Below are 56,157 nucleotides of genomic sequence, written 5' to 3'. Positions count from 1 at the left end.
CGACCTCGACAAGATGGCGGCGTTGGACCTTCCGTTCTGGCTCGCCGGTGGCCACGGCCGTCCCGGTGGTCTCCCCGCCGCGCTCGCCGCCGGCGCCTCCGGCATCCAGGTCGGCACGGCGTTCGCACTCTGCGCCGAGTCCGGCATGTCGCCGGCGTTGCGCGACGCCGCCGTGCGACGAGCCCTCGATGGCGAGCTCACGATCACGACCGACCCGTACGCCTCACCCAGCGGCTACCCGTTCAAGATCGCCGACATCGAGGGGACCCTCTCGGACCCCGAGCGGCACGAGGCCCGCCGGCGCGTGTGCGATCTCGGGTTCCTCCGCACCGCCTACGAGCGCCCCGACGGGTCGACCGGGTTCCGCTGCCCGAGCGAACCGGTCGAGCACTTCATCGCCAAGGGGGGCCGGCCGGGCGAACCCGAGGGTCGCATGTGCCTCTGCAACGGACTCATGGCCACCATCGGGCTTCCCCAGGTCCGCGCCGAGGGGACCGAACCCGCCCTGGTCACCCTGGGAGACGACGCGCCGGCGGTGGTGCAGGCACTCACCGCCGGGATCGGACCTCGACCGTGGCCCGCCGCCGAGGTGGTCCAGCTCCTCCTCGGCGAGGGATAGGTCCCGCCGGTTTCACCGCCGGCCGAGCGCCGCCAGCGCCACGTCGGGGACGTTGGTGACGATGCCGTCCACCCCGAGCTCGGCGACTCGCCGCATCTGGTGGGGATCGTCGACGGTCCAGGTGTTGACGAAGAGCCCAGCCTCGTGGGCGCGCTCGACCAGCGAGGCATCCACCATGGCCCAGTGGGGATGGATGCCGGCGTGGCCGTGGGCGGCCGTACGGTCGACCAGCTCGTCGGTGCGGTCCGCGCCGACCACGAGCCATGCCGTGCGCAGCCCCGGCTCCAGGGTCCGGACCCGTTCGATGGCGGCGAAGCCGAAGGAGGACACCACGACCTGCTCCACGAGCCCCATGGCGACCACGGTGTCGACGACGTGATCGGCCATCGCCTGGTCAGGATCGAAGTCGGGGTCGCCGGCAACATTCTTGATCTCGATGTTCACCTCCATGCCCGCACACGCCTCGAGCGCCTCGGGCAGTCGGGGCACTCCGGCAGGGACCTCGGCGGCATCGAGCCCGCAGATCAACCGCCCGTCGGGCAGGTGTGCATCGTGGCGGACCACCCCGATGCCGTCGCGAGTGCGGCGCACATCGAGCTCGACCGCGTCGGCGCCGAGCGACCGGGCAGCCTCGAACGCGGCGGTGGTGTTCTCGGGTCGACGGGCCGATGCCCCCCGATGAGCGATGACATCGGTCACAAACGCCGTTCTAGCATGAACTTTTGGTTGCGAGACCCTTGTGGGGACCCCACACGACCGCTACGGTTGCCACGTCCCCAATGAGTGTTCGCGCGTTCCCGGGCACTCTCATGTGAACCAAGTCACGAACGCGTGGAGGTGTCGTGGCCCTGACCAGCCCGCTCACGGTGTTGTCGCTCAACGCCGAACCCAACGAATCCGACTGGCGCAAGCTCGCCGCCTGTCGAGATACCGATCCCGATCTGTTCTTCCCGGTCGGCACCACCGGCCCGGCGATCGAACAGATCGAGAACGCCAAAGCCGTGTGCCAAACCTGCGACGCCCAGGTACCCTGCCTGGAGTTCGCACTCACCACCAACCAGGACTCAGGCGTCTGGGGTGGCACCTCCGAGGAGGAGCGCCGCAAGCTACGCCGCCAGTGGATGGCCCGTCGGCGCGCTCAGGCCGCCTCATAGGGCACCACACCCGATACCATCGTTCCCAGACCGACGGCCCGGAGCGCTCCCCCCGCACTCCGCCGTCGTGCCGGCCCCCCGCTTGCGGGGGGCCGGCTCGCGTCCGGGCCTCAGTTCGCCGACGGCTCCGCCGGTGACGGCGACGGGACCACGACGGCGGGCATCTCCCCGGTGGGACGCCGCAGCGTCTCGTCGTCGCCCGACAGCCACGCGCCGTCGAGCTGCACGGCCAGCTCGACGATCGCTCCCGGGCGGGGTGTGCCCGGCTTGGCCGTGCGGACCGTGAACGTACCCCCGAGCTCGGTCTCGACCAGCGTGCGCACGATGGTGAGGCCGAGGCCGGCGTTGGTTGCCAGGTCGAAGTCGGGCGCCAGCCCCACGCCGTCGTCGATCACCGAGACGCTCAGACGGTGGTCCTCGTTCGACAGCGTGACCTTGACGTGGCCGCCCGGAAGGCCGGCCTCGGGCGGATAGGCGTGGTCGACCGCGTTCTGCAGGAGCTCGTTGAGCACCACCGCCAACGGGGTGACGACCTGGGCGGGCAGATGGCCGGCATCACCGTCGACCCGGAAGTAGATCGGCTGCTCGGGCGAGACCATGCTCTCCTCGGCCATCCGCAGGATCGGTCGGAGGATCTCGAGGAAGGGAACGTCGTCCTCGGAATTGCGGGACAAGGTCTCGTGCACCAACGCGATCGATCGGATCCGGCGGACCGACTCCTCGATCGCGGCACGCGCCTCGACGCTCGCCAGCCGGCGGCCGTGCAAGCGCAGCAGCGACCCGATGGTCTGCAGGTTGTTCTTCACCCGGTGGTGGATCTCGCGGATGGTCGCGTCCTTCGAGACCAGCAACCGGTCCCGGCGCCGCAGATCGGAGATGTCCCGACAGACGAGCACCGCCCCTGTCACCTCGCCGCCCTCGATCAGCGGGAGGCATCGGAAGACCACCGTGGTCTCGAGGCCGCGTTCGACCTCACGGGTGACCGGCAACTTGTTGGCATAGGCCGCACGCACGATCCGCTCGTCGAACCCGTAGTCGACCAGTCGCATGCCCTCTGTGTTGCCGTGGATGCCGATCCGGTGCAGCGCGGAGATGGCGTTGGGCGAGGTGAACTCGACCCGACCACTGCGATCGAGCAGCACGACACCGTCGCCCACCCGGGGCGGCTCCTCGCTGTCGGACTCCTCGGTCCCATAGGGGTAGTCACCGACGGCGATCATCGCCGCCAACCGGTGGAAGATCGCCACGTAGGTGCGCTCGAGCTCGCCGGGCTGGCGCCCCACCAGCGGCGCTGAGTCGCGGGTCATGATGCCGATGACCTCGCCGTCACACTGCACCGGGATGCACTGGACCCGGACCCGCTCGCGGATCGAGCTCACCGTGATCTCATCCTCGATGATCTGGCCGTGGCGGGCGGTGCGGGCCACCAGCGGGCGCTCCTCGGCGGTCATCAGCTCGCCGACGAGGTCGTTGCGGTAGAGGGTCTGGCTCGTGGTGGGGCGGATGTGGCCGAGCACCACGAACCGCTGCGCCTCGCCCTCGAGCGCGACCGCGTGCTCGCCCCGATCGACCGGGGTGAACAGCAACAGATCGGCGAAGCAGAAGTCGGCCAGCAGTCCCCAACCCGCGACCAACCGCTGGAGGTGCTCGACAGCCGCGCGATCGAGGGTGGTGTGCTGGCGCGCGAGTTCGGCGAGGCTGGCCATGCCGGCAATGCTACGGCGGAGTCAGGCCCGGCCGGTCGCCGGCGCTCGAACGGGGGTGTTCAGGCGTCGATGGTCTCGGAACGGGAGGTCTCCCACTTGGCCCAGCAAGTGGGGCAGTGCTGGTACATCACCTCGTGCACCACGTCGATGCGATCGAGGTAGCCGTAGTCGCCGCAGTCGGGACAGCGGGTCGGAAAGCCCCACTCGACCTTGGGTGCCTTCTCGGCAGTGAGGTCGATGACCGCCTCGTCGTGCACGTCGGCGCTGTCGACCTTCTCCTTGGCCCTCTTGAACAGTCCCATCGTGGCTCCTCCAGCTTCCGCCGTCAGTTGTGGCTTCTGGGTGGATCGTAGCTCGATCAGCCATTCGAGGATAGGTCATTGGGCCCAGTTCTCACAGGGACCGTTCGCCCCACAGGTCGACGCCCAGCGCCAGCAACCCGGTCAGATCCGACACATCGGTCTCGAGGTAGGGCACCGCGACCACCTGCCCGGCCCGGCGGGACAGCTCCGTCCGCAACTCGGATTCGCGCCTGGCGACCGCGGCGAAGTTGGCGAAGCTCTCTCCCACCTCACCCAGCATGCGAGACAGCTGGCGTGGATCTCCCAGAGCGGGGACCTGCACGGCCAGGTGCTCCGCGACCTCTCCCCGACGCTCGGCCAGACACCGCGCCATCGCCTGGTTCTCACTCCGCAGCAGCGACTCCGGCAGGACCTTGTTGGCCACCACGCCCCCGAGCGACAGGTCGCGGGCGATGAGCTCGTCGATGAAGTACCGGGCCTCGCGTGTCGGGGCCGGTTCGAGGGTGGTGACCACCACGAACGCCGTGCGGGGGTCGCCCAACAGCCGCTCCACCGAGTTGGCCCGCTCGACGAACCCCTCGTACATCGTCTGGAAGAGGATGAAGAACTCGGCGATGTCCTCGAGGAACTGCGACCCCAGGATCCGGTCGGCGATCGTGTAGAACGGACGCGACGCAGCGGTGAGCATCCTCGACCGGGCCGGTGCGATCAACCACCGGAGCAGCCGGCTGGAGAAGAAGTCGGCCATGCGCTCGGGCGCGTCGAGGAAGTCGATGGCGTTGCGGGTCGGTGGGGTGTCGACCACCACCAGGTCGTAGCGGCCCGACCGGTGGATCTCATAGAGCCGCTCCATGGCGATGTAGTCGTGGCTCTGCACGAACCGACCGGTGATGTTCTGGTAGAGCGGGTTCTCGAGGATGGCGTCGCGGGTCTCGTCGTCGGGAGCGTGGGTGGCGACCAACTCGTCCCACGACGCCTTGGTGTCGAGCATGGCGGCCCACAGCTCGCCCCGGGGGTGCACCCCGCTGGCAGCCCACGCTTCGGCCGGCACCTGCACCTCGACGTTGCCGAGTTCTTCGAGACCGAGTGCGGTGGCCAACCGGCGGGCGGGATCGATGGTGAGCACCAGCACCCGACCACCCATCTCGGCGGCGGCCATCGCCGCCGCCGCCGCCGCGACCGTGGTCTTGCCCACCCCGCCCGAACCGCAGGTGATGACGATCTCACGTGCTGCCAGCACACCGGCGAGACCGTCGACGCCGGGATCGGTGGTGGGCGCGCCCGCGGATCGTGTCGCCATCTCAGTACCCCAGCTCGTCCTCGAGGGCGTCGGCAACCCGCGAGGTGGCCCTGGCTCCGTGGGTCCGGGTGAACAACTCGGGCACCATCAGCAGCGGGATGTCGCGGTCGAGACCCTCACGCAACGCCGTGAGATGGGTGGCCCGGGCCCGCCGCAGCTGAACAGCCAACTCGGCCGCGTCGAGCACCGCACCGACGACCGCGGCGTCGGCAGGAGGTGCCGGCGATCCACCGGTGGCTTCCACCGCCTCGGCGATGGCCTCGCGGTGTTCGGGGGTCCGCATCTGCTCGAAGCGTTCCTGCTCGCGGTGGCCGAACAGCTCGGGCAGCACCCGGTTGGCCACCACCGCCGCCAGCGCCACCTTGGTCTGGGTGCGCAGTCGCTCGGCGAGCTCGATCGTCTCGACCACCGGCATCTCCTCGGGGGTGCTGACGATCACCACGCCCGTGCGATCCGGGTCGTGCAGGATGTCCTGCATCCATCCGGTCTGCTCCCTCACCACACCGACCTTGACCAGCTCCTCGATGGCCTCGGGCGCGCCCAGCTGGGCGACGACGTGTCCGCTGGCCGACGCGTCGACCACCACCAGGTCGTAGTGGTCCTCGCGCACCTCCCAGGCGACCTTGCCCACGGTGAGGATCTCGCGGACGCCCGGAGCGGCGTTGGCGACGAAGTCGAAGCTGCGGGCCAGCGGCCCGATGCGGGCGATCAGCGGAAGGCGGACGTGCAACTTGAGGTACTCGCGCAGCGACTCCTCGGTGGTGAGGGTCATCAGGTGCAGTCGGGGCTGCACCTCGCGGGGTTCGAAGCTGGTGGGACCGGTCTCGAAGAAGCGGGCCAGATCGCCCTTGGCGTCGACCTCGCACACCAACGTTCGCTGGCCCCGGGCCGCGGCCAGCGAGGCGATGGCGGCGCTGATCGCCGTCTTGCCGACGCCACCCTTTCCGGTGACGAACAGCAGGCGACGGTCGAGCAGGTCGACGGCCACGTCAGGGACCTGCGCCACGCAGGGGGAGCGTGGGCACCGGGAACCTAGCCCCCGAACCCGATGCGGCGTGAGTCGCTGGGGCTGCCGATCTCGACGTAGGCGATCTTGGCGGTGGGCACCGCCACCTGGCGACCACGACGATCGGTGAGCCAGAGCACCGAGCCCTCCTCGGCGAGGGTCCGTTCGATGTGGGCCCGAAGCTCACCGGCATCGGTGTCCTCGGCCAGCTCGACTTCGACTTCACGGGCCTGACTGACCCCGATGCGGACGTCCACGCTTCCTCCTGTCGACGAGTCGCCGCCATCGTAGGCGGCGACGGACCACGAACCGTTCTCAGACGATCTTGAGCTCGGGATGGTGGCGGCGGGTGGGCGCCAGCGAGACCTCGATGGTCTCGGCCATGGTGGCAAACACCTGGGCCGCTTCGCTGTCGGGGGCCTCGACGACGATCGGGTGGCCGGTGTCGCTTCCTTCGCGGAGCTCGGGAACCAACGGCACCTGACCGATGAGGGGTGCGCCGAGGATCCGGGAGAGCTCGGCGCCTCCACCGGCTCCGAACAGCTCGTAGCGCTTGCCGTCGTCGCCGGTGAACCACGACATGTTCTCGATGATGCCCTTCACCTCGAGCTGCACCTTCTGGGCCATGAACGCGGCTCGCTGGGCCACCCGCTGGGCGGCGGGCTGGGGCGTGGTCACCACATAGACCTCGCCGCGGGGCAGGAACTGGGCCAGCGACAGCGAGATGTCGCCGGTGCCCGGCGGGAGATCGACGACGAGGAAGTCGGGCTCGTCCCAGAACACGTCGGTGAGGAACTGCTCGAGCGCCTTGTGGAGCATGGGGCCCCGCCAGATGACGGGCTGGTTCTCCTCGGCGAAGAAGCCCATCGAGATGCACCGCACACCATGCACCTCGGGGGGCACGAGCATGGAGTCGATGACCGTGGGCGGCCGGTCGACGCCGAGCATCTTGGGGATCGAGAACCCCCACACGTCAGCGTCCACCACCGCCACCGAGTTGCCACGATTGGCCAGCGCGATGGCGAGGTTGGTGGTGATCGAGGACTTCCCCACGCCCCCCTTGCCCGACGCGACCAGCAGGCAGCGGGTGCGCGAGCTGGGGTCGGCGAAGGGGATGGCCCGACCTTCGGCGTGTCCGTGGCCCTCGTGGGAGCCGGCGCTGGACGACGGGTCACCGTGGAGCTTCTGGCGGAGCGCGGCGCGCTCCTCGTCGGTCATGACGGTGAAGTCGATGGCGCACCGCCCGACCCCGTCGAGCGCCTCGACCGCCTCGGTGACCCGGCGGGTGATCTCATTGCGCAGCGGACACCCTTCGACCGTCAACGCGACCTGGACCATCACGTCGGGGCCTTCGATCCCCACCGATCGGACCATGTCGAGATCGACGATGCTGCGGTGCAGCTCGGGGTCCTCGACCGGGCGCAGGGCCTCGACGACGTCGGCTTCGGTGACGGCCATGCAGAACAGCTCCTCGGATTTCTCCTATACGGGTAGGTAGAATATCGACGTGGACCGCGAACCCCTCAATCCGACCGACTTCGCGTCCGCCGTCACCGCCATCACCTCGGCCTTCGGCGACCCCACCCGGCGCGCCATCTACCTGTTCGCCCACGAGGCCCCCGACGGCGTCACGGCCTCTGCCGTCGCCGAGCACTTCGACCTGCACGCCAACGTGGCACGCCACCACCTCGACAAGCTCGCAGCCGGCGGGTACCTCGAGGTCACCTCGGTGCGGGCACCCGGCACGGGTGCGGGGCGTCCGTCCAAGCGCTACCGGGCCATCGCTCCCACCATCGACCTCGACATCGCGGTCCGCCACGACGACATCATGGTCGGGTTGCTGGGCAAGGCCCTCTCGCGCCTCGGCCCCGAGGCGGCGGCCGAGATCGCCGAAGAGGTCGGCGTCGAGTACGGCCGTCACATGGCCGCCGCCATGGGCGACACCGGCGAGGGCCAGCGCTCGTTCCGAACCTCCCTGCACGCGGTGGCCGACGCGCTGTCGGCACACGGGTTCGCCGCTCACGCCGAACAGCACGGCGACCAGCTCCGCATCGTGTCCGACCACTGCCCCTTCGGCGACGCCGCCATCGAGCACCCGGTCATCTGCGCGGTCGACCGCGGGATGGTCGCCGGCATGCTCGACACCCTCTACGGCACCACCAACACCGAGATCGAGTCGTCGGTGGCGCTCGGCGGCGAGCAGTGCGTCACCGCGGTCGAGGCGTGACCCGCCACTACCTCGACCACGCCTCCACCAGTCCGCTGCGACCCGAGGCTCGGGCCGCGCTCGTCGACGCCCTCGAGATGGGGCTCGGCGACCCCGGGCGCATCCACGAAGAGGGCATGACCGCCCGGGCCATGGTCGAGCAGGCACGCGAGCAGGTGGCGGTCCTCGTCGGTGCCCGCAGCCGCGAGGTGGTGTTCACCAGCGGGGCCACCGAGTCGATCGCCGCCGCGGTGTGGGGAGGAGCGTCACGGGGAGCCCACCAAGTGGTTCCCGCCGTCGAGCACTCGGCGGTGCGCGAGCAGGCAGCCCGTACGGGCGCGACGACCGTGGTCGGCGTCGACCAGCGGGGCCGGGTCGACCCCGACGAGATGCTCGACGCCGTCGGGTCCGACACCGGCCTGGTCCACCTGCAGTGGGGCAACCACGAGGTGGCGACCCTCCAACCGGTCGCCGAGGTCGTGGCCAGATGCCGCGAGCGGGGGGTGCTCACCCACGTCGACGCCGCCCAGGCGCAGGGACACGTGCCCATCGACTTCGACGGCCTCGGAGCCGACCTCATGTCGATCAGCGCCCACAAGATGGGGGGTCCGCCGGGGGTGGGGGCCCTGCTGGTGCGTCGCGGCCTGCGCCTGCCGGCGCTGCTGGTCGGCGGAGATCAGGAACGGGCCCGTCGGGCGGGCCACGAGAACACCGCGGCGATCGTCGCCTTCGGGGCGGCGGCGGCGACCCTGTCCGACGACGACCGCCTCGGGGTCGAATCGACGTCGAATCGGCGCCAGACCCAGCGCGTGGTGGACGAGGCGGCCTGGATCGACGGGATCGAGGCCTACGGCGATCCCGACAACCGCCTGCCCCACATCGTGTGCCTCGCCATCGCGGGGGTCGAGCCCCAACCGGTGCTCATCGGTCTCGACCGGGTCGGCATCGCCGTGCACTCGGGCAGCTCGTGCGCCTCGGAGTCGCTCGAACCATCGCCGGTGCTCGAGGCGATGGGCGTCGACGCCCATCGGTCGCTCCGGGTGTCGGTCGGCTGGTCCACCACCGACTCCGACATCGACGCGCTGCTCGCCGCGCTCCCCCGCGTCATCGACGACCTGCGAAACCTGGCCGGCTGAGGTCGCTCCGGCCGAGGTCGGTTCTCAGAAGGGCACCGCGCTCACACGGGCACCGCGTAGGCGACGATGTTGTCGTCGTAGGAGTCGAGAGCCCGGTTGAACGAACCGCCACAGGTGATGAGCGCCACCTGGGGATCCCCCGAGGTGGCGAACAGGTCGTCGGGAAGCTGGTCCTTGGGGTACTGGCGTACCGCCACCACCTCGTAGGCGGCGATGCTGCCATCGTCGTAGCCGATGGTGAACTGCTGGCCGGGCTCGGCGCGGGTCAGATGCCGGAACACGCCGTCACGGCCGTTCCAGGAGATGTGGGCCGCCAGCACCGCGGACCCCGATGAACCCGGGGCCGGTCCGTGCTGGTACCACCCGACCTCGCTGGTTCCGGGGATCTCCATGTCGCCGTTGGCCTCGACACCGACCGGCATCACAGGAGCGACCGACGCACCGATCGCCTCGAAGCTCAAGGCGACCGGCATGGGACCGCCGTCGGCCTCGGGCAGGGTCGCCGCCGACCCCGCCGGCTGGATGAGCCCAGCCAGCTCGGACGTCGGCCGGGGTCCGGCCGAGTCGGCCGGCTCACCCGGCTCGGCGCCGGTGCGGGACCCCGCCTGGTCGATGGACCCCGCTTCGGTGGCGTCGGTGCCCGACCCTCCGCCACAGGCGACGAGGACGAGCGAGACCGCGACCAGGAGGGCGGCGAGACGTGGGAGCGGTGCAGGCATCGGCGTCAGGGTAGGGGTCGGGAGTTCGATGGGATGGTCGGGCACCACGATGCCCGTGGGGAGAATCGGACCCAAAGGCGAGGGCGATTCTCCCCACGGACACGTGGGGGGTCTTCTCCGGCTGCCCGGTTCGGTCAGGCCCGGTTGCGGGCGACCTCGCGGCCGCCGAGTGCGACCGCACCGACGGCGAGTGTGCCAGCGGCGATCAGCGCCCAGGGAAGGGTGCTGTCGGTGACCGGCGAGTTGCCGGTGGGCACCGCGGCAGGGGCGGCACCGAGGCCGTCGATGGTCTGGACGTACAGGTTGAACGAATCGCCCTCGAGGCTGCCGACGGCGTAGAGGATGGTGTTCACGCCGGCGGTGACCGACGGCTCGGCACCGAGGAGGTCGGCGACGCTCACGAGCACGTCGCCGCCGGCGGCGGCGATCTCAGCGGGGAGCGGGCCGGCGGGAAGGTCGGCGACGACCTCGTTGGGGTTCGACAGATCGGTGAAGGGACGATCCTCACCGACGACGATGTCGACCGCGGGCGCCTGGGCCGTGTGGCGGATGGTCACGCGACCCTCACCGGCGGCGATGGTCGAGGTGTCGTTCTCGAACGGGGTGAGCGTGGGCGTCCCCTCGGCATCGAGGTGGGCGACGACGGTCCAGTTGCCGGACGCGGGCACATCCAGCGACGGGAGCTCGATCACGGCCTCGGTCTCGGGATCGCCACCGGCGGGCACGACGGCGACGTTCTCGAGGGTCGCCCCGGCGAGGGCCGAGAGGTCCTCCATGGCGGCGGGCTCGAATCCCTCGACGACGACGTCACCGTCGACGTAGACGTCTACGGGCACTCCGGGGATGCCGTGCAGCAACATGACGGTGGCACCGGACTGGGCGCCGGCGGGAGCAGCGAAGAGCGAGATCACGAGCGCACTCGCGATCAGGGCGATGAGCTTGCGCATTTGGGGACTTCCTCCAAGGGATGAGCGGCCGGTGGGCCGCGACGGTTGTCGCCCCTGTTTCGCTCCCCTCCCCAGCGACGGATGCACCCGGTTGCCAGAACCCTCGACATCGACCTCTAGCCTTGCGGTGATGCGGATCTTCGTCGTGCGCCACGCCGAGGCCGGGTCGCGCCACGACTGGACCGGGTGCGACCGCGATCGCCCCCTGTCGTCGAAGGGCTGGGATCGGGCCAACGCGCTGGCGACCGTGCTCGGCGACCGGGGCATCGGCCGGTTGCTGTCGAGCCCCTACCTGCGCTGCACCCAGACGTTCGGACCGCTGGCTTCCACCCTCGGGCTCACGATCGAGGACCGCGACGCGCTGGCCGAAGGGGCGCCACTCGCCTCCGGGATCGACCTCATCGAACAGCTCGTCGCCGACGGCGTCCCCGCGGCAGTGTGCTCGCACGGCGACGTGATCCCCGAGCTGCTGGGCGGGCTGGCTCGTCGGGGCACGCTGGTCGACTCCAGCGGCCGGTGCCCGAAGGGGTCGGTGTGGGTCCTCACCGCGGTGGACGGCGAGGTCACCCAGGCGATCTACACGGGCAAGAGCGAGCGACCAGCGGACTGACCGAACCTCACTCGGGGGGTTCGGCCCGCTCGATCACCCCGGCGTCGGCCAGGACCGGGCACTGGTCCCAGTCGTCGGGTTCGGATTCGACCACCGGGACGGGAGCGTCGGCGACCTCGTCCACACTGCGACGCACCTCGAGCAGCTCCTCGGCCTGCCGGCGCAACCCGCGACCCTCGATGAGCGTCTCCATCTCGGCCAGCGGATCCGAGTCGTCGAAGGCGTCGAGCTCGGCGATGGTCTCCTCGGGGCGGCACCACCAGTTCAACACGATGGCCCGGAAGGCGCGCAGGTCGGAGTACCCGGGATCGATCAGCAACGCGTCCTCGAAGTAGGGCCAGCCCAGGTCGGGGAGCCCCGAGATCGCCAGGGTCCACCCCTTGCTGGTGATGGCCTCGGCGTTGGCGGGGTGCTGCTCGAGCACCTCGTCGTAGCACACGAGCGCGTCGCGTATCTCGGTCTGGGCCCGCAACTCGTCGCATCGGAACAGCATCTGCCCGACCGTGGCCCGGACATCGCCGGTGAGCCCGTCGGAGGAGGTGCGATCCCCCGCCGCCCGGGCGACGCCGAACCCGGCCAGGAGCGCGAAGACGACCACCCCGGCGATGCCGGCGACGGTCCGGCCCGGGCGCCGCGGGGCGACGGCGTCGGTTCTGGCGGCGCGGCGCTGCTCGATGGCCCGCAGCGTCGACGCCGCCCGGTGGGTGTAGTCGTCGCGGAGGGTGCGGTAGTCACCCTCGTCGATGTCGCCGGCGTCGTACTCTCGGTCGAGGTCGCGCAACGACGCCAGGAGGAAGTCGCGCTCCTCCTCCAGGGCGGCGAGAGCGTCGGGATCGAGCGCGTGATCGCGTGGCATCAGGAGTCGGGGTCCCCGGCTCGCATCGCCCGCTCGACCGCGGCGCGCTCGTCGTCGGTGACCTCGCCACGGGTGGGGCGCCATCGCCAGAACGCCGCCGCAAGACCCGCGACGGCCAGCACCGCCAAGAACACCGGTAGCGCCCACGCCAGGCTGGCTGCACCCGATGCCGACGGGGTGAGGAGGTACTCGGGACCGTAGGCCTGCACCAGCTCGCTCAGGATCTGGTCGTCGGTCTTGCCCTCCTCGACCCCCTGGGCGATCACGACGCGGATCTGGGTGGAGATCCCGGCGTCGCTGTAGCGGACCGACTGACCGGCACAGGTGGGACAGGCGAACTGCTCCGACAGGTGCAGGACACGCTCGGCCGGTGTCGGCTCGGGGCTGGACATCGTTCCGATGGCCAGCGCCACGACGACCACGGCCCCCAGCAGCCCCCACGACAAGGCCAGGGCGCGACGGCGGGTCATGAGCCGTCCCCCTGGGGAATGCCCCGGGCCTGGGAGAGGATCGATTGCAGGCCCTCGTAGGTCACGCCGCCGGTGAACTTGTGGACCACGACCCCGTCGGGTGCGACCAGGAACGACTCGGGCAGCGCGGTGACACCCCACGACACCGCGACCGAGCTCACACCCTCGGCCAGCACCGGCCACTCACCTCCCTGTTCCTCGAAGAACGCCTCGATCTCATCGACCGAGTCCTGGAAGGCGACGCTCACCACCTCGACGTCGCCCGAGTCGGCGTGGGCCTCGTGGAACGAGACCAGCTCAGGGTGCTCGACGATGCACGGTGGGCACCAGGTGGCGAAGAAGTTGACCAGCACCCATCGACCGCGAAGCTCGTCGAGGTCGAAGGTCGCGCCGTCGAGAGTGGTGCCGGCGACCGCGGGCGCGGGCCCTCCGATGAGGGGACTGCGTCCTTCGCGCTCGCCGCTGTCGCGGGTGGCCAGGAGGGCGACGAAGGCGACGAGGACGACCCCGACGATCGACGCCGAGACGAGCGCCGTGTGGCCGCGCCGGTGGGGGGCGAGGTCGTCGCTCATGGGCCGGCCTGGCGAGACACGGTATCCGGCAGCGGGGCCGACACCGGGTCGGTGGGCCGACGCCGACGTCCGGGGAACGCGGCGAGGCCGGTGCCGACGACCATCAATGCGCCCCCGGTCCAGATCCAGGCGATGAGCGGTTGGTAGACGGCGCGGATGCCGACGGGGTCGTCGAGCGACTCGACCGGGAAGATCGACAAGGCGATGTCGTTGGTCCAGGTGGTCCGCACCGAGGGAGTCGGCACCGCGCGCCCGGATGCCCGGAACAGGTTCATGGCGGGCTCGTGGATCTCACCGCCGTCGACCTGGATGCGGGCAACGGTGCGAAGCCTGCGGGGCAGGTCCTCCTCGTACACCCCGACCAGGGTGAGGGTGTGGCCCTCGACCACCGCCGTCTCGCCGACCTCGAGCCGCAGCTCTCGGCTGACGACGTTGGCGTTGGAGGCGATGATGCCGACGGCGAGGAGGATGACGCCGAGATGCACGATCATGCCGCCGTTGGCCCGGCCGACCAGACCCCGCCAACCCTGGCGGCGGGTGGCGAGCACGATCTGGCGGACCGCTGCTCCGGCGGCGAAACCGGCGAGCCCGTAGCCGGCGAGGGTGCCGAGGCCGCGTTCGCCCAGCACCAGCGCGAGCAGCAGGCAGCCGGTCCCGAACCAGGCCGGCCACTGCAACCGTGAGGCAAGGGTCTCGACGTTGGTCTTGCGCCACGGAAGCGCGGGAGCGATGGCCATCATGGTGAGCAGCGCCAAGGCGATGGGCACGCTCATACGTTCGAAGAACGGTTCTCCGACCCGCAGCTGGTCGCCGTTCCACGCCTCGACCACCAGCGGGAACACGGTGCCGAGCAGGACCACGAACGCGAACCCGCCGAAGAGCACGTTGTTGGCGAGGAACGCCCCTTCGCGCGACAACGGCGAGTCGATCGAACCGGGCGACCGCAGGCGGTCGCCTCGCCAGCCGATCAGCCCGACCGAGGCGACGACGATGACCCCGAAGAAGCCGAGCAGCAGGGGCCCGATCGCCGAGGTCGTGAAGGCGTGGACCGACTCGATGACCCCGGAACGGGTGAGGAACGTGCCGAGGATGGTGAGCGAGAAGGTGGCGCACAGCAGCGACAGGTTCCAGACCCGCAGCATCCCGCGCCGCTCCTGGACCATGACCGAGTGCAGGTAGGCGGTGCCGGTGAGCCACGGCAGCAGCGAGGCGTTCTCGACCGGATCCCACCCCCAGTAGCCGCCCCAGCCCAGCACCTCGTAGGCCCACCAGGCACCGAGGATGATGCCGGCGGTGAGAAACCCCCAGGCGAAGAGGGTCCAGCGCCGGGTCTCGAGCAACCATCCCTCGCCCACCCGGCCCGTGACCAGCGCGGCGATCGCGAACGCGAACGGCACGGTGAAGCCCACATAGCCCAGATAGAGCATGGGCGGGTGGACCACCATCAGCGGGTGGTTCTGCAGCAACGGGTCGGGGCCGGGTCCGTCGAAGCCGACCGGCGGGGTCCAGGTGGTGAAGGGGTTCGCAGGGCCCATCATCAGCCCGAAGAAGAAGAGCGCCACGAGGAACATCGTGAACAGCGCCCACCCGACGAGGGGATCGGTGAGCCGGGCACGGAACTTCCACGCCACCGCCATCGTGTATCCACCGAGCACCAACGCCCAGAGGAGGATCGAGCCCTCGAGCGCTCCCCACAGGCTGGCGAAGTTGTAGAGCGGCGGGGTGAGGCTGCTGCCCACCTGGGCGACGTACTCCAGGGTGAAGTCGCGGGTGATCAGCGCCCGCTCCATGGCGACGAAGGCCACCAACGCTCCCGCGAGGATCAGGGCGGCATAGGTGATCCCCTGACGAAGCAGCGTCGGCCGGCGGTTGGCGAGCCCGACCGCCAGGGTCAACGCACCCATCCCCGAGGCCACGAACCCCAGGATGACCCCTGCCGAACCGATCGCGGCGTTCATCGGCCGGGACCGGCCTCGCTCCCCCCGCGTTCACCCTCGTAGCCGTCGGTGCGCTCCGGATGCTCCTCGGCGTAGACCTCGGTGTGTTTCACGAAGAAGCGGTCGCTGGCGAAGTACCAGCCGTCGTCGGTGGGCAGGGCGTCGACCGGCGCGACCAGGTCAGGGGCGTCGACGCGGGCCCAACGCCCTTCGAGCACCACGGGGATGCCGGGCTGGAACAGATCGGGCGGATCGCCCTCGTGGGCGACGGTGACCTCGACACCGTTGTGGGTGATGACGAAGTCGACACCGCGGGTGGTGTCGGTGACGGTGTCGCCGTCGACCAGGCCCTGGATCCGGAAGCGGCGGTCGCCGAGCTCGGCGCGCTGGGCCACCGCCTCGTCGGCGTTGCGGAAGAACACGGCGGCATCGCCCAACCCCATCATCACCACGGCGACGAGGGCGACGACGATGAGCACCAGCGACGCCAGGGCGAAGGGGTTGCGGCGCCGGCTGCGGGCCGCGGGCGGGACGCGGGGCGCCAGCCGCGACGCGGCGTCGTCGCCGGCGGGCTCGCCGACCGGATCGGGGGCGTCGGGGCTCAGCTCGTCCACCGGCGGCGCTCCGCGGGAACGTGGCGGCTGAGGCGGCGGCCCCGCACCACGAGGCTGAACGAGTAGATCCCGAGCGTGGCCAGGGTGATCCCCCACCCCGCGAGGATGTAGCCCATGTCTGCGCTCATGGTGTGCCTCCCTCGGGCGTCGAGGCGACCGGTTCCGGCTCGGTGTCGGCCTCGGTCTCAGCCTCGGATCGGCGCGCCTCGATGGCGGCATCGAGCCAGAGCTCGTCGGCCTGCAGCGCGAGCCACCCGACCCGGAACCGGTGGATCAGCAACCAGGTGAACACCAGGGTCATCACCACCACGCTGTAGACGAGGGTGAACATGAACAGGTCGCTGGTGGCGAAGTCGAAGTCGCGGCGGGCCAGGGTCGGGTCCTGGTGCAGGGTCCGCCACCACTCGACCGACTGGTGCACCAGCACCACGTTGGGCACCAGCAGGACACCGACGACCGCGGCCCGACGGGACCGGACCTCGGGAGCGGCATCGATGCGGTGCAGGGCGAGGTACCCCAACAGCAACAGCAACAACATGGCGGTGCTGGTGAGACGGGCGTCCCACACCCAGTAGACGCCCCAGGTGGGACGGCCCCAGATCGAGCCGGTGGCGAGGGTGAGCGCGGTGAGCACAGCACCAACCTCGACCGCAGAGTGGGCGAGCACGTCGGAGGCCTCGGTGCGCTTCGCCAGGTGCCAGATGCTCGCACCGAAGGCCACGAAGCAGGCCAGGTACGCGGTCCACGCCAGCGCGGGATGGATGTAGAGGAGCCGGACCAGATCGCCCTGCACCGCGTCGCGAGGGCTGGCCACGAAGGCGAGGAACACCAGCAGGGCCATGGCCGCGAGGCACACGATGCCGAGGGTGCGGGTGGCAGCCGAACCGGTCGAGGAGGGACCGGTCGAGGAGAGGGAGGAGTGGGGGGTGGTCACGAGTCCTCCAGCAGGGGACCGAAGGCGAGGATCCCGAAGCCGGTGTAGGTGAGAGCGAACACTGCGAGCAAGTTGAACCAGGGCCAACCGTCGGATGGCACACCGTCGAGCGCGGTCTCGAACGCCCGGGTAGCGGCGATCAACACCGGTGCCAGCACCGGTAGCAACAACAGCGGGAGGAGCGTCTCCCGCACCCGCAGACCGGCGGCGAGCACGCCGTAGAGGGTACCGGCCGCGGCGATCCCCGCAGTCGCGGCCACCGCGGTGGCGACCAGCAGCAGATGGCCGGCCAGCTCGCGCCCGAACAACACCATCACCCCGGCCAGCAGCACCACCTGCACGGCGGCCAGCTGCACCGCCAGGGCGGCGAGCTTGCCGAGGAAGATGCCACCAGGGTGCAGCCCGCTCAGGCGGAGCGCGTCGCGCACCCCGTCGGCGGCTTCGAGGGAGAACGACCGCTCGACCGCCATCACCGTCACGAACAGCACCGTCACCCAGAACAACCCCGGCGTGGCCCGGGTGAGCACCGGCGAGTCCGGATCGAGGGCGAACCCGAACAGCAACAGGATGAGCACCGCCACCGGCAGGATCTGGTTGAGCGCGACCCGCGATCGCAGCTCGATGCGAAGGTCCTTTCCGGCCATCAGCGCGGCGTCACGGAACACGGTGGGCCTCCCCGGGCAGGGGGTCCATGACCTCGTCGGCGGTCACGACGCCCCCCGCGAGGGTCACGATGCGCTGGGCCACCGAGTGGGCACGGTCGAGCTCGTGGGAGGCGAACAGGACGGTCGCGCCCGCTCGGGCCGCCTCCACCACCAGACCGTCGAGCAGGTCCCGTCCGTCGGCATCGAGTCCGGCATGGGGCTCGTCGAGGAGCCACAGCTCGGGGCGGCGGGCCAGCAACACCGCGATCGCGACCCGTCGACGTTGACCGGCCGACAGGCGCGACACGCTCACGTCCCGGAGCCGGCCGGCCAGACCCATGCGTGCCATGGCGTGATGCGCATCGTCGAGGTCGGCCCGCGCCGCTCGGGCCCAGAACGCGACGTTGTCGGCCACCGTGAGCTCGTCGTAGAGGAACGTGGCGTGGCCGAGCAGCCCCACGCGACCACGGATCGAGTGACGGTCCTCGACCAGATCGAACCCGAGGACGCGCGCATCGCCGGACGAGACCGGGGCCAGGCCCGCACACACCTTCAACAAGGTGGACTTGCCGGCACCGTTGGGTCCGCGGAGGAGCACGATCTCGCCGGGTTCGACCGCCAGATCGACGCCGGCCAGCGCCGGGAACCGACCGAGGAGCGACACCGCCGAGCGGAAGTGGATGACCGGCTCCATGGAGGTCAACAGGCTACCGGTGAGTCTCCTCGGCGACCAAGACGCGGTGCCCGCCTGACGGTTGCTCCCCGTCGGCGGCTTGTAGCCTCGGTGTCCGTGACCGTCCGCCTGAGCCACCGCACCGCCCGCGTCCTCGGTGCGACCGGTCGCACCCTGATCGGCTTCGGGATCATCACCTTGCTCTTCGTCGCCTACCAGCTGTGGGGCACCGGGCTCCAGCACTCACGTGCCCAGGACCAGCTCGAGTCGGACTTCGCCGCCCAGCTCGAGAGCTCCGGCACCGCCCGCCCCACGACCACCACCACCGAGCCGCGTCCCGAGCGGGGTCTCGGTTCCAGCGGCCCGGTCCAGTTCCCGGGCGTCACCACCACCACGACCGAGCCCGAACCGGTCGATCCCGAGGTCCTCGCGTCCTTGGCTCCCACCCGAGGCGAGCCGGTGGCCCAGCTGCGGATCCCCTCCATCGGCGTCGATGAGACGATGGTCTACGGGGTACGCGTGCCCGATCTCCGCAAGGGGCCGGGCGTGTTCCCGAGCAACCCGATGCCGGGGACTCCCGGCAACGCGGCGGTCGCCGGCCATCGCACGACCTACGGCGCCCCGTTCTGGTCGATCAACGAGATCGCCCCCGGCGACGAGATCGTCGTCACCACGCTGCGGGGCGAGTTCACCTACGTGGCCCAGTCCCACACCAACGACGAGGGCGACGAGGTCGGACACTTCATCGTCCCGGCCAGCGGGGTGTATGTCCTCGACGACTTCGGCGACAACCGCATCACGCTCATCGCCTGTCATCCGAGAGGTAGCGCCCGCCAGCGGATCATCGTCACGGGCATCCTCGAAGAGGAGCCGGTCGAGCCACCGCCCGAGCCCGAGCCTCGACCCGACGAGGACGGCGACGAACAGGGCGACGGGGGCGCCGAGCTCCCCGCCGAGCCGACCACCGAACCCGGGCCGCCTGCCGACGAGGGCTGGGGCGAGGGTCTCAACGGCGACCGCAGCGCCCTGGTGCCGACCTTGATGTGGGGAGGCTTGTTCGGGCTCGGCCTCGCCGGCGCCGTCGTCGGTGGGCGCCTGTGGCGTCGCTGGTCCGTCTACCTGCTGTCGACGCCGCTGCTCGCCTGGCTGCTGTGGAACGGGTTCTTCTACCTCGACCGGCTCCTTCCATCGTACTGAGATGGATCGACACCGATTGCTCTGGCCCCTGCTGGTCACCCTCGCGCTGGTCGCGGGATGCAGCGCCGATGACGACGATCAGGCCGAGCCGCCGACCTCGCAGCGCCAGCCCGACCCCGAGACATCGACGACCACGACCACCACCGAGGCCCCGGCGGCACCACCCCGCGCCATGAACACCCTCGATCCACCCCTCGCCAACGCGGCGGCGACCAATGACCCAGCAGTCGACGAACTGGACGACGGCCGGGTCCCACTGGGCGCCCTGCAGGTCGGCGACTGCGTCGATCTGCCCGATCTCGACGGTCTGGCCGAGCTGGACGGTCCTGACGGTGTCGAGGTCGTCGACGCCACGCCGCGTCGCTGTGACGAGCCCCACGACGCCGAGGCCTTCGCCCGGATGTCGCTCAACGAGAACCCCGACGCCCCCTTTCCGGGCGACGAGCACGTGCTGGCCGCCGCCGACCGGAAGTGCCTCGAGGCCTTCGGTGGGTACATGGGCGTCGGGTACGTCGACAGCGAGCTCGAGATCGTGCACATCCGTCCGAACGCAGCCGCCTGGACCCGTGGCGACCGGGTGCTGGTGTGCGCGGCGGCGTCGGTCGACTCGGAGCCACTCGTCGGCTCCGTGGCCGGTTCCCCGTGAAGATCGCTGCTCCCCGGCGCCGGTGGGCGATGGTCGCCTTGGTCGTCCTGGCGTCCGGGGCGTGCGGCGACTACGTGGGCGACGACCTGCGGGCCGGCGAGTACGCGCCGCGCGACGCGGTGGTGTTCGGCGACGCCGACGGGCGGACCATGGACGACTCCGCGGCGGGATCGGTCGAACCCCAACCGGCCGAGCCTGCCCAGCTCGAGAGCGGTGCGTGCTTCGAGGATCTCGACGATCCGCCGCTGCAGGCCTTCGAGCGGGGCGAGCCGGTGGGAATCGTGCCCTGCGATGCACCCCACCGCTACGAGCTGTACGCCGAGGTTCCGCTCCCCGCCGAGACGGGCGAGCCCTGGCCGGGCGAGGCAGCCGCCGAGGAGCGGGCTCGCCTGGCCTGTGCCGAGGCGTTCGAGCGCTTCGTCGAAATCGAATGGGAGGAGTCGAGCCTCGACTACCTCGCCCTCGCCCCCAGCGCCTCGCAGTGGGACCACGGCGAGGCCATGGCCTCGTGCGCGCTGTTCGACCTCGGGCTCACCCCGCTGGTCGGCTCCATGGCCGGCAGCGGCTTGTGACCCTGCGGCCTGCGAACCCCTGACCTTGTGACCTTGTGACCATCCGCGAACCGGGGCACGCCCGCCTCTAGCGTCGCGGTCGATGCTCCTCAGTGCTGCTGTGGTCACGGCCGGGTTCGTGCTCGGTGCGATCAACGGGGGAACGCTGCACAGCCTGGTCCGCACCCGCGGACGGTTCGCGCCCGTCGCCGCCGGGGCGCTCGTGGTTCTGGGCGTGACGCGCCTGGGGCTCCTGGCCGATGCGGGTGCCGTGCTCGCCATCGCCCTCATCGTCCTCGTGGCGGTCGCTCTGGCCAACCTGCACCTGCCGGGGACAGGGGTCCTCGCCGTGGGCATCGGCGCCAACGCCGTGCCGGTGCTGCTCCATGGCGGGACACCGGTCGATCCACGGGCGCTGCACGCGGTCGGCCTCGGCTCCGATCTGGCCCAGCAACAGGTCCTCACCCCCACCCAGCACCTGGCCGGACCGGACACGATCTGGGTGCTGCTGGGCAGCGCGGTGCCGGTACCGGTGGTCGAGGTGGTCGTGTCCTTCGGCGACCTCATCGTCGCCGCCGGGTTGATGGCACTGGTGGCCCACGCCATGGCGCAGCCGGTCCGTGCCGGGATCCCCGTTCGTCAGATCCTCGAGGACGGACCCTTCACCATCGACCTCACCGATGCGCCGGCCCCGACCGAGCGGCCGGCCGGCGGGAGCGGGTCCGCAGAGGCGGGTACGGTGCCGGCGTGTCGACCTGTGCCATCGTCTCGTTCCGCCTCGGACTGACCGATGGTGTGTCGATCGTGGCCGGGACCTGGCAGCGAGCGCTCACCAGCCTCGGCTTCGAGCCCTACACCGTGGCCGGCGAGGGCCCGGTCGATCTCACCGTTGCCGGGCTGGCGATCGACGCCACGGAACCGCCGAGCACCAGCGAGCTGGACGCGGCGCTGGCCGACGCCGACCTGGTCGTGGTCGAGAACCTCCTGACCATCCCCCTGAACCTGCCGGCGTCGCGCGCCCTGGCGTCGGTGCTCCGTGGCCGACCAACGGTGGTGCACCACCACGATCCGCCCTGGCAACGGGACCGCTTCGCCGGCATCGACGAGCTCCCGGCGACCGATCCGGCATGGCGACACGTGACGATCAACCTGTTGACCCGACAGCAGATGGCCGAACGGGGCATCGAGGCGACCACCATCTACAACGGGTTCGACCCCGATCCAGCTCCCGGCGACCGGTTCCGCACGCGGAAGCGCCTCGATGTCGCCGACGGCGAGGTGCTGGTGGTCCACCCCGTACGGGCCATCGCCCGCAAGCAGATCCCGGTGGCGGTCGACCTCTGCGAGCAGCTCGGCGCCACCTACTGGTTGGTCGGTCCGCCCGAGGAGGGCTATGCCCAGGAGCTGGAGCGGGTGCTCGCCGGCGCCCGCTGCCGGGTGATCCGCGAGCAGACGATCGACGCACCCGACTTCTACGCCGCTGCCGACGCGGTGGTGTTCCCCTCCACCTGGGAGGGCTTCGGCAACCCACCCGTCGAAGCGGCGACCCACCGGCGACCAGCCGCGGTCGGCGACTACCCGGTGGCCGCCGAGCTGTCGGACCTCGGGTTCCGGTGGTTCGGGTGCGACGACCCCGAACCCCTGCGGTCCTTTCTCGCCTCGCCCGACCCGCAGCTGCTCGACCACAATCGCGAGGTGGCCAGGACCCACCTGTCGATCGACGTGATGACCCAGCGCCTCGCAGAACTGCTGTCCGGCGCGGGATGGCTCCCGTGACCGGCGAGGACGATCCGGTCCTGGTCCGGCGGGCGAAGGTGGCCCGCCTGGTCGAGCTGGGCCAGCGCACCGGGTACGGCCTGTTCGGGCTGGCCATCGCGGGATTCGTCTGGGGGTGGGTGCAGGGCTACACCGACACCCTCACCACGCTGATCGTGGCCGCGCTGCTGGTGGGCTCGGCCATCCTCGCCCCCGCGATCGTGTTCGGCTACGCGGTCAAGGCGGCCGACCGCGAGGACCGTGAGCAGGGCCGGCTGCCACCCGACCGGGAGTAGCAGTGCCCGTACGTTGTACAGTCCTGTCCACCAGTACATGATCCACTCGAACGGGGGACCCCTCACCATGACCGACAGCGCCGCACCCACCGGCTCGGCCAAGGCCGCAGTGCTCAACGAGGTCGACACACCGCTGCAGATCCGCGATGACGTCACCGTCGCCGCTCCTCAGGAGGGCGAGGTCAGGATCAAGATGGTCGCCTCCGGCGTCTGCCACTCGGACCTATCGGTCCAGAACGGCACGATCCCGCTGGCCACACCGCTGGTGCTCGGCCACGAAGGCGCCGGCATCGTCAGCGAGGTCGGGCCCGGCGTGGCCGACCGCGAGGTCGGCGACCACGTCGTGCTGTCGTGGGTCCCCCAGTGCGGCGAGTGCTACTTCTGCCAGCGCGACCAGGGCTTCCTGTGCGAGAAGAACGCAGCGGTGAGCCTCGCCGGGATGCTCGACGGCACCAAGCGCTTCTCCACCCCCGACGGCGAGCTCGGCCAGATGGCCTACTGCGGCACCTTCGCCAGCGAAGCCATCGTGCCCTCCATCTCCACGGTCAAGATCCCCAAGGACGTGTCGCTCAACGCCGCCGCCCTCATCGGCTGCGGGGTACTCACCGGCGTGGGCGCGGCGATCAACACCGCAGACATCCACGAAGGAGACGCGGTGGCCGTCATCGGCTGCGGCGGGGTCGGCCTCAACGTCATCCAGGGCGCCCGCATCGCCGGCGCGGGCACGATCATCGCCGTCGACATGTTCGACTCCAAGCTCGAACTGGCCCGCGAGTTCGGGGCAACCGATGTGGTCAACGCGAGCGACGGCGACCCCGTCGCCAAGGTCCAGGAGCTGACCGGTGGACGCGGAGCCGACGTCTCCTTCGAGGTCATCGGTCTCGGTCCCACCATCGACCAGGCCATCAACATGGCCCGCACCGGTGGCGAGGTCGTGCTCGTGGGCGTGCCCCGCCTCGACGTGATGATGAACCTCAACGCCGCGTTCACCTTCCTCTACACCGCCAAGACCATCAAGGGCTGCTGGTACGGATCGGCCAACGTCGACCGCGACGTCCCCAAGATGATCGAGTGGTACCAGAAGGGCGAGCTCAAGCTCGACGAGCTCATCTCCCGCGAGATCTCGGTCGACGAGGTGAACGAGGCGTTCGAGGCGATGGGTTCGGGCGAGGTCGCTCGCTCCGTGATCGTCCACTGAGAGCGTCCGCCGACCACCTCGTGGACACCACCACCGGTTCCTGCCACTGCTCCGCTGATAAGCTCCGCCCGTGACGCAGACTCAGGTCGCGGCGCCCGGGCGTCGCATGCGGGCGGCAGATCGGCGCGAGCAGCTCCTCCGAGTAGCCGCCAGGATGCTGTCCGATCCCGCCACCTCCAGTGCATCCATGGACGACATCGCGGCCGCGGCCGGAGTGACCAAGCCCGTCCTCTACCGGCACTTTCCATCCAAGCGGGCGCTGGTGCAGCAGGTACTCGGCGACGGCATCGAACGGCTGCGCAAGACGCTGTCCGAGGCGGTCGCCGACGCCTCGACGCCCCGCGAACAGGTCGAGCTGGGCTTCGTTGCGTTCTTCCGGTTCATCGAGGCCGAGCCCGGTTCACACGACCTGCTGTTCTCGGGCAACGTCTGGACCCAGTCCGGGTTCGCCCAGGAGCTCGCCGACTTCAAAACCAGCGTCGCCGAGGGCGTGAGTCCCATGATCGACGTTCCCGGCATCGACGGCACCCTTCGACGCTTCTTCGGCGCGGCCATCGTCGGCATGTGCGACCAAGCGGCGCGGCAGTGGGTCCAGGACGGCTGTGTCCCCAGCGCCGAGGAGGCCGCGGCCGATCTCACCGAGCTGGCCTGGAGCGGGCTGCGGGGTCTCGCGCCCCGCACCTGAAGCCGTTCAGGCTGGCGCAGTTCAGCTGACGCGGTTCAGCCTGCCGTTCAGGAGAGGCCGTTCAGGCCGGCGGGCAGGTGTCCTCGTGGGCCAGCACCGGCCGAGCCACCACCGAGAACACCTGGTCACCCTCGGTGAAGCGGGTCAACTGGTCGGCGTCGGCGAGCAGCTCGGCGAGTCGCGAGGCCACATCGCCCTCGACCACCAGGCACTCCGAGGCTTCCAGGTCCACACCGTCGACGGTCCACTCGACCTCATCAGGAGCAGGCTCGTCCTCGGGAGCGTCCATCGGCTGATCGAGCTCATCGGCGGGACGGACCCACAACCGGAAGCGCTCGATATCGACGGGGGTCTCCTCGCCCAGCTCCTCCGGACCCACCAGACCCCCAAGGTTGGTGACCCCGTCGACGAAAGCCTGGAGGCGGTCGCGGGCGTCACGCTGCTCGGCGGTCAGCCCCAACTCGTCCGGACCGTCGCCACCCTCGTCCGGTCCCTCAGCAGGGCCGCCGAGACCACCCGCTGGACCAGCCATGCCGAGGGCCTCGGCCCGATGCTCATAGGTCTCCCCGTCGACACGCACCTGCACCACGGTCTGGCCGGCATCGGCCACCGGAGGCTGTCCGTAGTCGACCCCGTGGATGTCGAGACCGGCATCGGCGATGGCCGACCGCAGGGTCACCAAACCGTCGTCGGTCAACTGCGATTCGAACAGCGGTGGCAACGCCGGAGCGGGGTAGACCATGGCCTGGGCCCCGGAGGTGACGACCCGACCGTCGGCGTAGACCACGAGTTGGGGCATCTGGGTGTAGTGCACCTCGGGGGTGGTGAACCCGCCCTCGTGGCCGAGCTCGAGAATGGCGACATCGGGATCGGCCGAGCCGGTGGACACCGGTGTGGTGCCATCGTCGCCGCAAGCAGCGGCGAGAATGCCTGCGGCAGCCACGATCGCCACGAGGACGGGCAGGCGGCGGGGGGTCGACATCGGGCTCTCCAGTGGTCGTCGAGAACGAGCTGGTTCTCAGACGACGCAGCTGGCCATCCGGTTCCCGACGCCGGGACGCCGACCGTAGGCTGAGAGGGTGAGCCTGGCCCCGACCACCGCGTCCCGTGGCAACCCGCTGCCGTCGGGCCCCTTCGAAGCGGTCCGACACCACCTCGGCTGCGAGTGGACGCCGACCGAGGTCGCGCTCGCACTCGGGGACGAGCCTCACGCGTTCGCGCTCGTCGGCTCCTGGCTCGACAGCGGGGCGGTGCTGGGGTCGCGTCCCGCCCTGGTCCTCGACCCCACCAGCGGACTCGATCCGTTCACCGTGCTCGACCAGGTGGAGACGACCGACGCCGGACCCGGGGTCTTCGGGGGCTGGGTCGGATACCTCGGCTACCAGGCCGGCCGACTGGTCGAACGGCTCCCCGGCTCACCGCCCCGACCGCACCCACTCCCCGACTGGTGGCTGGCCTGGCACGACCACGTGCTGCGCTTCGATCCCGACAGCGGCTGGTGGTTCGAAGCCCTGGTCAGCCCGTCACGGTCGCCGGTGATCGAACGCCGCCACGACCACCTGCGCGCCGTCCTGCGGGGGAACCCGCCACCGAGCCGTCCGGTCCGGTGCGCGCCGTTTCGACCCACCCCCACCGGCAACGACCACCGCAAGGCGGTGCGTCGGGCCCTCGAGCTCATCGGCGCGGGCGACATCTACCAGGCCAACGTGTGCCTCCGCCTGTCCTCCCAACTGCTCGAGGGCGACCCGCTCGACGCGTTCGCCGCCGGGTCGTCTCAGCTGGCCCCGCGGCAGGCGGCCCACCTCGACCTCGGCGGGGCCCGGACGGTCACCAGTCTCTCGCCCGAGCAGTTCCTCCGGCGCCGCGGCGATCAGGTCACCACGTCGCCCATCAAGGGCACCAGGCGCCGCGACCCGAGCCTCGGTGCCACCGATCCTGCACGCCACGAGCTGACGGCGTCGGCCAAGGACAGGGCCGAGAACGTGATGATCGTCGACCTCATGCGCAACGACCTCGGCCGGGTGTGCCGACCGGGATCGATCAAGGTGCCACGGCTGCTCGACATCGAGGCCCACCCCGGCCTGTGGCACCTCGTGTCGGAGGTGACCGGCCACCTGTCGGAGGGGGTCGGCGACGGCGCACTGATGCGGGCGACGTTCCCACCCGGCTCGGTCACCGGGGCGCCCAAGGTACGGGCGATGGAGGTCATCGCCGAGGTCGAGGCGACCGGACGCGAGGTCTACACCGGCGCCATCGGCATGGTCAGCCCGGTCGCCGGCGCCGAGTGGAGCGTGGCGATCCGAACGTTCGAACACTCCGGCGACGACATCTGGCTGGGGGTCGGCGGCGGCATCGTGGCCGAGTCGGACCCCGACGCCGAGCTGGCCGAGTGCATCAGCAAGGCCAGCCCGCTCGTCGAGGCGCTGGGCGGCTCGGTCGACCCGGGCCGCCACGGCTGATTCAGTCGCGCTGACTCAGTCCCCTCGAGTCAGTCACGCAACGCCTGCCACCGCCGCCTGGCGGCGAACCCTCAGCGCTGCTCGTCGGGGCTGGCCGGCTCGTCGCTGCGGATCCGTACGCGCTCGATGCGCGCGAGGAGCAACCCCACACAGATACCCGCCATCAAGATCAGACCGATCACCCACCACGACACCGTGGCTCACCAACTCTCTCGCCCGCTCGGACTGCTCTGGAGATTGCTCGACGATGAGACATGCCCGTGCACACTCCAGGGTAGCGGCAGGTGCCTCCGCCATCGCGTCACCTGCCACCGAGTCGTGCCGACAACCGGTGCCGGGCAGACTGCGCCCATGGACTTCCGCGAGATGATGGCCCTCGAACCCCACGGCATGGACACCTACGTGGGGACCGGCCCGAGCTATCCGTGGGGCGGCCTCTATGGAGGACAGATCGTCGCCCAGGCGCTGTGGGCCTGCGGCGACACCGTCGAGGAGCGCTTCCTCCCCCACTCGTTGCACGCCTACTTCATCCGCTCCGGCGACACGAACGAGCCGACCCGGTTCGAGGTCGACCGGCTGCGCAACGGCCGCTCCTTCGCCACTCGACAGGTGGTGGCCCGCCAGTCGGGGGGTGCCATCCTCACCATGATCGCCAGCTTCCACGCCGCCGAGGACGAAGTGTCCGTCCAGGCCAAGCCGATGCCCGACGCTCCCCTCCCGGACCAGCTCGAGCTCGATTCGTGGTCGGACATGTTCGACCGGACCGTCGTCGCACCCGAGCCGTCCGGCACGCGCCGACGCGCCTGGCTGCGGATCGTCGGCGATCTGGGAGAGGACCCACTGTTGCACGCCTGTGGCCTCGCCTACGTCTCCGACGACCTCCCCACCGAGTCCCTGATCGCCCTGCACCCGGCATGGAACCCCGACCGCGAGTCCGAGTCGGACAGCGACTGGGGATTCATGAACGCGAGCCTCGACCACTCCATCTGGTTCCACCGCCCGGCGCGGGCCGACGACTGGCACCTGGAGGACTTCACGCCTGGGGGACTCGACGGCGCACGGGGACTCACCACCGGCGAGCTGTTCGCCCACGACGGCACCCACATCGCCACCGTCGCCCAGGAGGTGCTGCTCCGCGAGCGGCGGAAACGCTAGCGCCGCGTCCGGCAACGCTCGCGACCCGCTCTGCCGGGTTGGGACTCTGCCGGGTTGGGACTCTGCCGGCAAGATGTGCCTTCCTGGGGCGCTCTGTGCCGGCAGAGTGGGTTCACCGGGGGTCACCAGTCGCCCACGCGGGACTACTCGATGCGCATGCCCGAGATCGCTCGGCTGATCACGAGCTGCTGGATCTGCTCGGTGCCCTCGAAGATGTCGTAGATCTTGGCGTCGCGGTGGAACCGCTCGACCGGGTAGTCGGTGACGTACCCGTAGCCACCCAGGATCTGCATGGCCCGCTCGGTGGACCACACCGCGACCCGGCCGGCCTTGAGCTTGGCCATCGAACCTTCGGCGTTCTTGAACTGACGCTGCTTGCCCAGCCAGGCGGCGCGCCACACGAGCAGACGAGCAGCGTCGATCTCGGTGGCCATGTCGGCCAGCATGAACGCGATCGACTGGTTCTGGATGATCGGACGGCCGAACTGCACCCGCTCCTTGGCGTAGTCGAGCGAGAACTCGTAGGCCGCCCGAGCGATTCCGATGGCCTGGGCACCGACCGCGGGTCGGGTGGCCTCGAAGGTCTGCATGGCAGCCTGGGCATTGCCCGGCTTGCCCTCGCGCACCCGAGCCAGGCGCTCGTCGAGCTTCTCCTTGCCGCCGAGCAGGCAGGCGCCCGGAACCCGCACGTCGTCGAGGATCACCTCGGCGGTGTGGCTGGCCCGAATGCCGTGCTTGGCGAACTTCTGGCCCTGGGACAGACCCGGCGTGCCCGGAGGAACGACGAAGCTGGCATGGCCCTTCGACCCGAGCTCGGGGTCGACCACCGCTACCACGACGTGCACATCGGCGATGCCGCCGTTGGTGATCCAGGTCTTGGTGCCGTTGAGGACCCATTCGTCCTTGGCCTCGTCGTAGACGGCGCGGGTGCGCATGGCGGCGACGTCGGAGCCGGCGTCGGGCTCGGTGGAGCAGAACGCCCCGAGCTTGACGTCGTCGGCATCGCCGTAGCACTGCGGCACCCACTCGCCGAGCTGCTCGCCGGTACCGGATGCGGCGATCCCGGCCGCGGCGAGGGCGCTGCCCATGATCGACAGCCCGATGCCGGCGTCGCCCCAGAACAGCTCCTCGAGCGCGACCGGCATGGTGAGGCCCGTGTCGTCGCCCATCATTGCCTGGGCCATGAAGTCCCAGCCATAGAGCCCGATCTTGGCGGCTTCCTGCACGACCGGCCACGGGAACTCCTCGCGCTCGTCCCACTCGGGCGCCGCCGGGCGGATGACGTCGCGGGAGAAGTCGTGCACCCACTGCTGGATCTGCAACTGGTCGTCGTTGAGGGCGAAGGACGGGTCAGACATGGCGACCGCTTTCTGGTCGAGAGAGTGAGGTGTTACCGGTCGGTACTTGGGCCCATCCTATCGGCGGTGTGGGTCTCAACCCCGACGGATCGTGGTGCCGGAGGGGCCGTCGTCGAGCACCCAGCCCGCTGCCTGGACCTCGTCACGCAGCGCGTCGGCGGTGGCGAAGTCCTTCGCCGCGCGGGCCTCCTCGCGCTGTTCGGCCTTGGCGATGATCTCCTCGGGCACCTCGTCGGGCTCCTCGGAGAGCCCGAGCCCGACCGCCGCACACATCGACCCCACCGCTGCCGCCAACGGCTCGGCGGTGGTCTCGTCGTCCATGTCGAGCGCCTGATGGACCGCACGCACGGTCCGGAACACCACGTCGAGCGCTCCCGCGGTGTTGAGGTCGTCGTCCATCAGGGCGCGGAACTGCTCGATCGTGGCAGGGTCGGGACCGACCTTGGCCAGATCGGCGGTGCGGCGAGCGAAGGCGTCGAGGCGCTGGACCGCCTGGCGGGCGTCGGCGATCGAGTCCTTGGTGACCTCCATCGGCGAGCGGTAGTGCGACCGCAGCACCAGCATCCGGTAGGCGCGCGGGTCGGTGCTGGCCACCAGGTCGGGCAGGTTGACGAAGTTGCCGAGCGACTTCGACATCTTCTCGCCGTCGACCTCGACGAACCCGTTGTGCACCCAGTGCCGGGCAAAGGGGCGGCCCAGAGCCACGGCCTGGGCCCGCTCGTTCTCGTGGTGGGGGAAGCGCAGGTCGATGCCGCCGCCGTGCAGGTCGAAGCCCTCGCCCAACAGCCCCAGCGACATCACCACGCACTCGGTGTGCCATCCGGGCCGGCCATCGCCCCACGGCGACGGCCAGCTCGGCTCATCGGGTTTCGACTTCTTCCACAGGACGAAGTCGACCGGGGAGCGCTTCTCGTCGTTGGCCTCGACCCGGGCGCCCGCCTGCAACGAATCGAGGTCCTGGCGGGCGAGCTGGCCGTAGCCCTCGACGGTGGACACCTCGAGGTACACGCCGTCGGAGATCTCATAGGCGTGACCCGACTCGACGAGCCCGCCGATGAGCTCGACCATCTGATCGACCCACTCGGTGGCGTGAGGACTGTGGTGGGGACGAGCCACCCCGATGGCGTCCATGGCGGCGAACCACTCGCGCTCGTACTGCTCGGCCACCGCCGTGGTGGACCGGCCCTCCTCGTTGGCCTTGTTGATGATCTGGTCGTCGATATCGGTGATGTTCGAGGCGTGGTCCACCTCGAGCCCCGACCACTCGAGATAGCGACGCAACACGTCGAACACCAACGTCATGCGGCCGTGGCCGACGTGGGCCGGGCCATACACCGTGGGACCACAGACATACATCGACACCTTGCCGGGGTCCCTGGGTTCGAGCGGCACGACCGTGCCGGTGGCGGTGTCGTAGAGGCGAATCACGAGGTCCACGCTAACCCGCTTCGGAGCCCCGGTCGGCCGACTTGTAGCCTGTCGCGTCGTGAGCACCCCGACCCCGCGCCGCATCCCCGACACACCCACCCTCGACGGCCTCGAGGAGCGGTGGGACACGGTATGGGACGACCAGCACACCTACCGCTTCGACCGCACCAAGAGCCGCGAGCAGGTCTTCGCCATCGACACGCCGCCTCCAACGGTCAGCGGCTCGCTGCACGTCGGTCACGTGTTCAGCTACACCCACACCGACACCATCGCCCGCTACCAGCGGATGCGCGGGCGTGAGGTCTTCTACCCCATGGGCTGGGACGACAACGGTCTGCCCACCGAGCGACGGGTCCAGAACTACTTCGGGGTGCGCTGCGATCCGTCGCTGCACCACGATCCCGACTTCGAACCGCCCGAGCACCCGGGCAAGGACCAGATCGCGGTGTCGCGGCCCAACTTCGTCGAGCTGTGCCACCGGCTCACCGTCGAGGACGAGCGAGCGTTCGAGAACCTCTGGCGCCACTTGGGCCTCTCGGTCGACTGGCACCTCACCTACGCCACGATCGACGACCGTTCCCAGCGCGCCGCCCAGCGGGCGTTCCTCCGCAACCTGTCGAGGGGCGAGGCCTACCAGACCGAGGCACCGTGCCTGTGGGACGTCACCTTCCGCACGGCGGTCGCCCAAGCCGAGCTCGAGGACCGCGAGCGTCCCGGCGCCTACCACTCGTTGACCTTCCACCGCCACGACGGCGGCGACGTCGTCATCGAGACCACCCGCCCCGAGCTGCTCCCGGCCTGCGTCGCCCTCGTCGCCCATCCCGATGACGAGCGCTATCAACCGCTGTTCGGCTCGACGGTCACCACGCCCCTGTTCGGGGTCGAGGTGCCGGTCATGGCCCACGAGCTGGCCGACCCGGAGAAGGGCTCGGGCATCGCCATGATCTGCACGTTCGGCGACACCACCGACGTCACCTGGTGGCGCGAGCTCGACCTGCCGGTCCGTGCCGTCATCGGTTGGGACGGCCGGTTCCACCACGAGCCGCCCCCCGGCATCGAGGGCTCCGGCGCCCACGTCTACGCCGAACTGGCCGGCAAGACCGTGTTCTCGGCCCAGAAGCGCATCGTCGAGCTGTTGGACGAGTCGGGCGAGCTGGTCGGCGAACCCCGCCCGATCACCCACGCGGTGAAGTTCTTCGAGAAGGGCGACAAACCACTCGAGATCGTCACCACCCGCCAGTGGTACATCCGCAACGGCGGCCGCGACCAGGACCTCCGCGAGGCGCTGCTCGCCCGCGGGACCGAGATCACCTGGCACCCGCCGTACATGCGCTCACGCTACGAGTCCTGGGTCAACGGGCTCAACGGCGACTGGTTGGTCAGCCGCCAACGCTTCTTCGGGGTGCCCATCCCGGTCTGGTACCGCCTCGACGAGCACGGCGAGCCCCGCTTCGACGACCCCATCGTCCCCGACGAAGCCGCCCTGCCGATCGATCCGTCCGACGACGTGCCCGCCGGCTACACCGAAGACCAGCGAGACGTCCCCAGCGGATTCACCAGCGACCCCGACGTCATGGACACCTGGGCCACCTCCTCGCTGACCCCATTGCTCGCCACCGGCTGGGAAGAGGACCCCGACCTCTTCGAGCGCACCTACCCGATGGACCTCCGACCCCAGGCCCACGACATCATCCGCACCTGGCTGTTCTCCACAGTGGTGCGATCGCACCTCGAGCTGAACGAGGTGCCGTGGTCCAACGCCGCCATCTCGGGGTGGGTGCTCGACCCCGACCGCAAGAAGATGTCCAAGTCGAAGGGCAACGTCGTCACGCCCCTCGACCTGTTGGAGCAGTACGGCTCCGACGCCGTCCGCTACTGGGCCGCGTCGGGCCGGCCGGGCACCGACACCGCCTTCGACGACGGCCAGATGAAGGTCGGCCGACGCCTCGCCATCAAGATCCTCAACGCCAGTCGCTTCGCGCTGGGACTTGGCGGAGAACGCGACCTCGGCGCCAGCACGGATCCGGCGGCGGTCACCGAACCGCTCGACCGGGCGATGCTGGTGCGGCTGGGGGCGCTGATCGACGAGGCCACGAGGGCGTTCGACGACTTCGACTACGCCCGGGCCCTCGAGCGCACCGAGACCTTCTTCTGGAGCTTCTGCGACGACTACCTCGAGCTGGTGAAGGGACGGGCCTACGGCGCCTTCGGCGACGACGCTGCCCGGTCGGCACAGACCGCGCTCGAACTGGCGCTGTCGGCACTGCTGCGCCTGTTCGCCCCGTTCCTGCCCTTCGTGACCGAGGAGGTCTGGTCGTGGTGGCAGCCGGGTTCGGTGCACCGCGCGGCCTGGCCGACCGTGTCCGAGCTGGGCGACCACGCCGACGCCGACCCGGCGCTGCTCGACGTGGCCGCCACCGTGCTCGGCGAGATCCGGCGGTCCAAGACCGAGGCCAAGCGCTCGTTGCGCACCGCGGTCGAACGGGCCGAGGTCACCGCACCCGAGGCCGCGCTCGCGGCGTTCGAGCTGGTGCGGCGCGACGTGTGCGAGGCGGGCAACGTGGCCGAGGTGACGGGCGTGGTCGACGAGTCGACAGCAACACCCCAGGTCGAGGTCAGCCTCGAACCGGCCTGATCCGACGCCGGGTCATTCGCCGCCTTCGGCCCGGTCGCCCTTGGCGGTGTGGGCCTCGGGATGGGTCGCCTCGGACGAGGGCTCCGGCGGCGGCGACGCCTGCTCTGCCCCCTCGCCACCGGACCCCTCGCCCCCGGACTCGTCGCGGAACCACACGGTGCGCTGTGGGAACGGGATCTCGATCCCTTCGCGGTCGAAGGTGTCCTTGATGCGTCCCCGCAGCTCGCGCTGCAGGCCCCACTGCTCGCCCGGCTTGGTGGTGACCACCAGCCGGATGGCCACGCCGTCGGCACCGAGCGACTCGATCCCCCAGATCTCGGGGGGTTCGAGGATCAGCTCGGCCCAGGCGGGATCGCGCTGAACCTCGAGCGCGACCGTGAGGATGACCTCGCGGGCGAGGGTGAGGTCGGTGCCGTAGGCGACCTCGATGTCGAGCAGCGCCCGCGACCACTCCTGGGAGAGGTTGCCGACCCTGGCGATCCCACCGTTGGGAACGTGCCACACCGAACCGTCGAGCCCCCGGATCCTGGTGGTGCGCAATGTGACCCCCTCGACGACCCCGATCGCCTCCCCCACGTCGATCACGTCACCCACCCCGTACTGGTCCTCGATGAGCATGAAGATGCCGCTCAGGAAGTCCTTCACCAGGCTCTGCGCGCCGAAGCCGATCGCGACCCCAGCGACACCGGCACCGGCGATCAGTGGACCGAGGTTGATGTCCAGCTGCCCGAGGGCCATCAGCCCGGCGAAGACCCAGATGACAGCAGTGCTCAGACTGCGCAGCACGCTGTCGAGGGTCTCGGCCCGGGCGGCGGCGCGGAGGTCGACCTCGGTCGGAGGGGCGAACACCGAAGGGGTGAATCGGCTGAAGGCCCCGAGGCTGCGCACGTCGGGCTCGGCCAGGTGCTGGGTGAACCTTCGGATGGCCCGGCGCACCAACCGGTTGAGGATCCAGGCCACCACGAGGATGACCAGGATCTTGGCGGGGCGGGCCAGCAGGAAGTCGGCGGCGGTGGCCAGCGACGAGCTCTCGGTGTTCTCGAGCACCCAGCGGCACACCCAGCTGGGTTCCTCGCCACAGGCATCCACGACATCGGGTTCCACGACCTGGGTCAGCATCACGATCGACCACCCTAGCGACGGTCGTCCGACCCGCCGGAGACCCGCACCGCCGATGTTTGAGATCTTGTCTCATGACGTAGCCATAGGGGCACCAGTGGACACGACCAGACCGCGTACGACATCGCGGACCCGATCGTGCCAGGATGCGGACACCGCGAAGGAGGAGATGCCTGTGGCCAGCGAGGGGTATCACGAACCGATCGAGCGTCTACGAGCCGAGACGATGGACCACCACCGGGCGATCACCTCGCTCATGGAGGAGCTCGAGGCGGTCGACTGGTACGACCAGCGGGTCGACGCCACCGACGACGACGAGTTGCGGGCCATCCTCGCCCACAACCGCGACGAGGAGAAGGAGCATGCGGCGATGATCCTGGAGTGGCTGCGCCGCAACGACCCCACCTTCGACGAGCAGCTGCGCACCTACCTGTACTCCGAGGGACCGATCACCGAGGCCGAGGCCGAAGCCATGTCCGACGCCGAATCCCCTGAGCGCCCCTCCGCGACCGCCGCCGATTCGCTCGGGATGGGCAACCTGCGAGGAGAAGAGCTGCAATGAACCACCTGATGCGACACCTGGCACCGATCCCCGACCAGGCCTGGGACGCGATCACCGACGAAGCCGCCTCGGTGCTGCGGCAGTTCCTCGCTGCCCGAAAGCTGGTGGAGTTCTCCGGTCCCGAGGGCTGGGCGCACTCAGCCGAGGTCACGGGCCGCGTCGACCGACTGGCCGAGTCGCCGCACGAGAACGTCGACGCTGCCCTCCGGCAGCTGCAGCCCCTGGTCGAGGTCCGCACCGATCTCGAACTCGATCGCACCGAGCTCGACGCGGTCGAGCGGGGGGCTCCCGATCCCGACCTCGACCCGGTCGCGCAGGCGGCGCGCCGCCTGGCGCTGGCCGAGGACGCCGCGGTGTTCGACGGGTACCCCGCGGCCGGCATCGTCGGCATCGCCGAGGCATCGCCCCACGAGAGCATTCCCATCAGCTCCGACTACGAGGAGTACCCACACTCGGTCGCCAAGGCCGTCTCGCGACTCCGTCTCGACGGGGTCGAGGGCCCCTACGGCATCGCCCTGGGCCCCCGCTGCTACCAAGGCGTCATGGAGACCACCCAGCGGGGTGGCTATCCGGTGCTGCAGCACGTGCGTGAGATCCTCGGCGGTCCCGTCGTGTGGGCCCCATCGGTGAACGGCGCCATCGTCGTCAGCCTGCGGGGCGGCGACTTCGAGTTGGTCGTGGGCCAGGACACCTCGATCGGCTATCGGTCCCACACCGAGTCGACGGTGGCGCTCTACCTCGAGGAGAGCTTCACCTTCCGTGCCGTCGGACCCGAAGCCGGCATCGCCCTCCGCTACCACTGATCCCGATCAGGACCGCTCGCTCGCGGGGATCCTGACCCGAACTTCGCGCACCGCCACCCCGTCGACCGACACCACCTCGAAGGTGGAATCGGAGATCTGTACCCGGTCGCCGGGGCTCGGGACCCGTCCGAGCTCGGCGGTGAGGAATCCGGCAACGGTGTCCCACTGACCGTCGGGAAGACGGACCCCGGTGCTGGCCTCCAGCTCGTCGGGGCGCAGCGAACCGTCGAGCTCGTAGGTGCCATCGGCCCGTCGCTGCACCTTGGTCTCGTCGGTGTCCGACTCGTCCTCGAACTCGCCGATGAGCTCCTCGAGCACGTCCTCCATGGTGATCAGCCCGAGCACCACCCCGTGCTCGTCAACCACCAGGGCCAGGTGGCGTCGCTGGTCGCGCATGTGCAGGAAGAGCTCCTCGAGCGCGAGATGATCGGGCGTGACCATCACCGGCGCTGCCAGATCGCCGGCGACCGTCGCGTGGGGCACACCGTCGTGGGTGAGCAGGTCACGCACATGCACCACGCCGACAGGGTGGTCGAGGTCGCCGTCGTAGACCACGATGCGCGACCGCCCGGTGCGCACCGCCACCTGTTCCACCTCGACCAGTGGGGTCGCCCGATCGACCGCGACGACCGACGGACGTGGAGTCATGGCCGCGGTCGCGACCAGACCGGAGAGTTCGATCGAGCGGGACAGCAGCTCGTGCTCGTGATGCTCCAGCGAACCTTCGTCGGCCGCCTCGTTGAGCAACAAGATGAGATCGGCCGACGAGTGGGCCATGGCCAGCTCGTCCTGGGGTTGGACCCCTGCTGCCCGCACCACCAGGTTGGCCGAACGGTTGAGGAACCAGATCACCGGCCGGAACACCACCGCGAACGCCCGGAACGGTCGCGCCAAGGTCAACGCCGACTTCTCGGGGTGGGAGATGGCCCAGGACTTGGGGGCCATCTCCCCCACCACCATGTGGAGGAAGACCACGATCGTCAGCGCCACGATGAACGCGATGGCGTGGCTGGTGCCGGAGGGGAGATCGATGCCGAGACCAGCGATTCCGGACTCGATGAGCCGGGCCACCGCCGGCTCGGCGATGATGCCGAGCCCCAGCGAACACATGGTGATCCCGAGCTGGGCACCGGCGAGCATGAGCGAGAGCTCGCTGAGCCCGGCGCGAGCGTGACGCGCGCGGCGATCGCCCTCAGCTGCGAGCTGCTCGATGCGGGACCGGCGCGCCGCCAGCAGCGCGAACTCGGCGGCGACGAAGAACCCGTTGGCGCCCAGCAACCCGACAGCCGCAGCGATGGCCAGCGGCGTGCTCATGTCGTCTGGTCCTCCTCGTCGGGCACCGGACGCTCGTGCACCTGAAGCTCGACGGTGACCACCCGGCGGCGGTCCATCGCCACGATGCGCAGCTCGGTTCCGGAGACGTGCACCCGGTCACCGACGACCGGGATCCGACCCAGGCGGTCCATGATCAAGCCCGCGACGGTGTCATAGGGGCCCTCGGGGAGCACCAGATCGGTCTCGCGCCCGACCTCGTGGAGGCGCAGGTCGCCGGGGAGCAGCCATCGATCGTGCCCGAGGTCCACAATGGACTCTGGCGTATCGACATCGAACTCGTCCTCGATATCGCCCACCAGCTCCTCGAGCAGGTCCTCGATGGTGAGCACCCCGGCAGTGCCTCCGTGCTCGTCGACGACGATCGCGAGCGGGCTCGAGGACGATCGCAGCTCGGCGAGAACCCGGTGCAACCCCGCCGACTCGGGCACGGCGAGCACGGGGCGACTGAGGTCGCCCACCGATGCCACCGCTCGGCGATCCGCGGGCACGCCCAGCAGGTCCTTCGCGTGCACCATCCCGAGGACTTCCTCCCACTCGTCGACCACCGGGAACCGCATGTGCCTGGTCGTGGCCAAGAGGTGCTGCAGGTCGGCGCCTACGGCATCGACCGGGATCGACACCACCCGGTTCCACGGCACCATCACCTCACCGGCGTCACGCTCTCTGAAGTCGAGTGCTCGTCGCAGCAGCTCGGCCTGGGACCCGCTGAGCGAACCCGCCTCGGACGACGCGTCGACGATGTGTGGCAGCTCGTCAGGGTCGACGGTGCCGTTCACCTCCTCGACCGGCTCGATTCCGAGCACCCGGAGCAGTCGGTTCGCCGAACCGTCGAAGAGGGTGATGACGGGTCCGCCGAGGCGAAGGAACGCCAGCGTGCTGGGAGCGAGCCAGCGCGCCACCGGCTCCGGCTTGGCGATGGCCAGGTTCTTCGGAGCCAGCTCGCCGAAGACCATCTGGCTGGCTGTCGCCAGCACGAACCCGACCGACAGGGCGACGCCGGCCGCGGCGTTGTCGGGCACCCCGATCGTTCTCATCACCGGTTGCAGGGCACGCCCGAGGGTGGGCTCGGCGATGAAGCCGACAAGCAGCGAGGTCACGGTGATCCCGAGCTGCGCCCCCGACAGCATGAACGACAACCGCCCCACCACGTCGAGGGCTCGCCCCGACCGCTGGTCGCCGGTCTGGAACGCATCGGCGAGGCGGGTACGTCGGGCCGCGACGAAGCTGAACTCGGCCGCGACGAAATAGCCGTTGCCCGCGATCAGCGCAACGACGAGAAGCAGTCCGAGCGCGACCAGCCATGGCGGTGCAGAGGTGCCGACCTCGGCAGCCGCTGCCTGGTCCAGCGTGGCCAGACCGATCAATCGCCCTCCAGCGCAGGGGGACGGGTCAGGTGCACGCGGGCAACGGTAGCCGACCCGCGCCAGGTTCCCGGCAGAAGGACGAGTAGCGTCGAGTCGATGGACGAGGCCGCCCGTGACAGCGACCCGCATCTGGCCGAGTCCCTCGCCACGATCCCACCGCCCAGCCGCCGCAGCATCGCCGGCCGGGTGGCGCTCATCTCGCTGGCGGGACTCTCGCTCTACGTCTTTGCTCCGAGCCTGGTCGATGTGTACTCGTCCTGGGACGAGGTCGTCACCCTGCAGCCCCTGTGGCTCATCGCCATCCTCGGGTTCCAAGTCGCCAGCTTCTCGTGCATGTGGTTCCTCCAGCGCCTGGCCCTGCGCACCGACGCCTGGTTCGGCGTGATCACCTCGCAGCTCGCGGGCAACGCCTTCAGCCGGGTGGTGCCAGGGGGAGCTGCGGCCGGAGTCGCCATGCAGATGCGGATGCTGACCAGAGCCGGGATCCGGATCGCCACCGCCGCCTCGTCGCTCACCGCGGTGTCGCTGCTCACCACCGGCATCATCTTCGCCCTGCCCGTGCTCGCCCTGCCGGCCATGATCGCCGGGACCCCCGTTCGGGGGCCGCTGCTGACCGCCGTGCTGGTGGGGCTCGGCGCGTTCGTCCTCCTGGCGGCAGCCGGCATCTGGCTGCTCCAGTCCGACCGCCCCCTCGTCACCATCGGCCGTCTCGTCCAGGGCATCCGCAACCGGGTGCGCCGCCACGAGGAACCCACGACCGACCTGCCCGACCGGCTGGTGCACGAACGGGTGATGGTGCGCCAGACCCTCGGCGAGCGACGCACCGACGCGCTCCTGGCAGCGATCGGCCGCTCGATGTTCGACTACCTGTCCCTGCTGGCCGCGCTGGCCGCGGTGGGGGCTCGACCAAACCCGTCGCTGGTGCTGCTCGCCTTCGTCACCTCCCTGGTGCTCGGCATGATCCCCATCACCCCCGGTGGCCTGGGCTTCGTGGAAGCCGGGCTCACCGCCACCTTGACCCTGGCCGGCATCGGAGCCGCCGACGCCGTGGTCGCCACCGCCACCTACCGCTTCGCCGCCTTCTGGCTCCCGCTTCCGGCCGGACTGGTCGCCTACCTGGTGTTCCGGCTGCGGATCGGCCAACTCGTCACCTGACCGAGGGGCTCCGGTTCGATCGGCGACCGTGTCGGCTTCTACGATCTCGCAGGTCACCGAGCTCCAGGGGGAGTGCGCATGTCGTCAGTCAGCTGGGACGAAGCAGTTGAACAGGTCTGCGGGGAAGGTGCCCCCTTCCACTTCCACGAAGAGATCATCAACGGGGTACCGACCAAGGTCTTCGACACCGCCCCACCGGTGCTGCGAAACCTCTTCGATCTGGCCCGCGGGCGCGGCGACGAGCTCTACATCGTCTACGAGGACGAGCAGTACACCTTCGCCGAGGTGATGGCCCAGGTCGACGCCATCGGCGCGATGCTCGTCGACCGCTACGGCATCGCCAAGGGCGACCGGGTGGCGATCGCCATGCGCAACTACCCCGAGTGGATCACCTCGTTCGCCGCGATCACCTCGATCGGAGCGGTGGCCGTCCCGCTCAACGCCTGGTGGACCCCCGACGAGTTGCAGTTCGGACTCACCGACTCGGAAGCCAAGGTCCTCATCGCCGACCAGGAACGGGTCGAGCGACTGGTGCCGGTCCTCGGTGATCTCGACGTCGCCGTGGTGGGCGTCCGCCTTCCCGACGACGCACCGGAGGGCGTCGACCGGTTCGAGGAGGTGCTGCCCGTCGGGGCACCGCTGCCCGAGGTCGAGGTCGACACCGACGACGACGCCACGATCCTCTACACCTCGGGCACCACCGGCAATCCGAAGGGTGCCGTGTCCACCCATCGAGCCATCATCTCCGCCCTGCTGTCGTTCGCCTGCCGCGCCGCCATCAACCGGGCCCGCGGCGAGGGCCAAGCGGGATCCAAGGAGGCCGAGGGCCCCGCGTACCGGCCGTGTTCGATCCTGACCGTGCCGCTGTTCCACGTCACCGGCTGCGTTCCGGTCATGCTGGGCTCGTTCATCTCCGGCTCGAAACTGGTGATCATGTACAAGTGGGATCCGGAGCGAGCCCTACAGCTCGTCGAGCGTGAGCGGGTCACCCAGTTCGTGGGTGTGCCAACCATGTCGTGGGACATGCTCGAGCATCCCGACTTCGCCAAGTACGACACCTCGAGCCTGCAGGCGGTCGGCGGCGGCGGCGCCCCGGCACCGCCCGAGCTGGTCAAACGGATCGAGGGCAACTTCAGCCGGGGCCGGCCCACCATCGGCTACGGGATGACCGAGACCAACGCCTATGGGCCCGGCAACGCCGGTGACGACTACGTGAGCCACCCCACCAGCACCGGCAGGGTGGTCCCCGTCGTCGACCTCAAGGTCACCGATCCCGACGGCAACGATCTGCCCCCCGGCGAGGTCGGCGAGATCTGGTTCCGCGGCCCTCACCTCATCCGGGGCTACTGGAACCGTCCGCAGGAGACCGCCGAGACCATCGTCGACGGGTGGCTGCGCAGCGGCGACATCGGGCGCGTCGACGAGGAAGGTTTCGTCTACGTGGTCGACCGGGCCAAGGACATGGTCCTGCGCGGTGGCGAGAACGTCTACTGCGCCGAGGTCGAGGCGGCGATCTACGAGCATCCCGACGTGCACGAAGCGGCCGTGTTCGGGCTGCCCCACGAACGGCTGGGCGAAGAGGTCGCGGCCGCGATCATGCCCAAGCCCGGCCACACGATCGACCCCGACGAGCTCAAGGCCCACGTCGGTCAGCACCTGGCACCGTTCAAGGTCCCGAGCCAGATCTTCGTCCACGACGAGCCGCTGCCACGCAACGCCGCCGGCAAGATCCTCAAGCGCGAGCTGCGCGACAGCATCGTCGCCGGCGAAGGGTCCTGATCGCCGACCCGGTCGCCCACCGCCACCCCCGCGGGCGGCGGGGGACCTCCGGCGCTTGGCTGGTCAGGTAGCGTCGACGACACAGAGGGGGGAATCAGATGGGATCCATGGAAGGCAAGGTCGCTCTCGTCACCGGAGCGAGCCGGGGGATCGGCGAGGCCATCGCCCAGAGGTTCGCGGCCGAGGGCGCGGCGGTGGCGGTGTCGGCCCGCACGGTCGAGGACGGAGACCACGTGCTCCCGGGCAGCATTTCGGGCACGGTGGCGTCCATCGTCGACACCGGCGGCACCGCGGTCGCGATCGCAGCCGACCTCTCCAAGCAGGAGGACCGGTCCCGACTGGTGGCCGAGACCGAACGCCAGCTCGGCCCGGTCGACATCCTGGTGAACAACGCGGCGATCACCTACTTCGAACCGGTGGTCGACTTCGACGAGGGCCACTGGCGGCTGATGTTCGAGGTGCAGGTGCGAGCACCGTTCGAACTGGCCCAAGCCGTGCTGCCGGGCATGCGTGAGCGCGGGACAGGGTGGATCCTCAACATCTCATCCGGGGCGGGGCGTCATCCCGTCGGCCCGCCCTACACGGGGGGCACCGGGGGAACGGTCTATGGCATGTGCAAGGCAGCGCTCGAACGCTTCACCACCGGCCTGGCCGCCGAGGTCTACTCCGAGGGCATCGCGGTCAACGTGGTGTCGCCATCGGGTCTGGTGGTCACCCCGGGTGTGGTGCACCACAAGTTGCACGAACGCGTTCCCGAGTCGGGCCACGAGCCGGTGTCCTACATGGCCGAGGCGGCTCACGCGTTGTGCACGGGCGACCCCGGCACCGTCACCGGCAACGTGACCTATGCCCGTCCGATCCTCGAGGAGCTCGGGGTGCCACGGCCGGAGTGATCCGGGTAGGCGACCGGGGTAGGTAGGGTCTGAACGGCGGCCGACTGCTGTACCAACCTCGCGGCCGACCAGGAAGGACCCGATGCAACTCAGCACCCGTCGTCGCGTGGCGGCGCTGGTCACCCTCGCCGCCGTGCTCGCAGGGGCGTGCAGCGACGATGCCGGAACCGACACCCCGACGACGCCCACCGGAAACGAACCGCTCCTGGCCACCGTCGATCCCGATCGCTGCGAGGCGAACCGGGCCGCCGGCGAGATCGTCTTCTCGACCGGGTTCGACTTCGGTGCTGCGGTATCGATCCTCGACGTGACGGTGGCCGACGCCGAGGGGTACTACCGCGACCTGTGCCTCGACGTGACCGTGCAGCCGGGCTTCTCGGTGTCCAACATCGGGCTGCTGTCGGCCAACCAGGTGCAGCTCGCAGGTGTTGGCTCGTTCAGCGAGGTGGCCGTGGCCAACGCATCCGACGCCGGGATCATCGCGGTGATCGTGTTCGGCAAGACCTCGATCGAGGCGCTGCTCGTGGAAGCCGCATCCGACATCACCGAGCTGAGCGACCTGCCGTCGGCGCCGATGGGGGTCAAGGGTGGGATCCCCTACGCGGTGCGGGCGATGCTGGCCGAGGAGGGCGTCGACGAGGACGACCTCACCCTGATCGAGGTCGACTTCAACCCCGTGCTGCTCTTCGAGACCGAGATCGAGTCGCTGCCGGTCTACAAGTCGAACGAGCCCCGCCAGCTCGACGATCAGGGCTATGAGTACCGCGTGTTCGATCCCGCGGACCACGAGGTGCCCGCCACGTTCGGGGCAATCGCCGCCAATCGGGAGTTCGCCGAGGACCACCCCACCGCCACCGCCGACTTCGTGCGGGCCACGGTGCGCGGCTTCTGGCACGGCGTCGACGACCCCGAAGCCGCCGTGGCGACCTCGCTCGAGCGCTCGGACCCCGACCTGTTCTTCTCCCCCGAGTCCGAGCAGTTCCGGTGGAGCACCGAGCGCGACCTGGTGTTGGCCTCGACACCCGAGGGCGAACCGGTGGGCGCCATGACCCTCGAGCGGCTCTCGGCCGAGGTGGCGAACCTGGAACGGCTCGGGGTGCTCGAACCAGGCGAGGTCGATGTCGCCCAGTCGTTCGACAACTCGTTCATCGCCGAGGTCCACGACGGAGCCGACCTCATCTGGCCCGGCGGATGAACCCACGCGACTGAACCCACCCGCACCAACCGACGCGCGGCGAGGGCCGGCCTGGTGAGGCCGGCCCTCGCCGGGTTCGGGGATGGCTCGCCGATCAGGTGTTCTTGGGCAGGTCCTTGAACGGCTTGACCTTGTCGTCGTTCGGCTCCTTGGGCAGGCCGAGCACCCGCTCGCCGATGATGTTGCGCTGGATCTGGTCGGTGCCGCCGTAGATGGGAGGACCCTGGGCGAACAGCGCCGACTCGGTGATGAAGGACTGGAACGGATCGCCCGTGGCGTCGTCGAGCACCTTCTTCGCCTCGGGGTCGTAGGCGTGCAAGGTGCCGTGCATCCCGAGCACCGCCATGCCGACGTCGCGCTGGGTCCGGACCATGTCGCTCATGCTGAGCTTGGAGATGTTGCCCAGGCCCGGCACGTCCTTGCCGACGGCGCGGCCCGCCTTGGCCCGCAGGTTGTTGAACCGGGCGATCTCGTTGAGGACGTGGAGCTGCACGAGGCCCTGGCGGATGTTGGGGTCGGTGTGCTTGCCCTTGGCCTTGGCCATGTCGATGTACATGTTGCCGCGCGAGCCGCGACCCCCACCGCCCCCGCTGTCGGTTCCGGGGACGGAGGCACGACGCCCCCGACCCTCGCTCACGAAGTCGCCGGCGCGCTTGTCGAGGTCGCCGGCGATGGTTCCGGGGGTTGCGGCACCACCGGCTCCGCCGCCACCGCCCGCGCCGAGCCCTGCCCGCTCGAACATCAAGGTGGTGTTGGCCACCGCCCACCCGTTGTTGAGGTCGCCGATGCGGGCCGAGTCCGCGACCCGGGCCTCGGACATGAACACCTCGTTGAACATGGCCCGGCCGGTCATCTCCTTGAGCGGCCGCACCTCGATGGAGTCCTGGTGCATGTCGATGCCGAAGTAGCTGATGCCCTGGTGCTTGGGGACGTCCCAGTTGGTGCGGGCGATCAGCATGCCGAGGTCGGCGATCTGGCCACCGGAGGTCCACACCTTCTGGCCGCTGACGATCCACTCGTCGCCGTCCTGTTCGGCCCGGGTGGTGACGCCCGCCAGGTCCGAGCCCGCACCTGGCTCGCTGAAGAGCTGGCACCAGGCCTTCTGACCAGTGACGATCGGCAGGACGAGCTCCTCGATCTGCTCGGGCGTGCCGTGGGTGGCGATGGTCGGCGCAGCGAGCAACAGACCCAATCCGCCCGGCGCGCCGAGGGCGCCGAAGGCGCCGATGGCCTGCTGGACCCGCACGGTGTCGCCGCGAGTCAGACCCTTGCCGTAGGCGTGCTCGGGGAGGCTCGGCGCGGCCCACCCCGCGGAGCCCAGGCGTTCCCACCACTCGGCCACGGTGAGGTCAGGATCCCAGTTCTCCTCGAGCCAGGCGTTGACCTCATCGACCGGGTCATCGGTTCCCTGGCCGCGGTCTGCAACATCGGTCATCTCGGTTTCCCCCTATCGGGTGCGCGGAGCAGCCGCTCCACACTGCGCTGTTGGACAGATTGTTCACTACGGGGCTGCCTCTTCTCAAGACGGGGGGCGGTGGCTCCTGTCACGTACCGGTGACCGGAGCGAACACCGACCACCCGTTGCGCCCCTTGTTCTTGACCTCGTACATGGCCTGGTCGGCCCGGGTCACCAGCTCGTCGTAGCCGCTGGATCGTCCCGGTGCCGAGGTGATGGCGATGCTGACCGACACCCGCACCGATCGACCGGCGACCTCCACCGGTTCGTTCAGCGCCCCGATGATCTTGGCCGGCGGAGCAGGGCATCTCCGGCGGCATGGCCGAGCTCGTCGTTGATCGCCTTGAACCGATCGAGGTCCACGAACAGCAGCGTGATCCACCGCTCGACCTGTTCGGCCATCGCCAGCGCATGCTCGATCCGGTCCTCGATCAGGGCCCGGTTGGCGAGGCCGGTGAGGGGGTCGTGCAGCGCCTGGTGGCGGATCCGTTCGAGCAGGTGGCTGTTGTCGAGGGCGGTGGCGGCGTGATCGGCGAGCCCGCCGAGCCGGTGCAGGATGGTCTCGACGTCGAGCGGCGCGTACTCGTCGGTGCAGGCGGCCAGCACGAGGCCGGCAACCTCGCCCCGGATGACGATCGGCGCTCCGCCCACGCAAGCCGCACCGGTCACCCGCAGCAGCGAACGAAGCAACCCGTCGGTGTCGTCGGTGCGGACGAACGCCGGACTGTGGTCGTCGACGACCCCTCTGGCGAGGGGAACATCATCGAGCTCGACGGTGTCGAACCCGAGCTGCTCGACCGGGTGCGGCCAGGATCCGACGAACTCGAGGGTGCGTTGATCGGGATCGAACATCATGACCGCCGCCAGGTTGCTCCTGACCACGCTCGGTACCGCTTCGGCGATCCGCTGGGCGATCTCGCGGGTGCCGGCGACCTCGGCCAGGTGCCGCGCCAGACCGAGTAGGGCTTCGGCGGTGTCGCGCTCGGCCCGCGCCTCGTCGAGCGCGGCGGCCGCCTCGATGGCGGCGGTCGCGTGGCTCGCATAGGCGTTGAGCATCCTCGTCTCCTGCCGGGAGAGGTCGGACCCGGGTTGGGCGAGCACCGCGAGGTGACCGTAGCGGCGGCGCGGCGACTCGATCGGGGCGACACCATGGTGTTGCCGCGGCGACGGTTGCGCTGGACGGTCTCGACGTCCTGGTCGACCTCCTCGTCCCAGGTGACCCGGAACTCGCAGTAGGGGTCGCCCCGGGTGACACAACGTGGCTCGACGACGGTGCCCACGGCGCCGAACAACGACGGCACCTGCGCCCAGTTCCCCGCCGAGATCCCGCACGCGAAGCGCGAAGATCTGGCAGCGGTGTTCCGGACCACCATGTGGTTCGATCCTTCGTCGGTGATCACGAACGAAGGCTGGGTACGGGTACGGCTACCGAGGTTGATCGACAATCGCAGCGCCTCGAGGACGTTCCCCGATGCGTGGAGGAAGCTGAGCAACTCCGGTGTCGAGCGCAGCATCTCCTCGCCGGTGCGCCGGCCCAGCTCGGGATCGCCGCACCTGCGCTCGGCCAGCTCGATGAACGGGACGACATCACGGGCCAGGTACCAGTTGGTGGCGGAGCCGTCGGGGTCGACGTCGATGCCGGCTTCGGCCGCCATGCGGTCGAGCTCCTGCGGCCCGAAGCATCGGCAGAGATAGGACGCGAGCGAGCGCACGATCGCACCGCTCACCCTCACTCCACGCTGTGGCTCTGTACCGCCCATGGTGTACCGCTCATCGTGATCACCGCTGGGAAGCGCTCCTGGTGACAACAGCCAGGGCCCCACGGTCCTCACCCATCCGGTCGGCCGTGACCGAGGTCGCATGAGGCTTTCCCGAAGGGGCAACGCAGGCCCCGTTCGCTGTCCGCCTTCGATCCCGCTACCGTGCCCGACCAGCATCTGGCACGAGGCACCGGGGGACGCGATGCACCAGCTCGAAGGACGAATCGCGGTCGTGAGCGGCGCGGCGAGCGGCATCGGTCGTGCGCTGGCCACCCGGTTCGCCACCGAGGGCATGAGGGTGGTGCTCGCCGACATCGAGGCGGGAGCGCTCGACGAGGCGGCCGGCGAGGCGTCCGAGCGGGGAGCCGAAGTGCTCGCGGTACCCACCGACGTGGCGTCACGTCGATCGGTCGATGCCCTCGCCGCCGCCACGATCGATCGGTTCGGTGTCCCCCATGTCGTCTGCAACAACGCTGGGGTCTCGGGCACCTTCGGCCCGCTGTGGGAGACGACCGACAACGACTGGGACTGGGTGCTCGGGGTCAACCTCAAGGGCGTGGTGCACGGGATCCAGGCCTTCGTGCCGGCGATGATCGAGGCTGGCCACGAGGGGCACGTGGTGAACACCTCCTCGGTGCTCGGCCTCTCCACCGGAGCAGGATCGATCTACGCGGTCACCAAGCACGCCGTCACCCGCCTCACCGAGGGCCTGTGGCACGACCTGCGCTCGGCCGGCAGCTCGATCTCCGCGTCGGTCCTGTGCCCCGGACTCATCGCCACCAGGATCGTCACCGCCGGGCGCAACCGGCCCGATCACCTCCGCAACGAGTTGAACGAGGCCGAGGTGTCCGAGATCGACCAGCGAATGCGGGCCGCCGAGCAGTTCTTCCTCGAGAGCGGGATGCCGCCGGCCGAAGTGGCCGCAATGGTCGTCGAGGCCATCGGCGAGGACCGCTTCTACATCCTCACCCATCCCGAGATGATCCTGGATCAGGTTCGGACCCGAATGGAAGCGATTCTCGAGGGGGCGCCTCCCCCGCCGGAGGACCCCGGCGACACCCTATTGAGCCGCGCGCTGCGCGAGCGGGGCTGACCGCCGAGCACGATAGCGGCCGTGGCACACTGGTGACCACCAGCGAGCCGGGGGGAGACGATGGCCGAGCAGAACCAGGCCGAGGGCCGGGTGCAGATCGAGTCCGACGTGGTGTTCGGCACCGGCGGCGGGCGTGACCTGCGGTGCGACATCTACACACCACCCAACGAGCCCTCGAACGCGCCGGGGGTGATCCTGGTGCACGGCGGCGCCTGGCGCCAGGGCGACCGCACGCAGCTGCGCGGCTACGGCATCCTGCTCGGTCGCATGGGGTATGTGTGCATCGCCCCTGAATACCGGCTCACCCCCGAATCGCCGTGGCCGGCCCAGATCCACGACGTGAAGGCAGCCATCCGCTGGGTGCGAGCCAACGCCGAGCGCCTCGGCATCGATCCCGACCGGATCGCCATCGAAGGCAACTCGGCGGGTGCCCACCTGGCACTGCTGGCCGCGGGCACACCTGGGGTCGACGAGCTCGAGGGCGAGGGTGGCACCCCTGGGGTGAGCACCGAGGTCGCCGCCGCGGTGGGGATCTACACCCCCACCTTGTTCTCCCACGGACCCCGTGAACCCGGAGCGGTGCCGCTGATGGCGCTGAGCGACGCCGACGATGCCGAGGTGGCGCGCCGAGCCAGCCCGGTCACCCACATCACCGCCGACTTCCCACCGACGATGCTCATCCACGGGACCGACGACACCACCGTGCCGCCGCGGGCGAGTCTGTTGATGTACGAGGCGTTGGTCGACGCCGGGGTACCCGTCGAGCTCCACATGTACGCCGAGCAGCAGCATGCGTTCGACGCGACCCCGGCCTTCGGCCGTCAGTGCGCGGCCGAGATGGAGCTGTTCCTCTCCCGCTACCTCGCCGTGCGGGCCAGCGCGTGACGACGAGCGCTCGGTCGATCCGGCACCCGCCATGAACACCGATCCCACCCTGCTGGGAGCTTTCGTCGAGGTTGCCAGGACCTCCAGCTTCGGACGCGCCGCAGAGGCGCTGCACCTCGATCCGTCCTCGGTGAGCCGCCAGATCGCCCAGCTCGAACGCCGGCTCGGGGTGCGTCTCTTCGAGCGCACCACCCGTCAGGTGTGGCTCACCGACGCCGGCGCGGCGTTGCTGCCCGATGCCGAGGCGGTGATGGACGCCCTCGACTCCTTCGCCCGGTCGGCCTCAGCGGTCGACCGCGCGAACCGGGGCGAGGTGGTGGTCGGGTTCCAGGCCCATGCGATCAACTCGGAGGTGCTCGGCTGGATCTCCGACGCCGCCGAAGGCGACGACGACCACGACTCGGTGGCCGTGCGGCTGCACGAGGGAAGCTTCGCGGATCCCTCCACCGGACTCCGCGATCGCAGCACCGACCTGTCCATCGTCTTCCTGCCCTTCGACGACACCGGAATCGAGTCGGCACCGCTGTTCGATCTGCCGTGGCTCATGTTCCTGCCCACCGGCCATCCCATGGCCGACCGTCCCGCGGTCGCGCTCGACTCGCTGTTCGACGAACCGTGGATCCCCCCGGCCACCGATGACCAGGTGTTTCGCCACTACTGGCAGGCCATGGACCTGAGGGGTGACCGGCCGCTGCCCGGGGCTCCGGACTGTGCGACGCCGGAGGCCGGGTTGGCGCTGATCGCCACTGGGCGGGCCATCGGCTCCGGGGCCAGTGCTCGGACACCGCTGCACCTCGACGGGGTGGTCGCGGTCCCGGTGAGCGATGACCGCCGCACTACCGTGGCCCTCGCCTGGCGCTCCGGCCCGCTGGCGCGACCGGTCGCCCGGCTCCGCGACCTGTTGTTGGACCGGGCCCGACACGCGCCGAAGCCGTTCCCACCAGCCTGAGCCCCTACGCGACGGAGCCGCCGGCGCGAACCGGCGGCTCCAGGGTGCGGCTGGGGTCAGACGACCCGGACGTTCTGGGCTTCGTCGCCCTTACGGCCGGGGCCGACCTCGAACTCGACGGTCTGGCCTTCATCGAGTGATCGGTAGCCCGAACCCTGGATGTTGGAGTAATGCACGAACACGTCGTCTCCGCCTTCACGCGAGATGAAGCCGTACCCCTTCTCGGCGTTGAAGAACTTGACGGTACCTGTGGTCAACACTTGATCTCTTCTCTCTTCGGCGATCCGACCACGTGCCGGATCGATGTGACGAGTGTAGGCGGGATCTGGGCCCAACCGGTTGTCGCGCCCTCATCTCGCCCGACCAAGACGTCGAGGGTGGCGCGACCACCGCTTGGCGAGGTTCGGCATCTGGCGTTGGTGGGTAGGAGTCTCTGGTTCGAGTAGGGGTCCAGCGATCGCCTCTCGCCCCCCTCGGGGCGACCGCTGGCGAAAGCGCATGGAGACGCCGATGTTCGCTCAACCCGTAGGTGGTGATCGGGACCATTTCACCGTTGCTGTCACACCGATCAGGATCGCCAGGTTCATGGCCGGATTCGTGGCCGTCCTGGCGGCCATGGCGGTGGTCGGTGGCGTGTTCTACTTGGCAGTGTTCGCCCTTGCCGGTGCAGTCTCGTTCGGAGAGTCGGATCTCGCCGCCGCTGTTGTCGGCGCGCCGGGAGCCGGCCACTAGCGACTGGCAACGTCGAGGGTGGCGCGTCCACGCCACCCGGCAGGTTCCGGGAACCGCATCGGGCATGCTGGGACGGTGACCTCCCAAGGCCCCGGCCAGCCGGCGCAACGCCATGTCCGCTGCACGCTCGGCTTCACCGCGATCGACCCGTCGGTTCTGGCGCTGGCGCTCGCCACCGCAGGCGGAACCCGTTCGGATGCGGCACCGTCTGGTTCGGAGTCGATGCTGGTGACCGATGGTGCCGGCGACGCCCTCCCTGTGCGCGAGATCGATGGTGGGGGCGGGCGCACCCACGTCGTGCGGGTCGACACGGGCCCCTTTCAGGTGCAGTACGAGGCGACCGTCGCCGCCCGGCCCGTGACGGTCGATCCTGTCCCGGAGGTCGACGAGGACATCCTCGTCGCGATGCGCCAGAGCCGCTACTGCCCATCCGACGCGCTCGAAGGCTTCGCTCGCGCCACCTTCCCGCCAGGACCCCCACCCGGACCCGCCCGGGCGACGACGGCCCGAACGATCGCCGCATGGGTCCACCACCGCCTCAGCTACGAGGCCGGATCGACCGGCCCGCTCGACACCTCCATCGACACCCTGCTCACCCACCGTGGCGTCTGCCGGGACTTCGCCCATCTCGCCATCAGCCTCTGCCGAGCGCTGCGGATCCCGGCCCGCCTGGTGTCGGTCTACGCCCCCGGGCTGTCGCCGATGGACTTCCACGCCGTGGTGGAGGTGTGCACCGAGTCGGGTTGGGAGATCCTCGATCCCACCCGCATGGCCCCCCGACAGTCGCTGGTACGGATCGCGACGGGCCGCGACGCGGCGGACACCGCGTTCGCGACCACGATCAGCGGTGACGTGCGCCTCGACTCGGCCGAGGTGGCAGCGGTCGTCGACGGCGACCTACCGGTCGACGATCACCTGTCGGTCGTGGCCTTGGCCTGACCCGCCACGACGGTCATGGTCGGGCCGCGGCCGCGATGGTGTAGCCGGAGGGCAGGGATGGAGCGTCGAGCGTGCTCCCCCGCGACATGACCGTCTCGATGACGGGACGGAGCCGGTCGGCCTTCGCCCGGGCACCGGCCTGCTCGCGCTCTTTGAACTCGGGCATGACCTCGCGGGCGAACAGCTCGAGCGAGTCGCAGATGTCTTCATGGCGGTTCTTTCCCGCCTGCATCACGAAGATCAGCTGATCGACACCGGCCTCCTCGTAGCGGCGCAGGTACTCCCGGATCTGATCGGGGGTCCCGGTGGCTCCTCGCAGCCCGGTCCCGACGCCCTCGCTGGCGATCTTCGCCCCGAGACGCTCCTGGGCGAGCGCGCCGCCCACGTCGGGCGAGTAGCCGCGGTCGTGGCCGCGCTCTCGGAACTCGCTCCACACGTCGGTGACCCCGGGCTGGTGGTCGCCGAACACGTAGTAGTGGGCGAGGGAGTACCCGAAGAAGTTGCCGCCCTCGAGCCCCCGCGCCACCGCCTCCTCGCTGGTGGGGGCACACATCATGGGGGTCACGCAGGCGAGGTTGGCGTTCACCTCCTTGCCGATGGGCCGGCCCGACTCGGCGAGGGTGCGGTGGTAGTCGCCGACCCACTGGCGGGCCTCCTCCGGGTCGATGAAGGAGAAGGTCAACGCGCCGATGCCCTTCTCGGCGGCCATGAGGATCGTGTCGCGACGAGAGCACGCCACCCACAACGGCGGGTGGGGCTTCTGGACCGGCTTGGGCACCACATTGCGGGGCGGCATGGTGACCCAGCGCCCGTCGACCCCGGCGAAGGGCGTCTCGGTCATGCACCGCAGCGCGACCTCGAGGCCCTCCTGCCACTGGTCCCGCTTGGTGGCGGTGTCGATGCCGAACCCTCCCAGCTCGGCGGCCGAGGACGACTCGCCCGAACCGAACTCGACCCGCCCACCCGACACGAGGTCGAGGGTGGCGACACGCTCGGCGGTGCGGGCGGGGTGGTTGTAGCCGGGAGCGGTCTGGATGATGCCGTGCCCGAGACGGATGTCGGTGGTGCGCTGGCTGGCGGCGGCGAGGAACACCTCGGGCGCGCTGGAGTGCGAGTACTCCTCGAGGAAGTGGTGCTCGACCTCCCACACCACGTCGAAACCCAGCTTGTCGGCCAGCTCGACCTGTTCGAGCGCCTGCTGGATGAGGACCTGCTCGGAGTCCTCGCTCCAGGGGCGGGGAAGCTGATGCTCGTAGAAGATGCCGAACTTCACCTCATGCCTCCCGCTGCTCGGGGTCGCCCAAGTCGAGGAACCCGTCGAGCACCTCGTCACCGTCGGACCGCTGGGCGCACCAGTGCTCGACCTCGGCGAGGAGGTTGGCGCGGTTGGCCCGCCGGTTGGGACCAAGCGATTGGGCGAGGGCGGCGTCCCAGAGCGTGGCCACCATCTCGGCGCCGGAGTAGGTCGTGCCGGACTCGCCCCGCCAGGTGCGGTCGCGCATCTCGGTGAGGGCGGTCTGCAAGTAGCCGACGTGGGGAGTCTCGTCGGCACGGATGTAGGAGACCAGGGTGCCGGCCTCACCGTCGCCGGCCACCAGGTCGGTGTCGGAGAGCCATTCCGCGGCCCAGGCGAAGGTGTGGAACGCCGAGATCTCGATGAGCAGAACTCGGATCATGAACCCGGTGATGCGCTCGAGCTCAGCGGGGATGTCGGGGGGCAGCAGTCGCTCGGGCTCGGCGGCGGCACCTCCGTACGAACCGCCGCTGGCGGGGCGGAACCCCATGCGCTGGAGCATGCCGTCGGTGTCGACGTCTGCGCTGCGGCCCTCGAAGGCCACATCGCGGGCCGCGAACCACATGTCCTTGTGGCCGGCCTCGGCCTCCCATCCCGCCTCGTCGCGTCCGTGGGCCTCGAACAGCCCCTTGCCGAGGTGCTCGACGGCAGTGCCGGCGATGCTGTCGTCGAAGTACGGCGCCATGTCGCTCGGCGACAGGTAGCGGATGTTGGCTCCGAAGCCCTCGACGGTGCCGACGCGGGTGAGGGTGGCGATGAGCGGTTCGGGCACGCCGTTGGTGATGAGGTGGCGGGCCTGGGCCACGTTGGGGAAGTGACCGGGCCAGGTTTCGAGGGGCACGTCGAGCAGCTCGGTGCCGAACAGCTCATGGTGCTGTCGCCGCCAGGCCTCGATCGCGGGGCCCCGGAACCGGGTGCGGGGCGACACGTAGGTGCCGTCGTCGGTGAACCCTCCGTGGCATCGCACCCCGCCGACCACCAGCGGCTCGGCGATGTGCTCGTCGAGCAGCAGTTCGGTCTCGGTGAAGGTCGTCTGCATCGTGGTCACTCGCATCCCCCTGCGCAGTGGCGTCCCCGGCAGCCCCAAGTGTAAACTCTGAGGTTTACACCTCACAAGCCGACTTCGGAGGCCCGGTGAGTCCCACGACCGACACCGACCGTCCCCGCCGCAAGCTGCTGACCCGCGACGAGCGCCAGGCGGTCATCTTGTCCAGCGCCGCTCATGCCTTTGCCCGCACGGGCTACTCGGCCACGTCGATGGACGACGTCGCCCGCGCCTCGGGGGTCACCAAGCTCATCCTGTACCGCAACTTCGAGTCGAAGGAGGCGCTGTACCGATCGGTGCTCGAATCGGTGTCGACCCGCCTCCGCGATGTGTTCGTCGCCGAGATGGAGGCATCACGCCGCCCCGCCGGCGCCCGTACGCTGCTCACGGTGGCCCGGGAGGAGCCCGACGGGTTCGTGCTGTTGTGGCGCCACGCAGTCCGCGAAGCCCGCTTCGCCGACTACGCACTCGGGTTCCGCGAGCTGACGGTGCAGGTCACACGAGATCTGATCTCGCCGCGGGTGCACGACCCGACCCTGCTCGAATGGGCGGCCAACGCCTTGGTGAGCTGGAACGTCGAATCGGTCCTCGCATGGCTCGAGCACGGCGACCGCGAGCGCGACGACGAGTTCCTCGCCCTCGCCCGCTCGACGGTCACCTCGATGCTCGCCACCTGGACCGATGGCTGACCTGAACCACTACCGTACGGCGTAGAGGCCGATCGAGAACAGGGGGATGATGGTCGACTTCACCAACGAACTGGACCGGGCCGACGACGAGACGATCCGCGCCGCGGTCGACCACGCCGAGATCCCGGCGCTGTTGCCGGCCCTGGCCGCGACCACCGGCGACCTCGGGCTCGTCCCCGACCACCTCCGGCCGTCGACCACGGGGCTGTTGGATCCAACCGGCGGCCTGTCACCCGAACAGCAGGCCGAAGCCCGCGAGCTGGCCGTCGGCGCCCTGCAGCGGCTTCGTGACAGCGGGGCGGAGATCGAGCCGGTGCCCGATCTCGACACGCTGCGAACCCTGCTCGAGTTCGCCTCCGGGGGCGCCCCGGTCGACGAGTACCTCGAGCTGCTGCGCGAAGAGCTGAACCTCGGCGACGACCTGCGCACGCCCGACTGGCACGCCGACCAGACCGCACCCCACCGGCCGTTCTCGGTGGCGATCATCGGGGCGGGCATGTCGGGTCTGGTCGCGGCCTACCGGCTTCGCCAGGCCGGGATCGACGTGGTGGTCTTCGAGAAGAACGACGACGTGGGCGGCACGTGGTACGAGAACCGCTACCCCGGCTGCCGGGTCGACGTGTCGAACCTCTTCTACAGCTACTCCTTCGCCCAGCGCGACGACTGGCCCGAGCACTACTCGTCCCAACCGGTGCTGCTCGACTACTTCCGGCAGGTGGCCGAAGACACCGGCGTGCGACCCCTCATCCGGTTCAACACCGAGGTCACCTCCCTCGCCTACGACGACGCCGCCAGCACCTGGTCGCTGCAGGTGGTGGGCCCCGACGGCGACGAGGAACGGGTCGAGTTCCAGGCCGTCATCTCCGCGGTCGGCCAGCTCAACCGGCCCAAGATGCCCGACATCGCCGGCCTCGGTCGCTTCGGTGGCCCGAGCTTCCACTCGGCCCGTTGGGACCACTCGGTGGACCTGACCGGCAAGCGGGTCGCCGTCATCGGCACCGGCGCCAGCGCCGCCCAGTTCATCCCGCCGGTCGCCGAGACGGCAAGCGAGGTGACGATCTTCCAGCGGACCCCGGCCTGGTTCATCCCCTCCCCGAACTACACCGATCCCATCTCACCCGAGGTGCGATGGCTGCGCCAGAACGTTTCCGGCTACGCCAACTGGAATCGCTTCTGGATCTTCTGGCGCAACGTCGAGGGTCTGCTCCCCGCGGCACGGGTCGATCCCGGCTGGGACGGCGACGCCCGGTCGGTGAGCGAGACCAACGACTTCATGCGCCAGCTCCTCACCGGCTACCTCACCACCGAGCTCCAGGACCATCCCGACCTGCTCGAGAAGGCG

60 protein-coding genes (2 of these 60 only partly in view) are annotated in these 56,157 nt (G+C 70.0%); 29 read left to right on the top strand and 31 right to left on the bottom strand.

The genetic code is table 11. The annotated features are described in order from the left end of the window. Positions 1 to 619, top strand: the end of a protein-coding gene (locus tag U5K29_07610; protein ID MDZ7678404.1) for a nitronate monooxygenase. The gene continues 836 nt to the left of window position 1, outside the view; the window shows 619 of its 1,455 coding nt (coding positions 837-1,455); its start codon lies beyond the left edge, outside the window; the stop codon is at positions 617 to 619. A gap of 12 nt (positions 620 to 631) precedes the next feature. Here the strand turns inward: U5K29_07610 and U5K29_07605 are convergent, their stop codons facing one another. Next, positions 632 to 1,318, bottom strand: coding sequence for a glycerophosphodiester phosphodiesterase (locus tag U5K29_07605; protein ID MDZ7678403.1), 687 nt, complete (start codon positions 1,316 to 1,318; stop codon positions 632 to 634). Between the two features lie 149 nt (positions 1,319 to 1,467). Here U5K29_07605 and U5K29_07600 point away from each other — a divergent pair, with 149 nt between their 5' ends. Then, on the top strand, positions 1,468 to 1,773 hold the full coding sequence (locus U5K29_07600; protein MDZ7678402.1) for a WhiB family transcriptional regulator: 306 nt from the start codon (positions 1,468 to 1,470) through the stop codon (positions 1,771 to 1,773). Positions 1,774 to 1,883: 110 nt separating this feature from the next. On the opposite strand, the gene U5K29_07595 is transcribed toward U5K29_07600, so the two are convergent. From U5K29_07595 to U5K29_07570, 6 genes are all read right to left on the bottom strand, one after another. Beyond that, positions 1,884 to 3,479: a sensor histidine kinase gene (locus U5K29_07595; GenBank protein MDZ7678401.1), complete on the bottom strand. Its 1,596-nt coding sequence runs from the start codon at positions 3,477 to 3,479 to the stop codon at positions 1,884 to 1,886. A gap of 59 nt (positions 3,480 to 3,538) precedes the next feature. Continuing rightward, positions 3,539 to 3,781 (bottom strand): hypothetical protein, encoded by a 243-nt coding sequence (locus U5K29_07590; protein MDZ7678400.1) that lies wholly within the window; start codon positions 3,779 to 3,781, stop codon positions 3,539 to 3,541. Between the two features lie 91 nt (positions 3,782 to 3,872). Continuing rightward, positions 3,873 to 5,081 (bottom strand): ArsA-related P-loop ATPase, encoded by a 1,209-nt coding sequence (locus U5K29_07585; GenBank protein MDZ7678399.1) that lies wholly within the window; start codon positions 5,079 to 5,081, stop codon positions 3,873 to 3,875. A 1-nt stretch (position 5,082) separates the two neighbouring features. Continuing rightward, positions 5,083 to 6,087: an ArsA-related P-loop ATPase gene (locus U5K29_07580; GenBank protein ID MDZ7678398.1), complete on the bottom strand. Its 1,005-nt coding sequence runs from the start codon at positions 6,085 to 6,087 to the stop codon at positions 5,083 to 5,085. A 26-nt stretch (positions 6,088 to 6,113) separates the two neighbouring features. Further along, entirely contained in the window at positions 6,114 to 6,344 is a 231-nt protein-coding gene (locus U5K29_07575; protein ID MDZ7678397.1) for a DUF3107 domain-containing protein, read from the bottom strand. A gap of 58 nt (positions 6,345 to 6,402) precedes the next feature. Continuing rightward, positions 6,403 to 7,545, bottom strand: coding sequence for an Mrp/NBP35 family ATP-binding protein (locus U5K29_07570; GenBank protein ID MDZ7678396.1), 1,143 nt, complete (start codon positions 7,543 to 7,545; stop codon positions 6,403 to 6,405). A gap of 49 nt (positions 7,546 to 7,594) precedes the next feature. On the opposite strand from U5K29_07570, the gene U5K29_07565 reads away from it, so the two are divergent. Next, positions 7,595 to 8,314, top strand: a complete 720-nt coding sequence (locus U5K29_07565) for a helix-turn-helix domain-containing protein (protein MDZ7678395.1) — start codon at positions 7,595 to 7,597, stop codon at positions 8,312 to 8,314. Then, on the top strand, positions 8,311 to 9,429 hold the full coding sequence (locus U5K29_07560; GenBank protein MDZ7678394.1) for a cysteine desulfurase family protein: 1,119 nt from the start codon (positions 8,311 to 8,313) through the stop codon (positions 9,427 to 9,429). The genes U5K29_07565 and U5K29_07560 overlap by 4 nt, the downstream gene beginning before the upstream one ends. Positions 9,430 to 9,470: 41 nt before the next feature. On the opposite strand, the gene U5K29_07555 is transcribed toward U5K29_07560, so the two are convergent. Together U5K29_07555 and U5K29_07550 are read right to left on the bottom strand one after the other, a co-directional pair. Beyond that, on the bottom strand, positions 9,471 to 10,148 hold the full coding sequence (locus U5K29_07555) for a class F sortase (GenBank protein MDZ7678393.1): 678 nt from the start codon (positions 10,146 to 10,148) through the stop codon (positions 9,471 to 9,473). A 134-nt stretch (positions 10,149 to 10,282) separates the two neighbouring features. Next, positions 10,283 to 11,095, bottom strand: a complete 813-nt coding sequence (locus tag U5K29_07550) for a DUF4397 domain-containing protein (GenBank protein MDZ7678392.1) — start codon at positions 11,093 to 11,095, stop codon at positions 10,283 to 10,285. Positions 11,096 to 11,225: 130 nt separating this feature from the next. Here U5K29_07550 and U5K29_07545 point away from each other — a divergent pair, with 130 nt between their 5' ends. Next, a complete protein-coding gene (locus U5K29_07545; GenBank protein ID MDZ7678391.1) occupies positions 11,226 to 11,705 on the top strand; it encodes a phosphoglycerate mutase family protein in 480 nt (159 codons plus the stop codon). A 7-nt stretch (positions 11,706 to 11,712) separates the two neighbouring features. Here the strand turns inward: U5K29_07545 and U5K29_07540 are convergent, their stop codons facing one another. From U5K29_07540 to ccmA, 9 genes are read right to left on the bottom strand one after another with little or no spacing between them, the layout of a single operon-like run. Beyond that, the gene (locus U5K29_07540) at positions 11,713 to 12,561 is read right to left on the bottom strand and encodes a hypothetical protein (protein ID MDZ7678390.1); all 849 of its coding nucleotides are present in this window, start codon (positions 12,559 to 12,561) and stop codon (positions 11,713 to 11,715) included. Next, entirely contained in the window at positions 12,561 to 13,031 is a 471-nt protein-coding gene (locus U5K29_07535) for a cytochrome c-type biogenesis protein CcmH (protein ID MDZ7678389.1), read from the bottom strand. The genes U5K29_07540 and U5K29_07535 overlap by 1 nt, the downstream gene beginning before the upstream one ends. Then, positions 13,028 to 13,603: a TlpA disulfide reductase family protein gene (locus U5K29_07530; GenBank protein ID MDZ7678388.1), complete on the bottom strand. Its 576-nt coding sequence runs from the start codon at positions 13,601 to 13,603 to the stop codon at positions 13,028 to 13,030. Before U5K29_07530 ends, U5K29_07535 begins: the two co-directional genes overlap by 4 nt. Beyond that, positions 13,600 to 15,561 carry a heme lyase CcmF/NrfE family subunit gene (locus U5K29_07525; GenBank protein ID MDZ7678387.1) on the bottom strand — a complete coding sequence of 654 codons (1,962 nt, stop codon included), beginning with the start codon at positions 15,559 to 15,561 and terminating at the stop codon, positions 13,600 to 13,602. The genes U5K29_07530 and U5K29_07525 overlap by 4 nt, the downstream gene beginning before the upstream one ends. Continuing rightward, entirely contained in the window at positions 15,558 to 16,154 is a 597-nt protein-coding gene (locus U5K29_07520; protein ID MDZ7678386.1) for a cytochrome c maturation protein CcmE, read from the bottom strand. Before U5K29_07520 ends, U5K29_07525 begins: the two co-directional genes overlap by 4 nt. Then, on the bottom strand, positions 16,142 to 16,282 hold the full coding sequence (locus tag U5K29_07515; GenBank protein ID MDZ7678385.1) for a hypothetical protein: 141 nt from the start codon (positions 16,280 to 16,282) through the stop codon (positions 16,142 to 16,144). The genes U5K29_07520 and U5K29_07515 overlap by 13 nt, the downstream gene beginning before the upstream one ends. Next, positions 16,279 to 17,088 carry a cytochrome c biogenesis protein CcsA gene (gene ccsA, locus U5K29_07510; protein MDZ7678384.1) on the bottom strand — a complete coding sequence of 270 codons (810 nt, stop codon included), beginning with the start codon at positions 17,086 to 17,088 and terminating at the stop codon, positions 16,279 to 16,281. The genes U5K29_07515 and ccsA overlap by 4 nt, the downstream gene beginning before the upstream one ends. Continuing rightward, positions 17,085 to 17,753: a heme exporter protein CcmB gene (locus U5K29_07505; protein ID MDZ7678383.1), complete on the bottom strand. Its 669-nt coding sequence runs from the start codon at positions 17,751 to 17,753 to the stop codon at positions 17,085 to 17,087. Before U5K29_07505 ends, ccsA begins: the two co-directional genes overlap by 4 nt. Next, complete coding sequence (ccmA, locus tag U5K29_07500) at positions 17,743 to 18,426, bottom strand: heme ABC exporter ATP-binding protein CcmA (GenBank protein ID MDZ7678382.1); 684 nt, start codon at positions 18,424 to 18,426, stop codon at positions 17,743 to 17,745. The genes U5K29_07505 and ccmA overlap by 11 nt, the downstream gene beginning before the upstream one ends. Before the next feature lie 96 nt (positions 18,427 to 18,522). Between ccmA and U5K29_07495 the strand changes: the two genes are divergently transcribed. The 8 genes from U5K29_07495 (at position 18,523) to U5K29_07460 (ending at position 24,733) form a co-directional block, all read left to right on the top strand. Next, positions 18,523 to 19,602: a sortase gene (locus tag U5K29_07495; GenBank protein ID MDZ7678381.1), complete on the top strand. Its 1,080-nt coding sequence runs from the start codon at positions 18,523 to 18,525 to the stop codon at positions 19,600 to 19,602. Between the two features lies 1 nt (position 19,603). Continuing rightward, positions 19,604 to 20,248: a septum formation family protein gene (locus tag U5K29_07490; GenBank protein ID MDZ7678380.1), complete on the top strand. Its 645-nt coding sequence runs from the start codon at positions 19,604 to 19,606 to the stop codon at positions 20,246 to 20,248. After that, complete coding sequence (locus tag U5K29_07485) at positions 20,245 to 20,820, top strand: septum formation family protein (protein MDZ7678379.1); 576 nt, start codon at positions 20,245 to 20,247, stop codon at positions 20,818 to 20,820. The genes U5K29_07490 and U5K29_07485 overlap by 4 nt, the downstream gene beginning before the upstream one ends. An 82-nt stretch (positions 20,821 to 20,902) precedes the next feature. Beyond that, complete coding sequence (locus tag U5K29_07480) at positions 20,903 to 21,586, top strand: DUF5317 family protein (protein MDZ7678378.1); 684 nt, start codon at positions 20,903 to 20,905, stop codon at positions 21,584 to 21,586. Then, positions 21,547 to 22,575: a glycosyltransferase family 4 protein gene (locus U5K29_07475; GenBank protein MDZ7678377.1), complete on the top strand. Its 1,029-nt coding sequence runs from the start codon at positions 21,547 to 21,549 to the stop codon at positions 22,573 to 22,575. The genes U5K29_07480 and U5K29_07475 overlap by 40 nt, the downstream gene beginning before the upstream one ends. Continuing rightward, positions 22,572 to 22,850: a hypothetical protein gene (locus tag U5K29_07470; protein MDZ7678376.1), complete on the top strand. Its 279-nt coding sequence runs from the start codon at positions 22,572 to 22,574 to the stop codon at positions 22,848 to 22,850. The genes U5K29_07475 and U5K29_07470 overlap by 4 nt, the downstream gene beginning before the upstream one ends. 67 nt (positions 22,851 to 22,917) lie before the next feature. Next, positions 22,918 to 24,048, top strand: coding sequence for a Zn-dependent alcohol dehydrogenase (locus U5K29_07465; GenBank protein MDZ7678375.1), 1,131 nt, complete (start codon positions 22,918 to 22,920; stop codon positions 24,046 to 24,048). Positions 24,049 to 24,118: 70 nt separating this feature from the next. Further along, positions 24,119 to 24,733 carry a TetR/AcrR family transcriptional regulator gene (locus tag U5K29_07460; GenBank protein ID MDZ7678374.1) on the top strand — a complete coding sequence of 205 codons (615 nt, stop codon included), beginning with the start codon at positions 24,119 to 24,121 and terminating at the stop codon, positions 24,731 to 24,733. A gap of 61 nt (positions 24,734 to 24,794) precedes the next feature. Here U5K29_07460 and U5K29_07455 read toward each other — a convergent pair whose 3' ends face one another. Then, positions 24,795 to 25,715, bottom strand: coding sequence for a hypothetical protein (locus U5K29_07455; GenBank protein ID MDZ7678373.1), 921 nt, complete (start codon positions 25,713 to 25,715; stop codon positions 24,795 to 24,797). A gap of 97 nt (positions 25,716 to 25,812) precedes the next feature. On the opposite strand from U5K29_07455, the gene U5K29_07450 reads away from it, so the two are divergent. Beyond that, entirely contained in the window at positions 25,813 to 27,192 is a 1,380-nt protein-coding gene (locus tag U5K29_07450) for an aminodeoxychorismate synthase component I (protein MDZ7678372.1), read from the top strand. A gap of 71 nt (positions 27,193 to 27,263) precedes the next feature. Here U5K29_07450 and U5K29_07445 read toward each other — a convergent pair whose 3' ends face one another. Then, the gene (locus tag U5K29_07445; GenBank protein ID MDZ7678371.1) at positions 27,264 to 27,386 is read right to left on the bottom strand and encodes a hypothetical protein; all 123 of its coding nucleotides are present in this window, start codon (positions 27,384 to 27,386) and stop codon (positions 27,264 to 27,266) included. A 157-nt stretch (positions 27,387 to 27,543) separates the two neighbouring features. On the opposite strand from U5K29_07445, the gene U5K29_07440 reads away from it, so the two are divergent. Further along, a complete protein-coding gene (locus U5K29_07440; GenBank protein ID MDZ7678370.1) occupies positions 27,544 to 28,347 on the top strand; it encodes a thioesterase family protein in 804 nt (267 codons plus the stop codon). A gap of 143 nt (positions 28,348 to 28,490) precedes the next feature. On the opposite strand, the gene U5K29_07435 is transcribed toward U5K29_07440, so the two are convergent. Both U5K29_07435 and cysS read right to left on the bottom strand, forming a co-directional pair. After that, positions 28,491 to 29,705, bottom strand: a complete 1,215-nt coding sequence (locus U5K29_07435) for an acyl-CoA dehydrogenase family protein (protein ID MDZ7678369.1) — start codon at positions 29,703 to 29,705, stop codon at positions 28,491 to 28,493. 75 nt (positions 29,706 to 29,780) lie between these two features. Continuing rightward, positions 29,781 to 31,133 (bottom strand): cysteine--tRNA ligase, encoded by a 1,353-nt coding sequence (gene cysS, locus U5K29_07430; GenBank protein MDZ7678368.1) that lies wholly within the window; start codon positions 31,131 to 31,133, stop codon positions 29,781 to 29,783. A 58-nt stretch (positions 31,134 to 31,191) separates the two neighbouring features. Between cysS and valS the strand changes: the two genes are divergently transcribed. Further along, positions 31,192 to 33,768, top strand: a complete 2,577-nt coding sequence (gene valS, locus U5K29_07425) for a valine--tRNA ligase (GenBank protein MDZ7678367.1) — start codon at positions 31,192 to 31,194, stop codon at positions 33,766 to 33,768. Between the two features lie 12 nt (positions 33,769 to 33,780). Here the strand turns inward: valS and U5K29_07420 are convergent, their stop codons facing one another. Beyond that, positions 33,781 to 34,887 carry a mechanosensitive ion channel family protein gene (locus U5K29_07420; protein MDZ7678366.1) on the bottom strand — a complete coding sequence of 369 codons (1,107 nt, stop codon included), beginning with the start codon at positions 34,885 to 34,887 and terminating at the stop codon, positions 33,781 to 33,783. A gap of 169 nt (positions 34,888 to 35,056) precedes the next feature. Here U5K29_07420 and U5K29_07415 point away from each other — a divergent pair, with 169 nt between their 5' ends. Together U5K29_07415 and U5K29_07410 are read left to right on the top strand one after the other, a co-directional pair. Beyond that, a complete protein-coding gene (locus tag U5K29_07415) occupies positions 35,057 to 35,449 on the top strand; it encodes a ferritin-like domain-containing protein (protein MDZ7678365.1) in 393 nt (130 codons plus the stop codon). After that, a complete protein-coding gene (locus U5K29_07410) occupies positions 35,446 to 36,252 on the top strand; it encodes a family 1 encapsulin nanocompartment shell protein (GenBank protein ID MDZ7678364.1) in 807 nt (268 codons plus the stop codon). The genes U5K29_07415 and U5K29_07410 overlap by 4 nt, the downstream gene beginning before the upstream one ends. Before the next feature lie 6 nt (positions 36,253 to 36,258). Here U5K29_07410 and U5K29_07405 read toward each other — a convergent pair whose 3' ends face one another. Together U5K29_07405 and U5K29_07400 are read right to left on the bottom strand one after the other, a co-directional pair. Further along, the gene (locus U5K29_07405; protein MDZ7678363.1) at positions 36,259 to 37,566 is read right to left on the bottom strand and encodes a hemolysin family protein; all 1,308 of its coding nucleotides are present in this window, start codon (positions 37,564 to 37,566) and stop codon (positions 36,259 to 36,261) included. Beyond that, positions 37,563 to 38,951 (bottom strand): hemolysin family protein, encoded by a 1,389-nt coding sequence (locus U5K29_07400; protein MDZ7678362.1) that lies wholly within the window; start codon positions 38,949 to 38,951, stop codon positions 37,563 to 37,565. Before U5K29_07400 ends, U5K29_07405 begins: the two co-directional genes overlap by 4 nt. Positions 38,952 to 39,047: 96 nt before the next feature. Between U5K29_07400 and U5K29_07395 the strand changes: the two genes are divergently transcribed. From U5K29_07395 to U5K29_07380, 4 genes are all read left to right on the top strand, one after another. After that, a complete protein-coding gene (locus U5K29_07395) occupies positions 39,048 to 40,106 on the top strand; it encodes a YbhN family protein (protein ID MDZ7678361.1) in 1,059 nt (352 codons plus the stop codon). 78 nt (positions 40,107 to 40,184) lie between these two features. Then, positions 40,185 to 41,885, top strand: coding sequence for a class I adenylate-forming enzyme family protein (locus U5K29_07390; protein ID MDZ7678360.1), 1,701 nt, complete (start codon positions 40,185 to 40,187; stop codon positions 41,883 to 41,885). 98 nt (positions 41,886 to 41,983) lie between these two features. Beyond that, entirely contained in the window at positions 41,984 to 42,778 is a 795-nt protein-coding gene (locus U5K29_07385) for an SDR family NAD(P)-dependent oxidoreductase (protein MDZ7678359.1), read from the top strand. An 82-nt stretch (positions 42,779 to 42,860) separates the two neighbouring features. Next, complete coding sequence (locus tag U5K29_07380) at positions 42,861 to 43,973, top strand: ABC transporter substrate-binding protein (GenBank protein MDZ7678358.1); 1,113 nt, start codon at positions 42,861 to 42,863, stop codon at positions 43,971 to 43,973. A 94-nt stretch (positions 43,974 to 44,067) separates the two neighbouring features. Here U5K29_07380 and U5K29_07375 read toward each other — a convergent pair whose 3' ends face one another. The 3 genes from U5K29_07375 to U5K29_07365 form a co-directional block, all read right to left on the bottom strand. Next, the gene (locus tag U5K29_07375; GenBank protein ID MDZ7678357.1) at positions 44,068 to 45,408 is read right to left on the bottom strand and encodes an acyl-CoA dehydrogenase family protein; all 1,341 of its coding nucleotides are present in this window, start codon (positions 45,406 to 45,408) and stop codon (positions 44,068 to 44,070) included. A gap of 109 nt (positions 45,409 to 45,517) precedes the next feature. Beyond that, positions 45,518 to 45,691, bottom strand: a complete 174-nt coding sequence (locus tag U5K29_07370) for a diguanylate cyclase (protein MDZ7678356.1) — start codon at positions 45,689 to 45,691, stop codon at positions 45,518 to 45,520. An 8-nt stretch (positions 45,692 to 45,699) separates the two neighbouring features. After that, positions 45,700 to 46,530 (bottom strand): diguanylate cyclase, encoded by an 831-nt coding sequence (locus U5K29_07365; GenBank protein ID MDZ7678355.1) that lies wholly within the window; start codon positions 46,528 to 46,530, stop codon positions 45,700 to 45,702. A 759-nt stretch (positions 46,531 to 47,289) separates the two neighbouring features. Between U5K29_07365 and U5K29_07360 the strand changes: the two genes are divergently transcribed. Genes U5K29_07360 through U5K29_07350 form a run of 3 tightly spaced genes read left to right on the top strand, consistent with a single transcriptional unit; the run spans position 47,290 to position 50,116 of the window. Continuing rightward, positions 47,290 to 48,282 carry an SDR family NAD(P)-dependent oxidoreductase gene (locus tag U5K29_07360; protein ID MDZ7678354.1) on the top strand — a complete coding sequence of 331 codons (993 nt, stop codon included), beginning with the start codon at positions 47,290 to 47,292 and terminating at the stop codon, positions 48,280 to 48,282. A gap of 60 nt (positions 48,283 to 48,342) precedes the next feature. Continuing rightward, positions 48,343 to 49,167 (top strand): alpha/beta hydrolase, encoded by an 825-nt coding sequence (locus tag U5K29_07355; protein MDZ7678353.1) that lies wholly within the window; start codon positions 48,343 to 48,345, stop codon positions 49,165 to 49,167. Between the two features lie 31 nt (positions 49,168 to 49,198). After that, positions 49,199 to 50,116, top strand: coding sequence for a LysR family transcriptional regulator (locus U5K29_07350; GenBank protein ID MDZ7678352.1), 918 nt, complete (start codon positions 49,199 to 49,201; stop codon positions 50,114 to 50,116). Between the two features lie 56 nt (positions 50,117 to 50,172). Here U5K29_07350 and U5K29_07345 read toward each other — a convergent pair whose 3' ends face one another. After that, positions 50,173 to 50,373: a cold shock domain-containing protein gene (locus tag U5K29_07345; protein MDZ7678351.1), complete on the bottom strand. Its 201-nt coding sequence runs from the start codon at positions 50,371 to 50,373 to the stop codon at positions 50,173 to 50,175. A 328-nt stretch (positions 50,374 to 50,701) separates the two neighbouring features. On the opposite strand from U5K29_07345, the gene U5K29_07340 reads away from it, so the two are divergent. Then, a complete protein-coding gene (locus tag U5K29_07340) occupies positions 50,702 to 50,848 on the top strand; it encodes a hypothetical protein (GenBank protein MDZ7678350.1) in 147 nt (48 codons plus the stop codon). A gap of 75 nt (positions 50,849 to 50,923) precedes the next feature. Continuing rightward, positions 50,924 to 51,787 (top strand): transglutaminase family protein, encoded by an 864-nt coding sequence (locus U5K29_07335; protein ID MDZ7678349.1) that lies wholly within the window; start codon positions 50,924 to 50,926, stop codon positions 51,785 to 51,787. A gap of 13 nt (positions 51,788 to 51,800) precedes the next feature. Here the strand turns inward: U5K29_07335 and U5K29_07330 are convergent, their stop codons facing one another. Continuing rightward, positions 51,801 to 53,060: an LLM class flavin-dependent oxidoreductase gene (locus U5K29_07330; protein ID MDZ7678348.1), complete on the bottom strand. Its 1,260-nt coding sequence runs from the start codon at positions 53,058 to 53,060 to the stop codon at positions 51,801 to 51,803. A 1-nt stretch (position 53,061) separates the two neighbouring features. Continuing rightward, positions 53,062 to 54,129: a hypothetical protein gene (locus tag U5K29_07325; protein MDZ7678347.1), complete on the bottom strand. Its 1,068-nt coding sequence runs from the start codon at positions 54,127 to 54,129 to the stop codon at positions 53,062 to 53,064. Positions 54,130 to 54,215: 86 nt separating this feature from the next. Between U5K29_07325 and U5K29_07320 the strand changes: the two genes are divergently transcribed. Together U5K29_07320 and U5K29_07315 are read left to right on the top strand one after the other, a co-directional pair. Further along, complete coding sequence (locus U5K29_07320; protein ID MDZ7678346.1) at positions 54,216 to 54,815, top strand: helix-turn-helix domain-containing protein; 600 nt, start codon at positions 54,216 to 54,218, stop codon at positions 54,813 to 54,815. A gap of 46 nt (positions 54,816 to 54,861) precedes the next feature. Continuing rightward, positions 54,862 to 56,157, top strand: partial view of an NAD(P)/FAD-dependent oxidoreductase gene (locus U5K29_07315; GenBank protein ID MDZ7678345.1) — the 5' portion only. The gene runs 630 nt beyond the window's last position; 1,296 of the gene's 1,926 nt are visible here — the first part of the coding sequence; the start codon lies at positions 54,862 to 54,864; its stop codon lies beyond the right edge, outside the window.

This window comes from Acidimicrobiales bacterium (genome assembly GCA_034521975.1).
In the GTDB taxonomy this organism is placed as follows: Bacteria; Actinomycetota; Acidimicrobiia; order Acidimicrobiales; family SKKL01; genus SKKL01.
Note: the sequence above shows the minus strand (reverse complement) of the source record. Positions and strands in the feature narration are given on the sequence as shown.

Bases quoted from the DNA above. Each gene is read 5' to 3' on its own strand.
- U5K29_07595 (MDZ7678401.1), bottom strand. From the start codon at position 3,479: ATGGCCAGCCTCGCCGAACTCGCGCGCCAGCACACCACCCTCGATCGC.
- U5K29_07590 (MDZ7678400.1), bottom strand. From the start codon at position 3,781: ATGGGACTGTTCAAGAGGGCCAAGGAGAAGGTCGACAGCGCCGACGTG.
- U5K29_07585 (MDZ7678399.1), bottom strand. From the start codon at position 5,081: ATGGCGACACGATCCGCGGGCGCGCCCACCACCGATCCCGGCGTCGAC.
- U5K29_07570 (MDZ7678396.1), bottom strand. From the start codon at position 7,545: ATGGCCGTCACCGAAGCCGACGTCGTCGAGGCCCTGCGCCCGGTCGAG.
- U5K29_07555 (MDZ7678393.1), bottom strand. From the start codon at position 10,148: ATGCCTGCACCGCTCCCACGTCTCGCCGCCCTCCTGGTCGCGGTCTCG.
- U5K29_07550 (MDZ7678392.1), bottom strand. From the start codon at position 11,095: ATGCGCAAGCTCATCGCCCTGATCGCGAGTGCGCTCGTGATCTCGCTC.
- U5K29_07545 (MDZ7678391.1), top strand. From the start codon at position 11,226: ATGCGGATCTTCGTCGTGCGCCACGCCGAGGCCGGGTCGCGCCACGAC.
- U5K29_07540 (MDZ7678390.1), bottom strand. From the start codon at position 12,561: ATGCCACGCGATCACGCGCTCGATCCCGACGCTCTCGCCGCCCTGGAG.
- U5K29_07535 (MDZ7678389.1), bottom strand. From the start codon at position 13,031: ATGACCCGCCGTCGCGCCCTGGCCTTGTCGTGGGGGCTGCTGGGGGCC.
- U5K29_07530 (MDZ7678388.1), bottom strand. From the start codon at position 13,603: ATGAGCGACGACCTCGCCCCCCACCGGCGCGGCCACACGGCGCTCGTC.
- U5K29_07525 (MDZ7678387.1), bottom strand. From the start codon at position 15,561: ATGAACGCCGCGATCGGTTCGGCAGGGGTCATCCTGGGGTTCGTGGCC.
- U5K29_07515 (MDZ7678385.1), bottom strand. From the start codon at position 16,282: ATGAGCGCAGACATGGGCTACATCCTCGCGGGGTGGGGGATCACCCTG.
- ccmA (MDZ7678382.1), bottom strand. From the start codon at position 18,426: ATGGAGCCGGTCATCCACTTCCGCTCGGCGGTGTCGCTCCTCGGTCGG.
- U5K29_07490 (MDZ7678380.1), top strand. From the start codon at position 19,604: ATGGATCGACACCGATTGCTCTGGCCCCTGCTGGTCACCCTCGCGCTG.
- U5K29_07480 (MDZ7678378.1), top strand. From the start codon at position 20,903: ATGCTCCTCAGTGCTGCTGTGGTCACGGCCGGGTTCGTGCTCGGTGCG.
- U5K29_07465 (MDZ7678375.1), top strand. From the start codon at position 22,918: ATGACCGACAGCGCCGCACCCACCGGCTCGGCCAAGGCCGCAGTGCTC.
- U5K29_07455 (MDZ7678373.1), bottom strand. From the start codon at position 25,715: ATGTCGACCCCCCGCCGCCTGCCCGTCCTCGTGGCGATCGTGGCTGCC.
- U5K29_07440 (MDZ7678370.1), top strand. From the start codon at position 27,544: ATGGACTTCCGCGAGATGATGGCCCTCGAACCCCACGGCATGGACACC.
- U5K29_07435 (MDZ7678369.1), bottom strand. From the start codon at position 29,705: ATGTCTGACCCGTCCTTCGCCCTCAACGACGACCAGTTGCAGATCCAG.
- U5K29_07420 (MDZ7678366.1), bottom strand. From the start codon at position 34,887: ATGCTGACCCAGGTCGTGGAACCCGATGTCGTGGATGCCTGTGGCGAG.
- U5K29_07415 (MDZ7678365.1), top strand. From the start codon at position 35,057: ATGCCTGTGGCCAGCGAGGGGTATCACGAACCGATCGAGCGTCTACGA.
- U5K29_07410 (MDZ7678364.1), top strand. From the start codon at position 35,446: ATGAACCACCTGATGCGACACCTGGCACCGATCCCCGACCAGGCCTGG.
- U5K29_07405 (MDZ7678363.1), bottom strand. From the start codon at position 37,566: ATGAGCACGCCGCTGGCCATCGCTGCGGCTGTCGGGTTGCTGGGCGCC.
- U5K29_07395 (MDZ7678361.1), top strand. From the start codon at position 39,048: ATGGACGAGGCCGCCCGTGACAGCGACCCGCATCTGGCCGAGTCCCTC.
- U5K29_07390 (MDZ7678360.1), top strand. From the start codon at position 40,185: ATGTCGTCAGTCAGCTGGGACGAAGCAGTTGAACAGGTCTGCGGGGAA.
- U5K29_07385 (MDZ7678359.1), top strand. From the start codon at position 41,984: ATGGGATCCATGGAAGGCAAGGTCGCTCTCGTCACCGGAGCGAGCCGG.
- U5K29_07380 (MDZ7678358.1), top strand. From the start codon at position 42,861: ATGCAACTCAGCACCCGTCGTCGCGTGGCGGCGCTGGTCACCCTCGCC.
- U5K29_07375 (MDZ7678357.1), bottom strand. From the start codon at position 45,408: ATGACCGATGTTGCAGACCGCGGCCAGGGAACCGATGACCCGGTCGAT.
- U5K29_07360 (MDZ7678354.1), top strand. From the start codon at position 47,290: ATGAGGCTTTCCCGAAGGGGCAACGCAGGCCCCGTTCGCTGTCCGCCT.
- U5K29_07355 (MDZ7678353.1), top strand. From the start codon at position 48,343: ATGGCCGAGCAGAACCAGGCCGAGGGCCGGGTGCAGATCGAGTCCGAC.
- U5K29_07350 (MDZ7678352.1), top strand. From the start codon at position 49,199: ATGAACACCGATCCCACCCTGCTGGGAGCTTTCGTCGAGGTTGCCAGG.
- U5K29_07340 (MDZ7678350.1), top strand. From the start codon at position 50,702: ATGGCCGGATTCGTGGCCGTCCTGGCGGCCATGGCGGTGGTCGGTGGC.